The following is a 57,671-nucleotide window of genomic DNA, read 5'->3' on the forward strand; positions in this document are numbered from 1 at the left end:
CGCATAACAGTTACTTAATGGACGAGTCTGCCATTCTTCCAACTCAGGAAGAACCTGATCCGTTATATCGGATACCATTTCATGGGAAACTGAAAAACCATATATGTCCTCAATTGTAGAAGAAATATCTCGCTGCGACATTCCGCGAGCATACATAGAGATTACTTTATTCTCAATCGCTGAGACATCTTTTTTGCGCTTCGGTATCAATTCAGGATTAAAGGAACCATCGCGATCCCGTGGAACCTTGATATCCACTTCACCAGAACTCGTTTTAAGGGTTTTCTTTCCATAACCATTCCGTCTGTTTTCTGTCTCTTTTTCCTCTTTATCGTTCGATGCATAGCCTAAATGATGATTCATTTCACCCTTCAACATGGATTCAAACATAGGGCCAAATATATCTTTGAGTGCGTTCTGCATATCTTCTACAGTCTCTGGTTGGTAGTTTTCTAGAATTTGGTTCGCTAATTCAGCTGATTTTTGATCTCGCTTTGTTTTAGCCAATAGAACAACCTCCCAATCGTTATATTTTTATTCTACCAATAAAAAAACTAAACTGCGAAGTAAGAGCCGTACGCTCTCTTACTTACACAGTTTAGTTTACACTCCCGACGAAACAGAGGATCTTTTTTATGAAGTGGAAGGTCCTTAAAATACTAATTAATCCCCGGTAAACTTAGCTTTGCTGGGGCGCTATTTACTCAATCCGATGCTTTAACACTGCTTCTCATGTTATTCAACATGTTTGCATGAGGGATGGAAGATTTTTCCTATCTATGCTCTATGCCATAGTTTGATCGTTGTCTCTACCACAAAAACTAACTTTTGGCCAGAGTGATAGTCAGAGATCAATTAAAAAGACCTAAGAAATCTGATGTTACGAATACAATCATCGCCGCAGTAATAAATATCATCTGGCTAAGCGTAAAAATATAATCATTGTTGTCTTTTAAGTATTTCCATTCCATATAGGAACGAATTAGTTCCTGCAAGATAGTAAAAATTAACATGATAATAAATATGTACAATGCACTATCCATGTGAGGAACCGATGATTTATAAGTAAAAAAATATAAGGCAATGATAGCTACAATAGCAGAAATGGAACGTATACCTATATCATACTTTTTATGCTTATCATTCACGTAATTATTGGAAAACATCTTCTTACGTTCCACATTGAGAATTTTTCGCATAACCGAATTAAACAAGAACATCAACAGGATGAATATTCCTAATAATAATGTAAGGTTCCATATCAGATTATTTTCAAAATCAAACAAGTAAGCTCACTTCTCCCTTCCCATTATTTCAGTTACCATCAATCACATATTTCTAAAGAGAATTTAAATTAATTTACAAGTTAAGAATATTAGAAAAACAATACATATGCAAACCATTTTTTCATGATATAAAAAAGCCGGAAGCTTCATTTTCGAAGGAATCCCGGTTTCTTACATTTTAGTTGCTATTTCGTATTAATACGAGTTCGATAGCCTAAAAAAAGAACTGTTCAACCCAGATAGAGCTGTACAGTTCTTTTTTTATATTTATGCTTTTGTCATTGCAACTAATTCTTCCACTTTATCGGTTTTCTCCCATGGGAACAATATGTCTGTTCTTCCGAAATGTCCATAGGCCGCAGTATCATTAAATATTGGTTTCCGCAGGTCCAGCATACGGATGATACCTGCTGGGCGCAGGTCGAATAATTTCCGTACTGCGTCAACAAGCACTTCTTCACTGACTTTTCCTGAACCGAATGTGTTAATTGCGATTGATACTGGCTCTGCAACACCAATTGCATATGCCAATTGAACTTCACATGACTTTGCAAGGTCAGCAGCTACAATGTTTTTGGCAACATAGCGTGCAGCATATGCAGCGGAGCGATCTACTTTCGTTGCATCTTTCCCACTGAATGCTCCCCCACCATGACGCGCATAGCCACCATACGTATCAACGATAATTTTACGACCGGTTAATCCTACATCACCTTGTGGCCCACCGATAACGAAACGTCCTGTCGGGTTAATGAAATATTTTGTTTCATTGTCAAGCAGCTCTACAGGAACAACAGCACGAATTACGTGTTCAATCATATCTTTTTCGATTTGTTCTGTCGTAATGTCCTGATGATGCTGTGTAGAGATTACGATCGTGTCTATACGTACAGGCTGATCATTCTCATCGTACTCCACCGTTACTTGTGTTTTACCATCTGGGCGTAAATAATCCAGAATGTTTTCTTTTCGGACATCTGCAAGTCTTTTGGACAGTTTATGTGCCAGTGAAATTGGCAATGGCATCAATTCCTCTGTCTCATCACAAGCAAAACCGAACATCAATCCCTGGTCTCCCGCACCAATTGCATCAATTTCATCTTCACTCATTTTACCCTGGCGTGCTTCAAGTGCTGTATCTACACCCCCGGCAATATCTGCCGATTGTTCATCAATGGCGGTAAGTACTGCACATGTTTCAAAATCAAAACCGTATTTTGCACGAGTATAGCCAATTCCTTTAATCGTTTCGCGTACGATTGCAGGAATATCCACATATGTGGAAGTGGAAATTTCCCCAGCGACTAGCACAAGTCCTGTCGTGACGGTGGTTTCACATGCCACCCTGGCATTTGGGTCTTTCTTCAAGATTTCATCCAAAACAGCATCGGATATTTGGTCTGCCATTTTATCCGGATGCCCTTCAGTGACGGATTCTGATGTAAATAAACGACGATTTGCAGCCATATGGCTAAACTCTCCTTTATAATGTGTTACGGAACTCTATTTACAATGCTCTCATTTATATTATTCAAAGTACCTTCAAAAGGTAAACAATTTTTTCCCGGTCATCGGTTGATTATGTTTCTACAAGGAAGAGAGCTATCGATATGAATATCCTGTAAAAACAAAAAAACCTTTCCTTCATAGCATGAGGAAAGGAACTACCAGGCCTTTCACTCTTATTGTTCAAGGAATGATCCTTGCATCAGGTTAGCACCTTTTCACCACAGTGATGGTTGCTGGGTTTCATCGGGTCTGTCCCTCCACCGACTCTGAATAAGAGAGTATCCGTTCAAATTTTAGATTAACGAAACAAACCCTGCATGTCAACTATTTTAAACCTGTATACATTGTCACATAAAAATAATATTATAAAAATAATATTTTCTTAGATTAATAGTATGGACTAATGATTTAAATGTGTTATACTAATAAGCAGATTCAGACAATAATACGTGGAAAGTCATTACATTATATCATAAGAATACCTTTAAAAGGCAGGAGATTCCATATGAAAACCGTTGAAATGTCAATTGTAAAAGAGCTTTATTCCCATAAGAACATTCATCAGAATTTATCAGTGGCAAAATTAGTCGAAAAGATTTTAAGCCACGGTGAAGGTATATTGACTTCAACCGGTGCAGTGCGTGCTACAACTGGAACGTATACTGGACGTTCACCGGAGGATAAATTTATTGTAAAAGATGAGGTATCCAAGGATTATATTGATTGGGGAAAAATAAACCGGCCGATAAAGGAAGAACTGTTTGATAATCTGTACCGAAAAGTGATTGATTATTTAAATGAAAAAGAGGAGCTTTATCAGTTTAAGGGTTTTGCCGGTTCGGATGAGAATTACCGTTTGCCAATTCAGGTAATCAATGAGTACGCATGGCATAATCTTTTTTCCAGGCAATTGTTCATTACACCAACAGAGGAAGAATTACAAAATCATCAAGCTGAATTTACAGTTATATCTGCACCTGACTTCAAAGCAGATCCAACTGTAGACGGCACCCATTCAGAGACATTCATTTTAATTTCCTTCAAGAAACGCGTCGTATTAATCGGTGGTACGGAATATGCGGGCGAAATCAAAAAATCCATTTTCTCTGTAATGAACTATCTGCTTCCACAGCGTAATGTTCTATCGATGCACTGTTCAGCCAATGTCGGTACAGAAGGTGATGTAGCATTATTCTTCGGTCTTTCCGGTACAGGAAAAACAACCTTGTCCGCAGATCCATACCGCCGCCTGATCGGAGATGATGAGCATGGCTGGAGTCCAAACGGAGTATTCAATATTGAAGGTGGATGCTATGCAAAATGCATTAACCTGTCAGAAGAAAAAGAACCGCAGATATTTAATGCCATCCGTTATGGTTCTGTTCTTGAAAATGTGGTGCTTGATGACGATACACGGATTGCTGACTTTGACGATACATCATTGACGGAAAATACACGTGCAGCATATCCACTAGAAAATATTGATAATATCGTTTCACCGAGTGTGGCAGGTCACCCAAATACAATCATTTTTCTGACTGCAGATGCATCCGGAACACTGCCGCCGATCAGCAGATTGACAAAGGAGCAGGCAATGTATCATTTCCTTAGCGGATATACAAGCAAACTTGCTGGTACGGAGCGAGGTGTAACGAAACCGCAAGCGACATTCTCAGCCTGCTTCGGCTCACCATTCCTGCCACTTGCACCTTCGAAATATGCAGAAATGCTTGGTGAAAAAATCGATATGTATGATTCTAAAGTATTTTTGGTGAACACTGGCTGGACTGGTGGCTCTTACGGGACTGGAAGCCGTATGAAGCTGTCCTATACCCGTGCAATGGTTCATTCAGCATTGGAGGGTGAACTAAATTCAGTCGAAACAGTTACCGATGAAATATTTGGTCTGGAAATACCGTTACATGTACCAGGGGTGCCTGATGACGTTTTGGTTCCCAAAAATACCTGGGAGGATCAGGCAGCATATCAAGAGGCTGCACAATCACTTGCACTTAAATTCCATAATAACTTCGATAAGTTTACATTGGCAAGTGATGAAATCAAGCAAGCAGGACCTTTATTCAAAGGTTAATCATTAGTTTCCTCATCCCAAAAGGATTGTATTTATATGAGTGAAAGTTGCAATCAGCCATGTGCTGATTACCGGTCTCTTAATGGAGGCCGGTTTTTTTCTGTTCACAGGCAGGAAAACACATATGCTTACCTGTCCGCATAATAAGTTGGAACTAAGACTGGCACGGTGACAACCACTTTTGTTAATGATGGCAGTAGATGTTCCTTCCCGCAGTTGTGCTTTGTATTTTCATCTCCCTTCCCAAACTAGGCATTCACACATTTTTTTATGACGCATAAACTGTGTTGATAAATCATCATATAATTTGAAAGGAACGAAATGTATGAGAAAAGTTAAATTCATTGCTATTTGGTCCGTTGTTTTCCTCATTTTCCTTTCGGCTTGCAATGCAGCAGAAACGACTAAAATCAGTTTGGCAGAGGTTACACGTTCCCTTTTTTATGCGCCACAATACGTAGCACTTGAAAAAGGTTTCTTTGAAGATGAAGGTCTGGAAGTTGACCTGCAGACCACTTGGGGCGGAGATACAACGATGACTGCCCTCCTTTCAGACGGTGCGGATATTGCGCTGGTAGGTTCGGAAACTTCTATTTACGTCTATTCTCAAGACTCGAGAGATTATGCAATTAACTTTGCACAATTAACCCAGACAGACGGGACATTTTTAGTAGCGAAAGAACCAAAGCCTGATTTTACTTGGGATAACCTGAAGGACAGCAGCTTTTTGGGTCAGCGTGTTGGGGGCATGCCACAAATGGTTGGAGAGTATGTATTAAAACAGCACGGAATTAACCCTCACATGGACCTTGATTTAGTACAGAACATTGATTTTGCCAATATCCCAGGTGCCTTTGCTTCCGGTGACTATGAGTATGTGCAGCTGTTCGAGCCAACTGCAAGTGTATTTGAAAAGGAAGGGCAGGGCCATATTGTGGCATCTTTCGGTGAAGAGTCCGGAAAAGTTCCTTACACTGTTTTCATGACGAAACAGAGTTTTATGGAAGAAAATGATGAGGCGGTGGAGGCATTTACACGTGCAATTTATAAAGCACAACAATGGGTACAGGATAACAGTTCCGAGGAAATAGCTGAAGTTATTGAGCCATACTTCGAGGACACAGATTTGGACATTTTGACTTCATCCATTGACCGCTATAAAAACCAGGAGTCATTTGCCACAGATCCGATTTTGGATGAAGAAGAATGGGAGAACCTGAAAGCCATTATGGATGAAGCTGGTGAACTTCCTGGTGACGCTCCATATGAAGACTTGGTAAACACGGAGTATGCTGAAAAAGTAATATCTGATTAAAGGAGGAGATTTTGTGTCATTTTTGGATTTGGACCATGTCTCCCATCATTATTTTTCCAAAAACAGTTATACAAAGGCTTTAAATAACATTTCCATGTCTGTTAAAGAAGGTGAATTTATTGCATTACTCGGACCAAGCGGGTGCGGTAAGTCAACCCTTCTCTCCATTATGGCAGGGATAATCCCCAATACGGAAGGAAGGGTTTTGCTGCAAGGCAAGGAAATCGGTGACTCTGAAATGGGTATCGGCTATATGCTGCAGCAGGATTATCTTTTCCCTTGGAAAACCATCATCGATAATGTATTGCTTGGCCCTAAAATCAATCAAACTACTTCAGACGAATTAAAGGAAAGAGCAGTTAAACTGCTTGAGGAAGTAGGCTTAAAGGATGTTTCGGAAAAATATCCAAATGAACTCTCCGGTGGAATGCGCCAGCGGGCTGCTCTAGTCAGGACATTGATAAATGATCCTAAAATATTATTGCTTGATGAGCCTTTTTCCGCACTTGATTATCAAACGAAGCTTAAACTGGAGGACCTTGTATCTGATTTACTCAAGACATATCATAAAACAGCAATTTTGGTAACTCATGATATTGGTGAAGCAATTGCAATGAGCGATCGTATTTTTATGATGGATTCGAACCCAGGCACCATTGCCAAAACATATAATGTTCCACTTGAACTGCGGAATGAAATCCCTTTCCTCTCAAGGCGTCATCCGAAATATCAGATTCTATTCGATAAAATCTGGGATGAACTGGAAGCTAAAGAAGCAGGGAAAAAGGTGGTGGAACTTCCAAATGAATGACCGCCAATTATTTGAAAGCTACCAGCGGGGGTTAAAAAGAGAGAGGAAAATTGTCCTCACCTGGCAGCTGACTATTCTAATCGCCTTTTTCACCATTTGGGAAGCCGCAAGCCGACTGTATTGGATCGATCCGCTATTGTTCAGTTCTCCGAGTAAGGTCATCCATTTACTTGCAGTCAGAATCGGTAATGGCTCATTGATTACCCACCTGCAGATCACGCTCTTTGAAACCATTATCGGCTTTATCATTGGTACAATCGGCGGCGTTATCATTGCAACAGCACTCTGGTCTTCCGCACGCTTTGCCAAAGTCATGGACCCATACCTTGTTGTTTTTAACGCCATGCCTAAAGTAGCGCTCGGACCGATTCTCATTGTCGCCCTCGGCCCAGGATATCTGTCCATTATCGCCATGGGTTTCATCATTTCGGTAATTGTAACGACATTAGTTGTATTCAGTGCATTTAATGAAGTAGATCCAAACTATGAAAAAGTGCTGCGCAGTTTCGGTGCGACCCGGTGGCAATGCTTCCGTGAAGCCATCTTCCCTGCTGCCATGCCGGCCATGATCTCTACGTTGAAGGTGAATGTTGGCTTATCGTGGGTCGGTGTCATCGTTGGTGAATATCTTGTGTCAAAGCAAGGACTTGGCTATCTCATTATCTACGGTTTTCAAGTGTTCGACTTCACACTCGTAATGGCAAGCCTGGTCATCATTGCGATTCTGGCAGCAATAATGTATAAGCTGGTAGAGAAACTGGAGCGATGGCTGATTAAAAACAGAAACATATAGCTTGATTTTAATAGCTGTATGTTTCTGTTTTCCTGTAATTCGTTGAGTTTATCGGCCGGCCGCTCTGTTATTTCCTAAGCAGAAAAAGACCAATCCCCGAAGGTATTGATCTTTTTCATAAAAGATTATTTTTTTTAATATATCGCAAGCAATTTTCCAATACGTCATCTTTCATAATGAAACTGTATTTTTTAATTAATTTAACCTTTCCTGGTATATATTTGAGCAGTATTGGTCCGTCTGTTTCATAATAGGTTTCCTGCTCCAGAAGAGTTTCTACTTTTGCATAGTAAACGTTTTTTATCACCGTATCGTTTCTTCCATCAACCATATACTGTCCAATATAGCGGATTTCCTGAATGATTCCGCCCGTTTCTTCCATAACTTCTCTGATGGCAGCTTCTTTTGCTGTTTCTCCCTCTTCTACTTTCCCTCCCGGAAATTCCAATCCTCGTTCTTTATGTTTGGTTAATAGCCACTGCCCTTTGTGCCTGCATATTACCCAGACATTCTTCGGATTCTGGGAAAAGGGATGGTCTTGAAAAGAAAGCTTTACCTCATTGTTGTAGTAGTCCCTGAATGTTATCAAATAGTTCAACTGCCTTTTTACTGATTGGAAATTAATTATACAGGATTTCTGTTATTTTCCAATCACCATCAAATGTGAATTCCAACTCCAAAACATAATCGCCGTAAAGATCCGTATAATTTTCCTGTACGACTTTTACTGTAGAATCGTCCACTTTTATCATATCATAATCATTTTCTTCTAGAAACCATGGTGGAGTTTCAGTTGGCAAAATATACATTCCATCTGCTTCTTCCATATAATAGAAGTCAACATATTCCTGTGCAGTTGTCCTTGCAGTGACCTTTTCAAATTCATCAAGAAGTTCTTCTTTCGTATCAAAGCTTTTGACTTTATATTTTTCGTCAACATCCTGTACAAGAATATCCATGAACGTGCTCGTTAAATGAATCACATCGTCGTGCTGTAATTCTGCATTATCTGCAATTACTTCTTTATTTTCCTTTATAGTTGAAAGTTCAATTTGCTGGTGATCTTTTGCAAGCACCAGTTCTCTATCTATCACAGTGCCTATAAGAACAAACATAGCGACGATTCCACTTGTAATTATCCATTTTAAGCCTTTTTTGGCTTGCTTAGTCATGTTAAACCCCCCGGTTGTTAATTTAAAGTGTTCTGTATGTTTTCTATTCCTTAAATCCCAAGAGGTTAAACAACTATCAAACACTTTTTTCCAATTATATTCTATAATTTTTCTACATATGATTGTCCGACAAAATTCCCATTGATTTTATATGAGCTTTTGTTTGATTATCTCCAAGCTCATACACCATCCTATATGCTTCTGTCAGGTTATCGTCATACTCGTCATTGGCTGTATCATTATGGTATGGAACGATTGGGATATGGGCACGAATAAAGGAGTCAAAACTTGCACCATGCATATTTTCCATTTTTGATCTCAGTAATGCTATATCTTCCATACTTGCATAGATGACAAACTCATCATTATTTTGATATTCCATCTGAGAAATCTCCCCGGTACCGATATTTACGTAATACTTTTCCTTTTCCAATCTAAGCACCTCCTCCCTTTAATTTGGCTTATTTACAGGAAAATAACCAAAAAGAGCATCTGCCTTCGTTTTGGCAGATGCTCTCAAGATACTTTATTTACGGTTTCTCCGGATCATTGTCCTGTAATGGGTCCGTGTCGTCAATGTTATTTAATGGATCAATATCATCAATGGATTGCTCCGTATGTTTCGTTGGATTTACCTCACTATCTTCCATTAAATCGGATAAATCCGTATTTTTTGCTTCTTGTTGTTTAAATGATGTTTCATCAATTGTATTGTCAAACTTTCGCAAGTATTTGCTGGCGAAATCTTTTCCTCCAAGCCCGAACGCAAGACCGAATGCAAGGGCAAGGCCTCCAAGAATCAGGATAAATGCAGCATTAACAATTGATGGTGCAATTCCAAGCTGGGTTAAAGCCATAAATGCCGCGATCACAAGGATTGCATATTTCGCAAAGCCTGCAAGTGCATTTGAGGCAGGACCATCAAGAATATTTTTCAATAGCTTTTGGACAATGTTCCCCAGCAGTATTGCTGCTCCAAGAATCAGTACGGCAGCCAGTACATGTGGAATATAAGCTGTGATTGCAGTTGCGATTCCTACAAGGAAGTCCAGTTGCACAAGATTCAGTGCCTGTACAGTCAGGAAAAAGACAATCAGAATCTGGACGATATAGCCAGCGATGGCAGAAGGTGTCATCCTGTTGGCTGCAGCCTGTGTACTGCTGACATTGAATTTGGCCGAAAGACGGTCAAACCCTAGCCTCTGCAGATAATCTTCAATGAACCCACCAATCAGTTTACCTAGCCATACACCTATCAGTACAAGTGCGATTGCAACAAGAATGTTTGGAATCATGTTCATTACGGTGTTTAGCATGTCGATGGCAGGATCTGTAATTCCTCTTAGTTCCAGCTGCTCAAGCGCTGCAATCGTGATGGGAATCAAAATCAAAATGAAGACTATATTACCGACAAATGCAGCAAAGCTTGTTCCTTCAAATAATTTGGAAAGCTTTAAACGAGCGATCAATTTTTCGGAGCCAGCTGCCTGGAGAAGATTTGTTACGATATTTTTTACAATTTTAGCTACAAACCAACCTACTGCAAAAATAATGGCAGCAGCAATCAGTTTCGGAATAAATCCAAGAATAGTTGCCAGTAAGCCACTGAACGGTTCTGCTACCCCTTTGATATTCAGTGCATCGAGAACTCCCGGGATAAACAATAATAGAATCAAATAAAAAACTATCCTACCTAATGTATGTGTATACCTTTGTATTTCTTCTTCGGTTTTTGCAACTTTCATCTTGAAGAATAAATTTTGCAGATTAATTTTTCTGCTTCCTTCAACAATCAACCATTGGGCAATGCTCGCTACAATCCATGCCAACAGAAGAATTAGTGCTGCTCCTAAAACTGCCGGAATGAATCTTAAGAACGTTGAAATAAGATCAGATAGTGGATTTGCAATCATATTCAGGTTGAGTACATTAAAGAACAGGATGAATACAACTAAAAGAAGTATGTAATAAACCACTTTTCCGATGATTCTGGCTGAATTTACCGGTTTATCACTTGTACGGAATCTGTTGATTAATTTGTCGTCCCAATCCGTTTTTTTCAATGCCTTCTCCACTGCACTGCCTATTGCTTTGGCGATCAGCCAGCCTACTAATAAAACTAGCAGGGCAATAACGAAATTTTGCAGTCCTTGCATAAAACTGACTGAGAAGTACTGGTCCATAAAATTGTTCATATATACAAGCTCCCTTCAAGATTATACCTATATATACCTTAAGGGAGCCTTTTCGAAACCATGAAATTAGGTGATTAGTTTATTGCGCATCAATTTATTTGAAGCGTTACGCGGAAGCTCCTTCACAAAGTGAATCTCTTTCGGTAGTTTATATTTTGCCAGGCGTTCAGCTGCATAGCTGATAATTTCCTCGCGTGAGACTTCCTGTCTTTTCACAACAAAAGCAACAGGTACCTGCCCCCAAATGTCATGCGGCTTGCCTGCCACACCAACTTCACGAATTTGCTCCATACCGCTCAAGACACTTTCAATTTCCGATGGGTATATGTTCTCCCCGCCGGAAATAATCAAATCATTACGGCGATCGACCACATATAAGTATCCTTCCTCATCAAGGTAGCCCAAATCTCCTGTCGAAAGCCATCCGTTATCCATTGCTTTCTCATTCGCTTCATTATTTTTGAAATAACCTCTCGTTACCATTGGACCCTTAACTTGTATTTCGCCTACATGACCACTAGCTTTTCCTGAAATTCTCAGCTGGGCAGGGAATAGCGGTTTTCCGGCCGAACCGAGTTTTTCAAGAGCATCCTTAGGACTTAGGGTGACTATTTGTGAAGCTGTTTCTGTCATGCCATACGATTGAAAAACAGGGATATTTTTAACCTTCGCCAGTTCCAGCATAGGCTTTGGAGCTGGTCCTCCGCCAAGCAGCATGCAACGCAATGTGTCTGGGTACCTGTCTTCTCCGAGTTGGTCGATCAGACGCTGGACCATTAAAGTAACAACAGATATAATCGTTACGCCTTTTTCCATAATTGCCTGATGGACGTCTTCAACATCAAATTTTTCCAGAAGATATAGCGGCATTCCATAAATAACACTTTTTATCGTTGTCGATAAGCCACTCACATGAAAAATCGGCAATGGAATCAGCCATTTATCTTCCTTATTCAGTCCGAGATTCAATGCTGAACCAATTGCACTCCACCAATGATTGCCATATGTATGGATGACACCTTTTGGAAAGCCTGTGGTACCTGACGTATAGATTATCGTAAAGGTATCATCTAAGTGAAGCTCTGATTTTAAGGGGAGGTCCTTTTCTGTCAGTGTTTCAACTTCGGAGAAAGATTGAATTTCGTTCACTTCGATCGCAGTGGTGTCTCGCTTCAGCCCGTCCGCTGTCAATAGGATGGATACTTCTGCGTCCCTTACCTGGTAATTAATCTCTTCATCGGTAAGACGTGTGTTTAAAAGCACACCCACTGCACCAAGATAACTCAACGCATGAATGGCCACAATCATTCGAATGTCGTTCGTCGACAGAATCCCAATATGACTGCCTTCCCTGACTTCCAGCCGTGCAAGCTTTTTGGCAAAACGCTGACTTCTTTCTTTTAATTCCTTAAATGAGATTTCCGATCCGTCATCGAGCTCAATAGCAATTGCTTCTGGAGCCAAATCTGCCTGTTTCGTTAACCAATGTGGAATAATTTCTGCCATGATGATTTCCTTTCTCTTTAATGGATAATTGTCGGGGTTGACGTTTATTATCTCACATTTCATTCTATGCTGACCTAATTAGAAAACTTGGCATGCGCCAAGCCTTTTCGGCGAATGCCTTAGTTGCACTTATGCAAATAAGAAAGTTCATACTTTCTTACTTGCTAAACGAAAAACCTTTGCCAAGTTTAAGCAAAGGTTTTTCGTATCTTGAACAATCTTGGAGATCACGGAAAACGCGGAAACTGTTTGAAGTTCGGTTTTCTTTTCTCTTTGAAGGCGTCGCGGCCTTCTTTTGCCTCATCTGAAGTGTAATAAAGCAATGTAGCGTCTCCACCCAGTTGCTGCAGACCTGCAAGACCATCTGTATCAGCATTGAAGGATGCTTTCAGGAAGCGGAGTGCTGTCGGTGACTTCTCTAAGATCTCATCACACCATTGCAAGGTTTCGTCTTCAAGCTGATCCAGTGGTACTACTTTATTGACCAAGCCCATTTCATAGGCTTCCTCCGCATTGTACTGACGGCACAGGTACCAGATTTCACGTGCACGTTTATGACCGACAATACGTGCAAGGTAACCTGCTCCATAACCGGCATCAAAGCTGCCTACTTTAGGTCCGGTCTGTCCGAAAATGGCATTGTCTGCCGCGATCGTTAAGTCACAGACTACATGCAATACGTGTCCGCCACCGATTGCATATCCGGAAACCATAGCGATAACCGGCTTTGGTATCTTGCGGATTAACGTTTGCAAATCCAATACGTTCAAGCGGGGGATACTATCTGTTCCAACATAGCCACCATGTCCACGTACGGACTGGTCTCCACCCGAACAGAATGCTTTATCTCCTTCACCAGCAAGAACGATTACCCCGATTGAAGAGTCATCCCGTGCATCCGAGAAAGCATCAATCAGTTCCTTTACTGTAAGCGGTGTAAATGCATTACGTTTTTCCGGACGGTTGATGGTTACTTTTGCGACACCATCATATTTTTCATAAATAATTTCTTCGTAGTTTTTAGCTTTTTTCCATTCTACAGCCAATATAATTCCCCTCCATTATTGTCAATATGTAGTCAGTCTCCATAATCAGTTATGGATCTCCATGAACTCTGTAACTATTCTATCAAAAGATTCGGGTTTTTCCACGTGAACTGCATGTCCTGCATGCTCACATACAATCATATTACCTGATTTGAGCTGTTTTTGCATCTTTTTGTTAATCTCAACAAACTTTTGATCAAGCTCCCCGACAATCAATAATACTGGTTTTTCCAAATTCCCCAGCTGATCCCACCATGATGGCTGACTCCCTGTACCCATACTAAGCAACGATTCGGCTAAACCTTCTGCAGATTGGGAAAGCCGTTCAGAGCGAATCATTTCCTGTTTCTCTTCAGACAGGCTCTTTTGAGAAGAAAAAAGCGGAAGATCCTGCCAGATATCTACAAAGGAGCTGACACCCTCACGTACGATTTTCCGGGCAAGCATTTCGTCATTTTCCTTTCTCACTTTCCGTTCTTCTTCTCCGGCCAAACCGGGTGAAGTGCTTTCCAACATCAGCGAGCGCACCGTTTCCGGATAAAACATGGCATAAGAAAGTGCTGTGCGCCCGCCCATCGAATAGCCGAGCAGGTGAAACGGTTCCAGTTCCAATGATTGAAAGAGTGCATAAAGGTCTGCACAGCAATTTTCCATAGACCTTGGTGATCCCGTATCTGTTTTCCCATGACCAGGAAGATCAATCGTGATGACTTGATAGCCAATTTTAACCCACTCTTCCACAAAAGGCCGCCATGTGGCTGTACTTCCTGTAAAACCATGCAGCATGACTACGGGAATGCCTTTACCATGGATTTCATACCAATAGGTTGCATCTCCTTTGGAAAAATACAAAATGATCAGTCCCTGTCCTGTAAAATTTCCTTTTCAATTGCATGCCACTTTGCGCGATGCCATTCCACATTTTCTGTTCGATCTGTTTTAACTTCTATTACAGATAGGCCTTCATGCTGATAACTCCTATCAAGCAGTTCTTTTAGTTGTGGCTCGGTCGCTGCAAGAGCGTATTCTCCACCGTACATGGTGATCGCTTTTTCAAATTCAAGGTCTGCAGGCGTGCCGAAGAGTGCTTCAAAATGCTTCTTATCATTAGATTGGGGCAGGAAAGAAAATATCCCTCCACCATTATTGTTCACCAGTATAATTGTAATGTTCAGCTTATAATGCTTTGCAGCCAGCAACCCATTCATATCATGGAAAAATGATAAATCACCAAGCAATAACGTTACTGGCTTGCCTGTGGTTGCCGCTCCCATTCCACTGGATACGATGCCATCAATTCCGTTTGCTCCCCGGTTGGCAAGGATGGGAATAAATTTTTTCGTCGTCATCAAAAACGTATCCACATCCCGGATAGCCATACTGTTTCCGACATATAATGTGCTGTCTTCAGGGATGACTTCGCATAGTCCTCTGACAACTTCACCTTCTGTAATTGCATCCTCCATACCATTTAAAAGATGCTTTTTGGAAATGCGATTCATCTCCTGCCACATTCCCAGCCAGCCTGTATCAACGTCGCAAGGAGTTTCTGCAGCCGTCAAATCTTTACAGAGCATGACAGGATCAGCGAAAATGAACTCCGTTACATTGCCCGTAGGCTCGCGATATCCCGTGTGATTTTCCACGATATACTGTCTGGAATCCGCGTGTTCTTTTACATAAAAAAGATATGCCTTTGAAACTGGCATTGCACCGAAACGGATAATATAATCTGGTTTCATTTGCTTTCTGATGGATTCATTCCTCAAAAAGGCATCATATCCCTCGATTACCTGGTCTTTATGATGCCTGCCGGTCCGTACCTGGGATAATGGATCAGCCAAAACCGGAAGCCCCCATTTGTTGGCCAGATCTGTTACCGCAGCAGGAAAGTCCGGATCTGTTTGCGGCCCACAGACAATGACCCCTCTTTGTCCACTGCCAAGTTTCTCCAAAAGCTGCCTTATCTGCTGTTCGGCTAAACATTTTTTACCATCAAGGATTGGGTTGACAGACTTTGTAAGTTGTTCCGCAGCAGGAAAAGCCCACAGATTATGCAAGGAAAAATCCGGATTTAGTGGCTCACGGAATGGAAAATTCAAATGAACCGGACCAGGATTTCCTTCCAGTGCCATATATACAGCACGTGCCGCTTTATTGCGTGCATAGGCCAGCATTTCCGGAGTGCCTTCTGGCAACGCCATTTCATGAAACCATTTTGGATAATCGCCGTATAGTTTCAACTGTTCGATTGCTTGTGGAGCACCAATGTCGCGTAATTCATGTGGGCGATCTGCAGTGAGAACGATTAATGGAACCCTGCTGTAATGTGCTTCAACAATAGCAGGAAAGTAATTTGCTGCCGCAGTTCCGGAAGTACAGACAAGTGCAACGGACCGGTTTGTTTCTTTTGCAATACCCAATGCAAAAAAAGCTGCAGAACGTTCATCGATAATAATCCACTCTTTTACTGCAGTGTGTTCTGTAAAAGTTAATGCAAGCGGTGTGGAACGTGAACCAGGGGATATAACAACATCGGTCAGTCCGCTTTTGGTTAGTTCATCTACAAAATTTGCCGTATATCTTGTCAGTTTTTCTGTGTGATTCATTTATTGTTTGCCTCCTAAAACAGATAGCATAGGGAGTAGCTTGATTTTTGTCTCTTCATATTCGCTTTCCGGATCAGAATCTTTAACAACTCCACATCCGGCAAATAGAGAAGCCTCATCCCCCTGAACAAGCGCAGAGCGGATTGCTACTGCAAATTCTCCGTTCTGATTGCTGTCCATCCATCCAATTGGAGCACCATACCAGCCACGGTCCAGCAATTCGTGTTTTCTTATGAATGCGAGTGATTCCTTGCGAGGGGTACCACCGAGTGCTGGAGTGGGATGCAATTGCTTAATAATATCAAACAAACTGTAGCCATCTTTCAAATGACCTGTTACCGGTGTGTATAAGTGCTGTAAATTTTTCAAAGGATAAATTACCGGTTCATCCGGAATAGTTACTTCCGTACAGCAGTCCTCGATTGCACGCTTGATCATTTTCACAACAAAATCATGTTCCTGACGATTTTTCTTGTCATTCATCAGTTCCTTACTCAGTTCCAGATCATGTTCCACTGAATCACCACGAGGAGCAGTACCTGCCAGACATGTCGATAAAAGTGCCTTCCCCTCCAGTTTTACCAATCTTTCAGGAGTTGCTCCAACAAAACAGTCATCCTCAATTTCATATGCGAAAATATAGCTGTTCTGCTGCGTTTTTAACAGGTTGGATAATACGGTTGTAATATCTGCCTTCTTGTTAAATTGCAATCGGATTTCCCGAGCGAGTACAATTTTTTCCATTTCTCCCCTGGCAATTTCCTCTGTTGCTTTGCGGACACTGCCTTTCCATTTCCCCGGGTCAATCTCCTTCTCCCCAGTGACGATAAGTTGGTCCATGGATCGTTCCCTGCTGGCAAGAAGTTTTTCTTCCGTCTGCATCAATTCATCTGCCAGCTGATTGGCATGGTCATTCTTTTTCACATATATATTTATAGTCAAATAGTAGCCTTCGTTATATTTAGTCAATAAAAATGCAGGTATGGTGAAATGACTTGGTTTGAATTTATTCCATAAATTGGTTGTCCCCTTTTCCGGATCAAACGACATACCTCCCAGGGCAACTAGCCCAGTCCCTGGAACCTCATATGGATTATGAACGAATGCTTCACACAGCAAAGAATTCCATTGTTTCTCCGTTGCTTCAAATCGTAAATGATCTGCAGTCATTTGATGTGCCTCACCAGCCCCAGCCAGCCAAAGCTGTTGGGTAGAGCTTGTCCAAAACGCACGGTTCCCTCCAATATGCTTCGCTGCATCAAAAAAGTGAAGTGGATCCGTCTTTTGTATTTTTTTTGTTATGCTGACAAGCTTGCATTCATCCTCTGCCTTCACTAGTTGAATCGCTTCGGATAGAAGTGCTGAAACTTGTTTGTCCTTCGTTTCAATCATCTAAATAAACCTCCATCATGTCTTGGAGTCAGAAACATCCTATCTTATTTTATGCTCTTTTAGCCAGTTTCTCAAGAAAAGCTTTCTTTTTCAGTGAAAATCAGCAATCTTGCTGCTCTGAATCGATTGACAGCATGTTTTTATTTGCCTAAAATTAATATGTTCTATTAGTCACATTGGCAATGCATATGCAATTGGGCGAATGCCCACGTTTTTAAGGAAAAGCTGGGAAAAAATTTGAATTGCTCCATCTGCAAATGCCCGAATCGTTAAGCTATCTACTTTTCAAAAGAAAATCAGGGGGAACAGACACATGCAGTCTACAGGTAATAATATTAAACAGGCATTAAATGAACGTGGCGGATTTCACGTTTGGTGGCGTCTCATCCGTCCACATACACTTACAGCCTCCTTTGTACCCGTTTTTGTCGGGACAATGATCGCTTTTAATGAAGATACAATTAATTGGCTGCTCTTTTTTGCCATGTTAGTTGCCTCGCTGCTTATACAGGCTGCGACCAATATGTTCAATGAATATTATGATTTTGTACGCGGATTGGATACAGACCAGTCAGTTGGAATTGGTGGTTCCATTGTTCGTGATGGAATTGCCCCGAAAAAAATCCGTAATCTTGCCTTTACCTTCTACGGTATATCAATACTTCTGGGTGTCTACATCTGTATGGCTTCCAGCTGGTGGATTGCAGTTATTGGTTTAGTTTGTATGGCTTTCGGCTATTTATATACAGGAGGGCCTCTTCCAATATCCTATACCCCATTTGGAGAATTATTTTCAGGGGTTTTAATGGGGACGGTAATTATCGGCATTACTTACTTTATCCAAACAGGTACAGTTACTGCCGAAATGATCTGGATTTCCATTCCAGTTACGATATTCATCGGCAGTATCAATCTATCCAATAATATTCGCGACCGTGATGGAGATGCGTTGGGAGGCAGGAAAACAATCGCTGTTTTGATAGGCAGAGAAAGCTCAATTACATTACTGGCAATTTTAATGCTTTTTGCGTATGTAATTACTGCCATATTAATCGTTCTCGGTGTTTTGCCTTTTTGGTCACTAATCACCTTCTTCAGCGCGTTAAAAGCACGTGAAGTCATCAGGGATTTCCGCGGCAAAACCGAACCGATTGAGATGATGCCTGCAATGGCTGCAACCGGCAAAACGAACACGATTTATGGCTTTCTTTTAGGCATATCACTGCTTCTTTCAGAGCTGATCTGACAGCAATTGTTTCATATGGGAATGCCCCCTCCGTAATGAAAGGAAGGATGAGATTATGAGCAATCAACTCAGCAAAGAAAAGCTTGCATATTTTAAAGAAAAACTATTGCAAATGAAAAAGGATACAGAACAGGAAATGGAACCCAACGGCAAGAACGGGCCAAATGAGTCCATCCAGGAACTTGCTGACTACGATAACCACCCAGCAGATATGGGTACCGAACAATTCGAGCAGCAGCGTGATGCCGGATTGGATCTCATGCGCCAGGATCGATTAAAAGAAATTGAAGATGCGCTTGGGCGAATTGAAGACGGCACTTACGGTCTCAGTGAGAAATCGGGCAAACCGATTCCGGAAGAAAGACTGGAAGTAATGCCAATTGCAAGAAACTTAGTTGAAGAAGAGGAATAATACACAAATCCACCCTTACTGATGGTAGGGGTGGATTTTTCATTTCATAATGTGTTTCCAGTTATCAGGAAGGTCATATGTCACTACAAGTTCGTAAGAGGTCACCTTAGGGGATTTGTCGTTTTACATAATATAAAAAGTACAGAGGCTGTTTCACCTCTGCACCGTCTATCAGATTATGGTAAATAAGTTTTACTTACCGTTACCTCTGCCCTTGCCCTTATCTTTTCCTTTTCCTTTGCCGCTATCTTCTTCACCAATATACAATTTACCTTCAGCCTGTTCACGTGTTTCATTACCGAAATCGTCAACAGCTGTTACTTCGATGACAGCACCATCTGCCACGATATTGCCAGGTACAGTCCAATATCCGACATAATGTCCCTCAGATGTTTCCGTTAATGGTAAATCAGTTACATTGGAAAGGTTGCCTCCTAGATTGGTTAATGGCATATGCACTGCAAATGTGGCAGTCAGGCCTGATTCACTATCAAACTCTATTGCGACTGTTTGACCTGCTTCAAGCTGTTGATCTTCAGACGGAACCAGGTTCTCGATTGCAGGTGCCGTGTAGTCTGCAGCAATTGTTATTGTCTCTGCTGTTGTGTTTCCTGCCGCATCAACAGCAACTACTTCAATTACATTCTCACCTTCTTCAAGAATCAGGCGTTTCGAGTAGCTGCCGTCTGTAAAGGATGCATCTTGGCCGTTAACCTCTACAGACTCAAGATGCTCATCTGAAACAGTTCCTTCAACAGTAACGGTTTCACGATTCGTCATGTTCCCGTCCAGTGGGCTATCGACTGTAAGTTCAGGTGAAACCGTATCGAGTGTAACGGTAACTGCTTCTGATGTTGTTGCATCTTCACCATTCACTACGGTTACTGCGGTAAATTCATTTTCCCCTTCTGTTAGTTCTGTTGGAATAGCAAAAGTACCCTCATCACCAACCTCAGCAGTACCAACTTCAGTTCCATTGTTCAGTAATTTGACAGTTGTTGTTGAAGATGCTGTTCCTTCCACAGTAACTGCAGCATCATTTGTTACAAGACCATCTGCCGGCGAGGTAATTACAGAATCTTCCACTCCATATGCCACACGTGCACGGATCATGTAGTTACCTTCGGATGCAGGTGATTGTGACCATGCTCCGCCAACATACTGATAACTGCGTCCCGCATTTGTCCCATTTTCATCTGTAGCCAAGCCAGGTGCATATGGGTGCGGATCCGTCTGCATATAAACCATATAGAAATCGCCTTCAACCTGGATGGAATGCTCTCTTAAGTCGACAACGGTCCATTCGTCCAGGCTTCTTACGGCTGTCGCATCAAAAGGTCCTGCAATTCTTTGCCCAGGAGTTCCATCAGATCCTGCAGCATCCCATACTTCAACAGCGAACTCTGTTCCACCAGGATTTGGCCAGTCTGTACCATGGAATTGGAACACACCATCTGTTACAATCGCAGATTCCTCATTATCCGGTAAGGACATTTTCACGGCCCAACCGTTTCCGGCATCATAAAATGCACGGGCATTTTCTGCTGTTCCGTCGTCATAGCCAATTTCCCCGCCTGGGACTGTATAAAATGGGTCAAGTTCGATATTTAAGTCGAAATCCTCGTCAAGTTCTATTTCAATTTCCTGACCATGGAAGTCTCTTGCCATTACTTTCAGTGTATATGTCCCATTGTATCCAGTTAATGCATAATTACCTTCTGAATCGGTTTCTACAGGGGTAACATTCGCATCTTCAACGAGCAGCAATGTTGCTCCTTCAATCGGGTTTCCAGAGTTAGAGCTTGTCACTGTTCCACGTATTGTTGATTGTTCCAGCTCTTCAAGTACAAAGTCAGCAACGACCGTTTCATCTTCACCCAATGATACGGACTGCTCCTGTGCCTCGAATCCATATGCTTCTGCAACAACCGTAAAGTCACCAGCAGCATGCATAAACGAATAGGTCCCATTTGCTGGATTAGTAGCTGCAGAACGTCCACTTTCAAGCACACTTACTTGCGCACCCAACGGAAGCAGCATCGGATGAATCCCTTCATCATCACTTAATGATAAAGATTCAATTTCAGCCATGCTAGGCTGCATATTATCAGGGTCTACTTTTTCTTCTTTAATGACATCACTTGTACTGTTTTCCACTGCACCAATTGACGAAGCTTCTTCTATTTCCAGTGAAGTGTCTGACAATCCTACATCATCAATATACCATCCATCTCTGAGCACACTTCCATCCGTATCCAGGTTAAACGCAATATATACGCGATCACCAGCATATTCAGACAGATCGATTTCAACCGTTTCCCATTCATTATTTACATCTGTTATACGGAGAAGCTGTGTCCAGCTATTCTGATCCGTAGAAATGTAAACATGGCCATAATCCCAGTTTCTTTCAATGTTATACCAATGACTAAACTGCAGATATGATTCTCCTTCAGGTAAGTCAATCGGGGGCATCATAAGCGTTGAATCCTCATTGTTCGTATATGCTCCGTCTGTGTTTGTCGCATAGACGTATTCCCCTGAGTATGCTTCACCTGGACCAGAAGTTGGAATACCGTGATTCCAGCTGTTATTATCTGTGCCAAATACTGTCCAGCCTGCAGGGTTCGTCTCAAAGTCTGTAAAATATCCTACAGTGATTCCTGGATAAACCGCTACGACATAGTCTTCCGTAATTACTTCATTATTACCGAAATCGTTTATAACAAAGTGATATGTGAAAGAATCACCTGTTATATCTTCACCGGGAATAGTAGCTGCATATTCACCAGATTGGTAATCTCCCGAGACGCGTCCTGCCTCAATCGATTGTCCCTCCCCATACACAACTTCTACGGAAGCAACACTAATATTATCGGAAACCTGGATCGATAAATCGAGATCCATTCCTTCATACGTTTCGATTGGTGACACATGTTCAAAAATTGGCGCTTCTGTATCTTCCCCTTCTTTCGTTACTTGCCCCTCTATTACACCAAGACCAGATACTAAAGAGGAAACAGCATCATAACCATTAACTAAGCCATATCCAAAACCATTATTTGGGGATTCTGTATATTGACTGTTTGTTAAAGGTGTCGCTGTATTCATGATAATCTCTTCCAGGTTATCAACAGTCAGACCAGCATTTGCCTGTTTCATTAAAGCTACTACGCCAGACACAGCAGGACCGGACATGGAAGTCCCATTCCAGCCACCTTCATAACCGCTTCCTGGTACCGTAGAACGAATATTTACACCAGGTGCTGAAATGTCCGGTTTGATTTCATCATACGGGGAGGGTCCCACTAATGAAAAGCTTGCCAGTTCATCATTGATGTCCGTCGCTCCAGTTGCAAAAGACTCTGGATAGTTTGATGGAGCAGCAACTGATCCAGGAGTAGGAGTCCCATTACCTGCAGAAAACTCTGGGAATATTTCTGCTGCTCTCCATGCAATTACAACATCTCTGTACCATTCATCAAGTCCAGGGCCTCCACCCCAAGAGTTATTGACGACATCGGGCGCCTTTGTCGCATCTCCACCTGGAGCCAGTAACCATTCTGCTCCAGCAATCAGATTTACATCAGTCCCACTGCCAGCCGCATTTAATCCTTTAACAGAGATCCATTTGGCTCCAGGAGCGACACCGACCTGATTGGAACCATCCGGCTCACTTCCTACCATTGTACCGGTTACATGTGTACCGTGCCCATGGTCGTCATAAGCAGGCGTTTGCCCATTTACAGCATCGAAAAAGCTGTACGTATGATCTACTTCACCGGTTGCTGCGTCATAGCCGCGATATTGTTCAGCAAGTCCGGGATGATCAAACTGTGCTCCCGTATCGATACTTGCTACAACAGTCCCTGTACCATCAATTCCCATATCCCATACTCCAGGCGCCCCAACGCGTTCCACATTCCATTCCACGTTAGCGATTTCCGAGTTTGGTGTTTCCGCTTCTTCTGAAACAGTTACTGCAGAAACCTCGCGCGTTTCATTTGGCAGGATTTTCTCAACTTCGGTAAAAGCAGCAATTTTTTCTGCTACTTCTCTAGTTGCAGTTACCGCCAAACCATTGACAATATGAAAAGACTGGAGATCTTCTGCGTTCCCTTTTTCCACTTCCTCCTCCACATATTCGATTACATTCTGCTGGGATGTTAAAGAAATGGATTTCAACTCTGCAATGACAGCAGATCGTTGAATATGTTCCGCTTTTTGTGCGGAAAGGTTCGCCCTATCGGCACTTGCTTTAGCATTATTCGCCACTTTTTCAACATCTGCTTTTTCATGGAATTTTACAAGGAATGTCACTTTTTCATTGTCTGTAAATTGTGTCTGTAGCCGATCACTCACTTTTGCCTCTGTTACGTTAAGAGTATCATTTAAAGAGTGATGCGCTTTGTCGCCAGATTGCGCAAGAACGGCACTTGGAGCAATGAATGAGAATGTCATTAATACTGCTGCCGCAATACTGAATGCTTTTACTTGACGTTTTTTCTTCCGTCTCACATTGTTTCCTCCTCTCGATTTGTAAAGCCTTACATTTTCCAGCTGGCTATTCGACATTTGGACATGTGAAAAACACCGTAACCCCCCTCTGCAACATAATCATGTCGAGTCTCGAGCCATTGCGGTGTATATTACAAACTCATGCTGTTGGTGCAAGTATAGTAGATTGATAGATGAAAGCCTGTCGATTCATGTCAACACTATTCTGAATTTTCTAAAACAGGAATATTGTAGTATTTTTTCCCTGTTCTTTTCAAACTCTTTTGCTCTTCCCATTCGCTTATGTTCAAACAGATTGTTGGCATAGGTGAGTTTATTTCCATTAAGGTACTTTTTTCCTTATATCCACGCCTTAAAAATGATTAAATTATCCTAAAGATTACATTCAAAGTTTCTTTATGTTTTCTTTTCTTTGGAAAACCAGGTATACATACCTGAACATAAGTAGTTGGATATAATTCATAAGCGGTTCATTATATCCATTACAATAATATGTATAGCGTTTTATACCTAGTAAGTGTGATCAGCCGGTAAATCCCTGATTCAGGACTTGCCGGCTATTTTCACTTCATCGTATTTAATCTTCCAATGGATTTAGACTTTCTTCGCCAGTCATATTGGCAATCATCGTTACGAGCAGATCGATTTCCTCTTCCATATCTTTTATGCTCGCCGTTTCAACAGGAGAGTGCATATACCGTAGTGGTAAAGAGACTAATGATACCGGGNTTTTGCGTTGAAGGTTCTTTTCCAGATTTTCAATTGCACTTTAACCTTCATCGTCTAGATTAACATCATTTCCAGAGCATTTCCTTTGCTTTTTGATTTTCTTCGCCTTGATGAAGATTATTTCTACTGTTTTTCCTTCTCTCTTTGATCTTCATCACCACGATGAACTTCTTTTCTACTGTTTTTCCTTCTCTCTTTGATCTTCATCACCACGATGAACTTCTTTTCTACTGTTTTTCCTTTTCACTTTGAACTTCATCACCACGATGAACTTCTTTTCTACTGTTTTTCCTTTTCACTTTGACCTTCATCGCCTTGATGAACTTCTTTCCTACTGTTTTTCCTTTTCACTTTGACCTTCATCGCCTTGATGAACTTCTTTCCTACTGTTTTTCCTTTTCACTTTGACCTTCATCGCCTTGATGAACTTCTTTCCTACTGTTTTTCCTTTTCACTTTGACCTTCATCGCCTTGATGAACTTCTTTCCTACTGTTTTTCCTTTTCACTTTGACCTTCATCGCCTTGATGAACTTCTTTCCTACTGTTTTTCCTTTTCACTTTGACCTTCATCGCCTTGATGAACTTCTTTCCTACTGTTTTTCCTTTTCACTTTGACCTTCATCGCCTTGATGAACTTCTTTCCTACTGTTTTTCCTTTTCACTTTGACCTTCATCGCCTTGATGAACTTCTTTCCTACTGTTTTTCCTTTTCACTTTGACCTTCATCGCCTTGATGAACTTCTTTCCTACTGTTTTTCCTTTTCACTTTGACCTTCATCGCCTTGATGAACTTCTTTCCTACTGTTTTTCCTTTTCACTTTGACCTTCATCGCCTTGATGAACTTCTTTCCTACTGTTTTTCCTTTTCACTTTGACCTTCATCGCCTTGATGAACTTCTTTCCTACTGTTTTTCCTTTTCACTTTGACCTTCATCGCCTTGATGAACTTCCTTTCCACAGATTTTCCATCGTATTTAGACTTTCATTCCCACGCTGACAGGACAGGTAACACTTCCTTCTTTTCCTTTATATTACAATCATTAGACCTGGCAGAATTCGACTAACCCATTAACCGATTAAGGCAAAAAGCGGTACCTGACCCTATTACAAAACTTGCAAGGTAAAAGGTGGAGTACTGCACATCTAACTAGTAGCTATTTAGACCTAACCTTTATAGTTATTTTGAAAATCAATTAAAAACCAATTTCCCCTGAATAACTAATTGAATTAAACAATTAATCCACCGACCGGACAAGGAAAACGCCCCTGAGCTACCTTATATTCACTACTAGCTTTACTTTCTGAAGCAAAAAAATAAACTGCAACCACTTACATTAAAGTGATTACAGTTTATGCGATTTAGATTGCCTCTATTTCACTATCTTCAATCTTACCCTCTTCTTTTAATCTTGCTAACTCTGTTTGAATTTCTTCCATTCTCTTATCATCTAGTTTATAGAATTTCATACAGGTTATCGAGATAATCAACATCAATGCTGGCAATCCAAACGCCAAGGCTAATGTCATCCAGAATAATGGTGTAGTTAATGGATCATTAACTGTAGGAAACGCATTATTAAATCCAATCAATGCAACACCCAATCCAATGATAGCTGGTGCTAAGGACGTAATTAATTTATCAACAAAGGAGAACAATGTTCCTAACATTCCTGGTACGTAGCGACCTGATTTATATGTTTCATAGTCAGAAACGTCTGCAATCATTGGGTTTACCAATGTAGAAGGAATCTGTCCAAATCCTATCGCTAACGTGTAAAGAATGACAAATGCTACTAATCCAACACTTACTCCACTTGACATTGTTGAAGGATCTACGATTAAGAATAGTGCAAATAAACCTGCTAAAGATAGAAATGCTATCCATGTTGCTATGATAAATGATTTTCTCATTCCTTTTTTTCTGGCAACTGCTACTGCAGCAAATACAATTAATAATGTCGGTACCGTGGTAATTAGAGAGATCGTACCGCTAAGTGCATAGTTTCCCATTAGAATACCAAATACCATAACAATAACAACCGACTGTCTTAATAAGCTAAAAGCTAATTTATCTACAGTAACTGCAGTAACAAGTAATTGTAAAGGTTTATTACCTTTCAAAATGGGCCAGTAATCACGGAATCTTGTATTTACATTTAAATCGGCTAAACCATAGAATTCTTTACGGTCTTTTCCAGAAATACCGATAACAGCTAAGATGGTACAAGTTGCTGCTACGATAATAGCTAACGTATTCAACTCTGTAAACAATCCTATGGTAAAATCGCCATATTTCCCCATTAGATAGGAGGCAACATAAACTTGACCTAATGTAAAGATAACCGTAACATAAATCCCATCAAAAACAGCAAATAGTGGTCTTTGTTTTGGATCGTTTGTTAAAACTGTTTGGGCAGCTTTCGTAACAGCTGTTTGTAAAGTGTAACCGATAACATAAAGAGCATAAGTTAAAATAAAGAAAATCAATTGATATTGTGCTGGAAGATTATGTGTAATGCTATACATTAAAATAATGGAAGTCGCTAAGAGACTATTACCCAATATCATCATCGGTCTGAACTTACCAAATTTTGATTCTGTCTTATCAATAATGAAACCTACAATTGGATCTGTAATCCCATCAAATATCCGCATGAACATTAATATACTACTTACAATCGCAACGGTCAGCCCTGCCACCCCTGCTGCATAATAGGATACGAATAATAGAATAAACATATAAAGATTGGTTGCTGCATTATTTAATGCAAATAACCCGATTTGCCATAATTTCGCTCTATTATACTTTTTGTCATTTTCCACTGCTGTAGTCATACTATTTCCTCCTCTTTTAAATGAATGAAGCATATAGAAAGCCCTTACAATTAACTTCTAAAATTCAATTCTTATATAATCCAATTATTAAGCCTAAAATGAAAACTATTTATAGCGGCTATATTATTAAAAGCAAATAATCTTGCTCTATAATATTGCTGACCATAATCTGTTTTTCAGATGAAATATATTTTCCACCTTGTTTGTAAATGGGGAGAGTTTTGATATCGCAAGATTCCGAAAAAGGCAGGTGGAAACCTTGATACTATTGCTCCTTTTACTCCATATCTTAGATGTTCGGATTATAAATTAACAATCTTCTTTCCTCTCTTGTATACTAAAACACTTTCAGTCAACATAGAGATAATTTGTTAACGAAACAAATTATCTATAAGTAAATAATATATGTAAGCGTTTCATAAGTCAACCACTTTTTTAAAATTTATATTAAATTGAAAAGTTTAATTGGTTGCTAGAATAAAAGGATTTTTTGGTACACAAGGCCCAGACACTTTCTCTACCTACACTTTGTACATATCGTGTTACTTCTATACAGTTTATACATTTTTCTGTGGTAAACGGTTAATAGAGCCTTGATTCATATAAATCTACTAAAATTCCATTTTTCTGATATAATGATTGTAAGCGCTTTATAGTTTGGCTTGCAGAAATCGATCAATTCATTAAAATATAGATCAAATAAAATAGATTTACTCGAGGGGGATACTGGTGATGGTTGCAGTTGCAAGTGCTTATATCAAAAAAATCAATCGGAGTGTCATTTTAAAGAATATTATCGAGCATGGCATGGTCTCAAGAGCTAAATTATCAAAAATTACCGGGTTAAATAAAGCAACCATTTCTGTCCAAGTTGCTGACTTATTAGAAGAAGAGATTATCAGTGAGACTTTACAGGAACACAATGCAATTGGAAGAAGACCGATTATGCTTTCTATTAACGGCACTGCAGGATATGTCCTGGGAGTTGACCTTGATTACCATGAAATTCGATTTACGGTATGCAATCTGCAAGGAAAAACGGTTCTTAGCAGTGCAATCACACCCAAAACGGAGGATTATGATGATATCGTCCAGTTATTAATAACAGAAATAAAAAACTATAAAAATAAATTTTCCCACAGTATTTATGGATTAGTTGGTGTTGTCGTGGGGGTTCATGGAACAGTTAATAAAGATCAGAGCCTTTTATTTGTGCCGAAATATCAGTGGCATGAAAAAAACTTAAAAGCGGATTTGGAAAATAACATCAACGATATAGATATATACGTGGATAATAATGCTAATCTATCATCCAATGCTGAAAGGGTATATAAATACAGTGATAGCGATAACTTACTTACCGTTATACTGACCTCTGGCATTGGTACAGGTATCTTCATCGACGGCAAGCTCCATAGAGGATACCATGGTTATGCTGGGGAAATGGGGCATATGATCATCACACCAAATGGTATACCTTGTAAATGTGGCAATCATGGCTGCTGGGAAAGGTATGCTTCCGAGCCTAGCTTTTTTGAACAGCTAAATAACATGTATAATAGCCAACTTACACATAGGGATGTTAAGGAACTTATAGAAAAAAAGGACACCGCTGCACTTGAATTAATGGATGGGTTCATCAAGTATATTTCCATAGGATTAAATAATATCATTAATTTATACAACCCAGACACCATCGTCTTAAATAGTGAATTACTGAAAATGTATCCAAATGTGATAGAGGAAATCGAAAAAAATCTTACGTCATCCGTTAGTCAATACCGGGAAATCGTGCTTTCTGACCTTGTCCATCAAGCATGTCTGCTAGGTGCCTGTGCGCTTGCAATACAGCGATTCTTTCAAGTACCAGAAATCAGGCTCACCATAGATAGTAATTCATCTGCAGTTAGCGAAAAGGTAGGAATATAATAGTAGTAAAACTCCCTGCTTCGTAAAGGGCTTCTATTCTATTACAACCAATCAAGATCTATTGACACCACGTCAAAATCCTTCCAACAGAAAAAACGACCCAAAAATTCAAGTCAATGATTTTTGGGCCGTTTTTTATACATGTTATTTCGTTACGACAATTGCTTCTTCCTGTGTTTTCAAACATAATTCCGCTGCTTTGAAAGCATGTTCTTGTGTCATAGCTTTTTCCGTACGATTTAGACAATCTTTGATTAACTCACCAAAGAACGGGAAGCCAACTTTTCCAGATAACTCATAATGTTTTTCTCCCTCTTTATTTACCAAATAAAGATGGTCTCCTGATTCCTCACGAGCGACATCAACATACTTCCGAATCTCGATGGTGCCTTCCGTTCCTGTAATGAACGTTCTGCCATCTCCCCATGTACTTAGTCCATCTGGAGTAAACCAATCGACTTTAAAATAAAATGTTGCACCATTCTCTCCGACTAATGTCGCGTCACCATAATCCTCTAGCTCTGGATATTCTGGATTATTGTAATTTCCCACTTTACTGTGTAAAACTTTTGCGTTTTTATTTCCTGTATAATATAAGAATTGTTCAATTTGGTGACTGCCTATATCACAAAGAATCCCACCATATTGTTCTTTCTTAAAGAACCAATCAGGACGACTCGGTGCATTCAACCGATGCGGACCAAATCCAGTAACTTGGATAACATCCCCAATGACCCCATCTTTAATAAGCTGCCCAGCAAAAACAGCCCCTTCTACATGCAGTCGTTCGCTGAAATAAACCATATATTTCTGCCCAGTTTGTTCCACTACTTTTTTCGTTTCTTCGAGTTGCGCTAGTGTTGTAAATGGTGTTTTATCTGTAAAATAATCCTTGCCAGCTTGCATCACTTTATTTCCTAAAGAACTACGCTCAGAAGGGATAGCTGCAGCCGCTACGAGCCTTATCTCATCATCACCTAATATCTGTTCCAATGATTCTGCGACTTGCACTGCAGGAAATTTCTCAACAAACGCTTCTACTTTCTTGACATCTGGATCAAATACCCACTTTAAAGTGGCTCCAGCCTCAACCAAACCATTAATCATCCCGTAAATATGTCCATGGTCTAATGCCGCTGCAGCAATTTGAAATTCTCCCTCTTTAACAACCGGGTTCGGTTTTCCCTTAGGTGCATAATTCATACCATCTTTATTACCCAAATTCATTCGCTCCTTTTTTAAAATAATGGAAATAGAAACTAGCTTCGATACTAGTTCCTATTCCTTAATATTTCGTTTTCCATTAAAACCAGTCTGCGTAACCTAGTTCTCTTAAGTTTCTGGCGGATGTTTCCAGGCATTCAAATGGATCGATTCCATACGTATCATCTTGTTCGATAAGGAAATATTGTGCCCCACTTTCAAGACCCGCTTCCATGATAGCCGGTATATCTAAGTTACCTTCACCAACCTCGGCAAATTCAATAAGATTTGTGAATTTAGCGAAGAATTTCGCCATGTCTTTTAAATCATCTTCATTTACATCCAATTGACCAATTCGGTAATCTTTTAAATGAAGTAGTGAGATCCGGCCTTTATATTCTTTCACAAATTCTACTGGGTTGACACCAGCTCTTTGAATCCAGTGTACATCCAATTCGAAACCTAATTTTTTCGTGTTATTTTTCATTAGATCCAGTAGATATTCTCCATCATATTTTTGAAATTCAATGTGATGGGTATGATAGTATAATTCAATTCCATGCTCTGCTAAACGCTCTGCCATCACTTCTGCTCTTTCAATAAACGCCATTATCTGATCTTTGTCACCCATTATGTTTAGAGGTAACATACCAATACGAATGAAATTACAGTTTAATGTTTTACAATCCTTAACTATTTTATCGAAATCATTTGTCAGGGTTTCACCAGGCGCACCTGGAAACATCTGTTCTAAACCAGCTGATAATGCTGCAATTTTAATATCAAACGCTTCACTGGCTCTTTTTAACTCCGCTACATTTTCTTCTGTCATTGGAATTTGAGAAACCTCAACTGCTCCAAAACCTAGGTCGTGCAGTTTTTTCATGGTTTCATATGCACCAAGCTCTTCTACTTTTTGCTTCAACATCATCATTTGCACACCGATTTTGCCGTTAGTCATTTGTATACCTCCATATTAATCGTTTGTTTTATTTCAGAAGACCTACGAATAGCACTAATCATTTCCATGGATATTTGGGCATCTTTCGCATGAATATAATCCTGTGAATCATTTTCGATACATGAATAGAAGTGATTGATTAATTTAGAATGACTTGCACCATAGTAGAATTTACTGCCAGGGAGTTTTTCGTCCTCGATAATTTCTTCTTTTTTGCCTGCTTCATTCGTTTTTGTGAGGACACTATCTTTTATAGTCAATTTTCCTTTTTCAAGAATAACTTGAAATTCCACAGAAGAGTTAGTGGCATTGGTTACGGTTGAAAAGAACAAACCTGTTGCACCATTTTCAAACTGAATGTTTGCTGTTGCTGTATCTTCTACCTCATACCCATAATCAAATAGATTGTCAATCGATCCTCGAATCGTATCTATTTTTCCACCTATTAACTGCATCTGATCCAATGTATGAATGGCTTGATTAATCATAACGCCACCACCTGCTTCACGCATCCGACCCCTCCATGGCTTTTCATCATAATAGGATTTTGGTCTGAACCATGTCACTAATCCTTTTAGTCCTGTTACTTCCCCGTATTCTCCACTATCGACTAGTTCTTTTAGTTTCACAAAAGTTTCATTTAACCTGTTTTGAAAGCTAACACAGATTTTAACATCTTTGTATTGTTCTTCTAAATCAACTATAGACATACCTTCTTCTGCATTTCTGGCTAATGGTTTTTCCTGAAGAACATGTACACCTTTTTCGACACAAGCTTTTGTAGCAGGATAATGGAGATGGTGCGGCAAACAAATATGGACACAATCCAACGATTCCTGATCTAGCATTTCATTATAGTCTGTATAAAAATTTACTCCTGAAAAAGAATCTTTAAATGATTTGTCTATATCGCATACTGCTACTAATTCTGCATGTTGACTTTCCTGGATGATAGGTAGATGAATTTTAGAAATGTCTCCAAGACCAATAACTGCTACTTTAAGCATTGGTTGTTCCTCCTTTAATATGGATTGGAGAAACAAAGGTAACAAAACCTGATTTCCCCAATCCACATTTTAAAAAAAACATTTTACTGATTTTGTTTTTCTTCTTCAATTCGTTTGTTCAACTCTGCTAGGTAAACTTCTTCATCCACTGGAAGTTCTACTTCTTTTCCTAACCAGCTTGACAGATGAATCGCANTTAAATGAATCACATCGTCGTGCTGTAATTCTGCATTATCTGCAATTACTTCTTTATTTTCCTTTATAGTTGAAAGTTCAATTTGCTGGTGATCTTTTGCAAGCACCAGTTCTCTATCTATCACAGTGCCTATAAGAACAAACATAGCGACGATTCCACTTGTAATTATCCATTTTAAGCCTTTTTTGGCTTGCTTAGTCATGTTAAACCCCCCGGTTGTTAATTTAAAGTGTTCTGTATGTTTTCTATTCCTTAAATCCCAAGAGGTTAAACAACTATCAAACACTTTTTTCCAATTATATTCTATAATTTTTCTACATATGATTGTCCGACAAAATTCCCATTGATTTTATATGAGCTTTTGTTTGATTATCTCCAAGCTCATACACCATCCTATATGCTTCTGTCAGGTTATCGTCATACTCGTCATTGGCTGTATCATTATGGTATGGAACGATTGGGATATGGGCACGAATAAAGGAGTCAAAACTTGCACCATGCATATTTTCCATTTTTGATCTCAGTAATGCTATATCTTCCATACTTGCATAGATGACAAACTCATCATTATTTTGATATTCCATCTGAGAAATCTCCCCGGTACCGATATTTACGTAATACTTTTCCTTTTCCAATCTAAGCACCTCCTCCCTTTAATTTGGCTTATTTACAGGAAAATAACCAAAAAGAGCATCTGCCTTCGTTTTGGCAGATGCTCTCAAGATACTTTATTTACGGTTTCTCCGGATCATTGTCCTGTAATGGGTCCGTGTCGTCAATGTTATTTAATGGATCAATATCATCAATGGATTGCTCCGTATGTTTCGTTGGATTTACCTCACTATCTTCCATTAAATCGGATAAATCCGTATTTTTTGCTTCTTGTTGTTTAAATGATGTTTCATCAATTGTATTGTCAAACTTTCGCAAGTATTTGCTGGCGAAATCTTTTCCTCCAAGCCCGAACGCAAGACCGAATGCAAGGGCAAGGCCTCCAAGAATCAGGATAAATGCAGCATTAACAATTGATGGTGCAATTCCAAGCTGGGTTAAAGCCATAAATGCCGCGATCACAAGGATTGCATATTTCGCAAAGCCTGCAAGTGCATTTGAGGCAGGACCATCAAGAATATTTTTCAATAGCTTTTGGACAATGTTCCCCAGCAGTATTGCTGCTCCAAGAATCAGTACGGCAGCCAGTACATGTGGAATATAAGCTGTGATTGCAGTTGCGATTCCTACAAGGAAGTCCAGTTGCACAAGATTCAGTGCCTGTACAGTCAGGAAAAAGACAATCAGAATCTGGACGATATAGCCAGCGATGGCAGAAGGTGTCATCCTGTTGGCTGCAGCCTGTGTACTGCTGACATTGAATTTGGCCGAAAGACGGTCAAACCCTAGCCTCTGCAGATAATCTTCAATGAACCCACCAATCAGTTTACCTAGCCATACACCTATCAGTACAAGTGCGATTGCAACAAGAATGTTTGGAATCATGTTCATTACGGTGTTTAGCATGTCGATGGCAGGATCTGTAATTCCTCTTAGTTCCAGCTGCTCAAGCGCTGCAATCGTGATGGGAATCAAAATCAAAATGAAGACTATATTACCGACAAATGCAGCAAAGCTTGTTCCTTCAAATAATTTGGAAAGCTTTAAACGAGCGATCAATTTTTCGGAGCCAGCTGCCTGGAGAAGATTTGTTACGATATTTTTTACAATTTTAGCTACAAACCAACCTACTGCAAAAATAATGGCAGCAGCAATCAGTTTCGGAATAAATCCAAGAATAGTTGCCAGTAAGCCACTGAACGGTTCTGCTACCCCTTTGATATTCAGTGCATCGAGAACTCCCGGGATAAACAATAATAGAATCAAATAAAAAACTATCCTACCTAATGTATGTGTATACCTTTGTATTTCTTCTTCGGTTTTTGCAACTTTCATCTTGAAGAATAAATTTTGCAGATTAATTTTTCTGCTTCCTTCAACAATCAACCATTGGGCAATGCTCGCTACAATCCATGCCAACAGAAGAATTAGTGCTGCTCCTAAAACTGCCGGAATGAATCTTAAGAACGTTGAAATAAGATCAGATAGTGGATTTGCAATCATATTCAGGTTGAGTACATTAAAGAACAGGATGAATACAACTAAAAGAAGTATGTAATAAACCACTTTTCCGATGATTCTGGCTGAATTTACCGGTTTATCACTTGTACGGAATCTGTTGATTAATTTGTCGTCCCAATCCGTTTTTTTCAATGCCTTCTCCACTGCACTGCCTATTGCTTTGGCGATCAGCCAGCCTACTAATAAAACTAGCAGGGCAATAACGAAATTTTGCAGTCCTTGCATAAAACTGACTGAGAAGTACTGGTCCATAAAATTGTTCATATATACAAGCTCCCTTCAAGATTATACCTATATATACCTTAAGGGAGCCTTTTCGAAACCATGAAATTAGGTGATTAGTTTATTGCGCATCAATTTATTTGAAGCGTTACGCGGAAGCTCCTTCACAAAGTGAATCTCTTTCGGTAGTTTATATTTTGCCAGGCGTTCAGCTGCATAGCTGATAATTTCCTCGCGTGAGACTTCCTGTCTTTTCACAACAAAAGCAACAGGTACCTGCCCCCAAATGTCATGCGGCTTGCCTGCCACACCAACTTCACGAATTTGCTCCATACCGCTCAAGACACTTTCAATTTCCGATGGGTATATGTTCTCCCCGCCGGAAATAATCAAATCATTACGGCGATCGACCACATATAAGTATCCTTCCTCATCAAGGTAGCCCAAATCTCCTGTCGAAAGCCATCCGTTATCCATTGCTTTCTCATTCGCTTCATTATTTTTGAAATAACCTCTCGTTACCATTGGACCCTTAACTTGTATTTCGCCTACATGACCACTAGCTTTTCCTGAAATTCTCAGCTGGGCAGGGAATAGCGGTTTTCCGGCCGAACCGAGTTTTTCAAGAGCATCCTTAGGACTTAGGGTGACTATTTGTGAAGCTGTTTCTGTCATGCCATACGATTGAAAAACAGGGATATTTTTAACCTTCGCCAGTTCCAGCATAGGCTTTGGAGCTGGTCCTCCGCCAAGCAGCATGCAACGCAATGTGTCTGGGTACCTGTCTTCTCCGAGTTGGTCGATCAGACGCTGGACCATTAAAGTAACAACAGATATAATCGTTACGCCTTTTTCCATAATTGCCTGATGGACGTCTTCAACATCAAATTTTTCCAGAAGATATAGCGGCATTCCATAAATAACACTTTTTATCGTTGTCGATAAGCCACTCACATGAAAAATCGGCAATGGAATCAGCCATTTATCTTCCTTATTCAGTCCGAGATTCAATGCTGAACCAATTGCACTCCACCAATGATTGCCATATGTATGGATGACACCTTTTGGAAAGCCTGTGGTACCTGACGTATAGATTATCGTAAAGGTATCATCTAAGTGAAGCTCTGATTTTAAGGGGAGGTCCTTTTCTGTCAGTGTTTCAACTTCGGAGAAAGATTGAATTTCGTTCACTTCGATCGCAGTGGTGTCTCGCTTCAGCCCGTCCGCTGTCAATAGGATGGATACTTCTGCGTCCCTTACCTGGTAATTAATCTCTTCATCGGTAAGACGTGTGTTTAAAAGCACACCCACTGCACCAAGATAACTCAACGCATGAATGGCCACAATCATTCGAATGTCGTTCGTCGACAGAATCCCAATATGACTGCCTTCCCTGACTTCCAGCCGTGCAAGCTTTTTGGCAAAACGCTGACTTCTTTCTTTTAATTCCTTAAATGAGATTTCCGATCCGTCATCGAGCTCAATAGCAATTGCTTCTGGAGCCAAATCTGCCTGTTTCGTTAACCAATGTGGAATAATTTCTGCCATGATGATTTCCTTTCTCTTTAATGGATAATTGTCGGGGTTGACGTTTATTATCTCACATTTCATTCTATGCTGACCTAATTAGAAAACTTGGCATGCGCCAAGCCTTTTCGGCGAATGCCTTAGTTGCACTTATGCAAATAAGAAAGTTCATACTTTCTTACTTGCTAAACGAAAAACCTTTGCCAAGTTTAAGCAAAGGTTTTTCGTATCTTGAACAATCTTGGAGATCACGGAAAACGCGGAAACTGTTTGAAGTTCGGTTTTCTTTTCTCTTTGAAGGCGTCGCGGCCTTCTTTTGCCTCATCTGAAGTGTAATAAAGCAATGTAGCGTCTCCACCCAGTTGCTGCAGACCTGCAAGACCATCTGTATCAGCATTGAAGGATGCTTTCAGGAAGCGGAGTGCTGTCGGTGACTTCTCTAAGATCTCATCACACCATTGCAAGGTTTCGTCTTCAAGCTGATCCAGTGGTACTACTTTATTGACCAAGCCCATTTCATAGGCTTCCTCCGCATTGTACTGACGGCACAGGTACCAGATTTCACGTGCACGTTTATGACCGACAATACGTGCAAGGTAACCTGCTCCATAACCGGCATCAAAGCTGCCTACTTTAGGTCCGGTCTGTCCGAAAATGGCATTGTCTGCCGCGATCGTTAAGTCACAGACTACATGCAATACGTGTCCGCCACCGATTGCATATCCGGAAACCATAGCGATAACCGGCTTTGGTATCTTGCGGATTAACGTTTGCAAATCCAATACGTTCAAGCGGGGGATACTATCTGTTCCAACATAGCCACCATGTCCACGTACGGACTGGTCTCCACCCGAACAGAATGCTTTATCTCCTTCACCAGCAAGAACGATTACCCCGATTGAAGAGTCATCCCGTGCATCCGAGAAAGCATCAATCAGTTCCTTTACTGTAAGCGGTGTAAATGCATTACGTTTTTCCGGACGGTTGATGGTTACTTTTGCGACACCATCATATTTTTCATAAATAATTTCTTCGTAGTTTTTAGCTTTTTTCCATTCTACAGCCAATATAATTCCCCTCCATTATTGTCAATATGTAGTCAGTCTCCATAATCAGTTATGGATCTCCATGAACTCTGTAACTATTCTATCAAAAGATTCGGGTTTTTCCACGTGAACTGCATGTCCTGCATGCTCACATACAATCATATTACCTGATTTGAGCTGTTTTTGCATCTTTTTGTTAATCTCAACAAACTTTTGATCAAGCTCCCCGACAATCAATAATACTGGTTTTTCCAAATTCCCCAGCTGATCCCACCATGATGGCTGACTCCCTGTACCCATACTAAGCAACGATTCGGCTAAACCTTCTGCAGATTGGGAAAGCCGTTCAGAGCGAATCATTTCCTGTTTCTCTTCAGACAGGCTCTTTTGAGAAGAAAAAAGCGGAAGATCCTGCCAGATATCTACAAAGGAGCTGACACCCTCACGTACGATTTTCCGGGCAAGCATTTCGTCATTTTCCTTTCTCACTTTCCGTTCTTCTTCTCCGGCCAAACCGGGTGAAGTGCTTTCCAACATCAGCGAGCGCACCGTTTCCGGATAAAACATGGCATAAGAAAGTGCTGTGCGCCCGCCCATCGAATAGCCGAGCAGGTGAAACGGTTCCAGTTCCAATGATTGAAAGAGTGCATAAAGGTCTGCACAGCAATTTTCCATAGACCTTGGTGATCCCGTATCTGTTTTCCCATGACCAGGAAGATCAATCGTGATGACTTGATAGCCAATTTTAACCCACTCTTCCACAAAAGGCCGCCATGTGGCTGTACTTCCTGTAAAACCATGCAGCATGACTACGGGAATGCCTTTACCATGGATTTCATACCAATAGGTTGCATCTCCTTTGGAAAAATACAAAATGATCAGTCCCTGTCCTGTAAAATTTCCTTTTCAATTGCATGCCACTTTGCGCGATGCCATTCCACATTTTCTGTTCGATCTGTTTTAACTTCTATTACAGATAGGCCTTCATGCTGATAACTCCTATCAAGCAGTTCTTTTAGTTGTGGCTCGGTCGCTGCAAGAGCGTATTCTCCACCGTACATGGTGATCGCTTTTTCAAATTCAAGGTCTGCAGGCGTGCCGAAGAGTGCTTCAAAATGCTTCTTATCATTAGATTGGGGCAGGAAAGAAAATATCCCTCCACCATTATTGTTCACCAGTATAATTGTAATGTTCAGCTTATAATGCTTTGCAGCCAGCAACCCATTCATATCATGGAAAAATGATAAATCACCAAGCAATAACGTTACTGGCTTGCCTGTGGTTGCCGCTCCCATTCCACTGGATACGATGCCATCAATTCCGTTTGCTCCCCGGTTGGCAAGGATGGGAATAAATTTTTTCGTCGTCATCAAAAACGTATCCACATCCCGGATAGCCATACTGTTTCCGACATATAATGTGCTGTCTTCAGGGATGACTTCGCATAGTCCTCTGACAACTTCACCTTCTGTAATTGCATCCTCCATACCATTTAAAAGATGCTTTTTGGAAATGCGATTCATCTCCTGCCACATTCCCAGCCAGCCTGTATCAACGTCGCAAGGAGTTTCTGCAGCCGTCAAATCTTTACAGAGCATGACAGGATCAGCGAAAATGAACTCCGTTACATTGCCCGTAGGCTCGCGATATCCCGTGTGATTTTCCACGATATACTGTCTGGAATCCGCGTGTTCTTTTACATAAAAAAGATATGCCTTTGAAACTGGCATTGCACCGAAACGGATAATATAATCTGGTTTCATTTGCTTTCTGATGGATTCATTCCTCAAAAAGGCATCATATCCCTCGATTACCTGGTCTTTATGATGCCTGCCGGTCCGTACCTGGGATAATGGATCAGCCAAAACCGGAAGCCCCCATTTGTTGGCCAGATCTGTTACCGCAGCAGGAAAGTCCGGATCTGTTTGCGGCCCACAGACAATGACCCCTCTTTGTCCACTGCCAAGTTTCTCCAAAAGCTGCCTTATCTGCTGTTCGGCTAAACATTTTTTACCATCAAGGATTGGGTTGACAGACTTTGTAAGTTGTTCCGCAGCAGGAAAAGCCCACAGATTATGCAAGGAAAAATCCGGATTTAGTGGCTCACGGAATGGAAAATTCAAATGAACCGGACCAGGATTTCCTTCCAGTGCCATATATACAGCACGTGCCGCTTTATTGCGTGCATAGGCCAGCATTTCCGGAGTGCCTTCTGGCAACGCCATTTCATGAAACCATTTTGGATAATCGCCGTATAGTTTCAACTGTTCGATTGCTTGTGGAGCACCAATGTCGCGTAATTCATGTGGGCGATCTGCAGTGAGAACGATTAATGGAACCCTGCTGTAATGTGCTTCAACAATAGCAGGAAAGTAATTTGCTGCCGCAGTTCCGGAAGTACAGACAAGTGCAACGGACCGGTTTGTTTCTTTTGCAATACCCAATGCAAAAAAAGCTGCAGAACGTTCATCGATAATAATCCACTCTTTTACTGCAGTGTGTTCTGTAAAAGTTAATGCAAGCGGTGTGGAACGTGAACCAGGGGATATAACAACATCGGTCAGTCCGCTTTTGGTTAGTTCATCTACAAAATTTGCCGTATATCTTGTCAGTTTTTCTGTGTGATTCATTTATTGTTTGCCTCCTAAAACAGATAGCATAGGGAGTAGCTTGATTTTTGTCTCTTCATATTCGCTTTCCGGATCAGAATCTTTAACAACTCCACATCCGGCAAATAGAGAAGCCTCATCCCCCTGAACAAGCGCAGAGCGGATTGCTACTGCAAATTCTCCGTTCTGATTGCTGTCCATCCATCCAATTGGAGCACCATACCAGCCACGGTCCAGCAATTCGTGTTTTCTTATGAATGCGAGTGATTCCTTGCGAGGGGTACCACCGAGTGCTGGAGTGGGATGCAATTGCTTAATAATATCAAACAAACTGTAGCCATCTTTCAAATGACCTGTTACCGGTGTGTATAAGTGCTGTAAATTTTTCAAAGGATAAATTACCGGTTCATCCGGAATAGTTACTTCCGTACAGCAGTCCTCGATTGCACGCTTGATCATTTTCACAACAAAATCATGTTCCTGACGATTTTTCTTGTCATTCATCAGTTCCTTACTCAGTTCCAGATCATGTTCCACTGAATCACCACGAGGAGCAGTACCTGCCAGACATGTCGATAAAAGTGCCTTCCCCTCCAGTTTTACCAATCTTTCAGGAGTTGCTCCAACAAAACAGTCATCCTCAATTTCATATGCGAAAATATAGCTGTTCTGCTGCGTTTTTAACAGGTTGGATAATACGGTTGTAATATCTGCCTTCTTGTTAAATTGCAATCGGATTTCCCGAGCGAGTACAATTTTTTCCATTTCTCCCCTGGCAATTTCCTCTGTTGCTTTGCGGACACTGCCTTTCCATTTCCCCGGGTCAATCTCCTTCTCCCCAGTGACGATAAGTTGGTCCATGGATCGTTCCCTGCTGGCAAGAAGTTTTTCTTCCGTCTGCATCAATTCATCTGCCAGCTGATTGGCATGGTCATTCTTTTTCACATATATATTTATAGTCAAATAGTAGCCTTCGTTATATTTAGTCAATAAAAATGCAGGTATGGTGAAATGACTTGGTTTGAATTTATTCCATAAATTGGTTGTCCCCTTTTCCGGATCAAACGACATACCTCCCAGGGCAACTAGCCCAGTCCCTGGAACCTCATATGGATTATGAACGAATGCTTCACACAGCAAAGAATTCCATTGTTTCTCCGTTGCTTCAAATCGTAAATGATCTGCAGTCATTTGATGTGCCTCACCAGCCCCAGCCAGCCAAAGCTGTTGGGTAGAGCTTGTCCAAAACGCACGGTTCCCTCCAATATGCTTCGCTGCATCAAAAAAGTGAAGTGGATCCGTCTTTTGTATTTTTTTTGTTATGCTGACAAGCTTGCATTCATCCTCTGCCTTCACTAGTTGAATCGCTTCGGATAGAAGTGCTGAAACTTGTTTGTCCTTCGTTTCAATCATCTAAATAAACCTCCATCATGTCTTGGAGTCAGAAACATCCTATCTTATTTTATGCTCTTTTAGCCAGTTTCTCAAGAAAAGCTTTCTTTTTCAGTGAAAATCAGCAATCTTGCTGCTCTGAATCGATTGACAGCATGTTTTTATTTGCCTAAAATTAATATGTTCTATTAGTCACATTGGCAATGCATATGCAATTGGGCGAATGCCCACGTTTTTAAGGAAAAGCTGGGAAAAAATTTGAATTGCTCCATCTGCAAATGCCCGAATCGTTAAGCTATCTACTTTTCAAAAGAAAATCAGGGGGAACAGACACATGCAGTCTACAGGTAATAATATTAAACAGGCATTAAATGAACGTGGCGGATTTCACGTTTGGTGGCGTCTCATCCGTCCACATACACTTACAGCCTCCTTTGTACCCGTTTTTGTCGGGACAATGATCGCTTTTAATGAAGATACAATTAATTGGCTGCTCTTTTTTGCCATGTTAGTTGCCTCGCTGCTTATACAGGCTGCGACCAATATGTTCAATGAATATTATGATTTTGTACGCGGATTGGATACAGACCAGTCAGTTGGAATTGGTGGTTCCATTGTTCGTGATGGAATTGCCCCGAAAAAAATCCGTAATCTTGCCTTTACCTTCTACGGTATATCAATACTTCTGGGTGTCTACATCTGTATGGCTTCCAGCTGGTGGATTGCAGTTATTGGTTTAGTTTGTATGGCTTTCGGCTATTTATATACAGGAGGGCCTCTTCCAATATCCTATACCCCATTTGGAGAATTATTTTCAGGGGTTTTAATGGGGACGGTAATTATCGGCATTACTTACTTTATCCAAACAGGTACAGTTACTGCCGAAATGATCTGGATTTCCATTCCAGTTACGATATTCATCGGCAGTATCAATCTATCCAATAATATTCGCGACCGTGATGGAGATGCGTTGGGAGGCAGGAAAACAATCGCTGTTTTGATAGGCAGAGAAAGCTCAATTACATTACTGGCAATTTTAATGCTTTTTGCGTATGTAATTACTGCCATATTAATCGTTCTCGGTGTTTTGCCTTTTTGGTCACTAATCACCTTCTTCAGCGCGTTAAAAGCACGTGAAGTCATCAGGGATTTCCGCGGCAAAACCGAACCGATTGAGATGATGCCTGCAATGGCTGCAACCGGCAAAACGAACACGATTTATGGCTTTCTTTTAGGCATATCACTGCTTCTTTCAGAGCTGATCTGACAGCAATTGTTTCATATGGGAATGCCCCCTCCGTAATGAAAGGAAGGATGAGATTATGAGCAATCAACTCAGCAAAGAAAAGCTTGCATATTTTAAAGAAAAACTATTGCAAATGAAAAAGGATACAGAACAGGAAATGGAACCCAACGGCAAGAACGGGCCAAATGAGTCCATCCAGGAACTTGCTGACTACGATAACCACCCAGCAGATATGGGTACCGAACAATTCGAGCAGCAGCGTGATGCCGGATTGGATCTCATGCGCCAGGATCGATTAAAAGAAATTGAAGATGCGCTTGGGCGAATTGAAGACGGCACTTACGGTCTCAGTGAGAAATCGGGCAAACCGATTCCGGAAGAAAGACTGGAAGTAATGCCAATTGCAAGAAACTTAGTTGAAGAAGAGGAATAATACACAAATCCACCCTTACTGATGGTAGGGGTGGATTTTTCATTTCATAATGTGTTTCCAGTTATCAGGAAGGTCATATGTCACTACAAGTTCGTAAGAGGTCACCTTAGGGGATTTGTCGTTTTACATAATATAAAAAGTACAGAGGCTGTTTCACCTCTGCACCGTCTATCAGATTATGGTAAATAAGTTTTACTTACCGTTACCTCTGCCCTTGCCCTTATCTTTTCCTTTTCCTTTGCCGCTATCTTCTTCACCAATATACAATTTACCTTCAGCCTGTTCACGTGTTTCATTACCGAAATCGTCAACAGCTGTTACTTCGATGACAGCACCATCTGCCACGATATTGCCAGGTACAGTCCAATATCCGACATAATGTCCCTCAGATGTTTCCGTTAATGGTAAATCAGTTACATTGGAAAGGTTGCCTCCTAGATTGGTTAATGGCATATGCACTGCAAATGTGGCAGTCAGGCCTGATTCACTATCAAACTCTATTGCGACTGTTTGACCTGCTTCAAGCTGTTGATCTTCAGACGGAACCAGGTTCTCGATTGCAGGTGCCGTGTAGTCTGCAGCAATTGTTATTGTCTCTGCTGTTGTGTTTCCTGCCGCATCAACAGCAACTACTTCAATTACATTCTCACCTTCTTCAAGAATCAGGCGTTTCGAGTAGCTGCCGTCTGTAAAGGATGCATCTTGGCCGTTAACCTCTACAGACTCAAGATGCTCATCTGAAACAGTTCCTTCAACAGTAACGGTTTCACGATTCGTCATGTTCCCGTCCAGTGGGCTATCGACTGTAAGTTCAGGTGAAACCGTATCGAGTGTAACGGTAACTGCTTCTGATGTTGTTGCATCTTCACCATTCACTACGGTTACTGCGGTAAATTCATTTTCCCCTTCTGTTAGTTCTGTTGGAATAGCAAAAGTACCCTCATCACCAACCTCAGCAGTACCAACTTCAGTTCCATTGTTCAGTAATTTGACAGTTGTTGTTGAAGATGCTGTTCCTTCCACAGTAACTGCAGCATCATTTGTTACAAGACCATCTGCCGGCGAGGTAATTACAGAATCTTCCACTCCATATGCCACACGTGCACGGATCATGTAGTTACCTTCGGATGCAGGTGATTGTGACCATGCTCCGCCAACATACTGATAACTGCGTCCCGCATTTGTCCCATTTTCATCTGTAGCCAAGCCAGGTGCATATGGGTGCGGATCCGTCTGCATATAAACCATATAGAAATCGCCTTCAACCTGGATGGAATGCTCTCTTAAGTCGACAACGGTCCATTCGTCCAGGCTTCTTACGGCTGTCGCATCAAAAGGTCCTGCAATTCTTTGCCCAGGAGTTCCATCAGATCCTGCAGCATCCCATACTTCAACAGCGAACTCTGTTCCACCAGGATTTGGCCAGTCTGTACCATGGAATTGGAACACACCATCTGTTACAATCGCAGATTCCTCATTATCCGGTAAGGACATTTTCACGGCCCAACCGTTTCCGGCATCATAAAATGCACGGGCATTTTCTGCTGTTCCGTCGTCATAGCCAATTTCCCCGCCTGGGACTGTATAAAATGGGTCAAGTTCGATATTTAAGTCGAAATCCTCGTCAAGTTCTATTTCAATTTCCTGACCATGGAAGTCTCTTGCCATTACTTTCAGTGTATATGTCCCATTGTATCCAGTTAATGCATAATTACCTTCTGAATCGGTTTCTACAGGGGTAACATTCGCATCTTCAACGAGCAGCAATGTTGCTCCTTCAATCGGGTTTCCAGAGTTAGAGCTTGTCACTGTTCCACGTATTGTTGATTGTTCCAGCTCTTCAAGTACAAAGTCAGCAACGACCGTTTCATCTTCACCCAATGATACGGACTGCTCCTGTGCCTCGAATCCATATGCTTCTGCAACAACCGTAAAGTCACCAGCAGCATGCATAAACGAATAGGTCCCATTTGCTGGATTAGTAGCTGCAGAACGTCCACTTTCAAGCACACTTACTTGCGCACCCAACGGAAGCAGCATCGGATGAATCCCTTCATCATCACTTAATGATAAAGATTCAATTTCAGCCATGCTAGGCTGCATATTATCAGGGTCTACTTTTTCTTCTTTAATGACATCACTTGTACTGTTTTCCACTGCACCAATTGACGAAGCTTCTTCTATTTCCAGTGAAGTGTCTGACAATCCTACATCATCAATATACCATCCATCTCTGAGCACACTTCCATCCGTATCCAGGTTAAACGCAATATATACGCGATCACCAGCATATTCAGACAGATCGATTTCAACCGTTTCCCATTCATTATTTACATCTGTTATACGGAGAAGCTGTGTCCAGCTATTCTGATCCGTAGAAATGTAAACATGGCCATAATCCCAGTTTCTTTCAATGTTATACCAATGACTAAACTGCAGATATGATTCTCCTTCAGGTAAGTCAATCGGGGGCATCATAAGCGTTGAATCCTCATTGTTCGTATATGCTCCGTCTGTGTTTGTCGCATAGACGTATTCCCCTGAGTATGCTTCACCTGGACCAGAAGTTGGAATACCGTGATTCCAGCTGTTATTATCTGTGCCAAATACTGTCCAGCCTGCAGGGTTCGTCTCAAAGTCTGTAAAATATCCTACAGTGATTCCTGGATAAACCGCTACGACATAGTCTTCCGTAATTACTTCATTATTACCGAAATCGTTTATAACAAAGTGATATGTGAAAGAATCACCTGTTATATCTTCACCGGGAATAGTAGCTGCATATTCACCAGATTGGTAATCTCCCGAGACGCGTCCTGCCTCAATCGATTGTCCCTCCCCATACACAACTTCTACGGAAGCAACACTAATATTATCGGAAACCTGGATCGATAAATCGAGATCCATTCCTTCATACGTTTCGATTGGTGACACATGTTCAAAAATTGGCGCTTCTGTATCTTCCCCTTCTTTCGTTACTTGCCCCTCTATTACACCAAGACCAGATACTAAAGAGGAAACAGCATCATAACCATTAACTAAGCCATATCCAAAACCATTATTTGGGGATTCTGTATATTGACTGTTTGTTAAAGGTGTCGCTGTATTCATGATAATCTCTTCCAGGTTATCAACAGTCAGACCAGCATTTGCCTGTTTCATTAAAGCTACTACGCCAGACACAGCAGGACCGGACATGGAAGTCCCATTCCAGCCACCTTCATAACCGCTTCCTGGTACCGTAGAACGAATATTTACACCAGGTGCTGAAATGTCCGGTTTGATTTCATCATACGGGGAGGGTCCCACTAATGAAAAGCTTGCCAGTTCATCATTGATGTCCGTCGCTCCAGTTGCAAAAGACTCTGGATAGTTTGATGGAGCAGCAACTGATCCAGGAGTAGGAGTCCCATTACCTGCAGAAAACTCTGGGAATATTTCTGCTGCTCTCCATGCAATTACAACATCTCTGTACCATTCATCAAGTCCAGGGCCTCCACCCCAAGAGTTATTGACGACATCGGGCGCCTTTGTCGCATCTCCACCTGGAGCCAGTAACCATTCTGCTCCAGCAATCAGATTTACATCAGTCCCACTGCCAGCCGCATTTAATCCTTTAACAGAGATCCATTTGGCTCCAGGAGCGACACCGACCTGATTGGAACCATCCGGCTCACTTCCTACCATTGTACCGGTTACATGTGTACCGTGCCCATGGTCGTCATAAGCAGGCGTTTGCCCATTTACAGCATCGAAAAAGCTGTACGTATGATCTACTTCACCGGTTGCTGCGTCATAGCCGCGATATTGTTCAGCAAGTCCGGGATGATCAAACTGTGCTCCCGTATCGATACTTGCTACAACAGTCCCTGTACCATCAATTCCCATATCCCATACTCCAGGCGCCCCAACGCGTTCCACATTCCATTCCACGTTAGCGATTTCCGAGTTTGGTGTTTCCGCTTCTTCTGAAACAGTTACTGCAGAAACCTCGCGCGTTTCATTTGGCAGGATTTTCTCAACTTCGGTAAAAGCAGCAATTTTTTCTGCTACTTCTCTAGTTGCAGTTACCGCCAAACCATTGACAATATGAAAAGACTGGAGATCTTCTGCGTTCCCTTTTTCCACTTCCTCCTCCACATATTCGATTACATTCTGCTGGGATGTTAAAGAAATGGATTTCAACTCTGCAATGACAGCAGATCGTTGAATATGTTCCGCTTTTTGTGCGGAAAGGTTCGCCCTATCGGCACTTGCTTTAGCATTATTCGCCACTTTTTCAACATCTGCTTTTTCATGGAATTTTACAAGGAATGTCACTTTTTCATTGTCTGTAAATTGTGTCTGTAGCCGATCACTCACTTTTGCCTCTGTTACGTTAAGAGTATCATTTAAAGAGTGATGCGCTTTGTCGCCAGATTGCGCAAGAACGGCACTTGGAGCAATGAATGAGAATGTCATTAATACTGCTGCCGCAATACTGAATGCTTTTACTTGACGTTTTTTCTTCCGTCTCACATTGTTTCCTCCTCTCGATTTGTAAAGCCTTACATTTTCCAGCTGGCTATTCGACATTTGGACATGTGAAAAACACCGTAACCCCCCTCTGCAACATAATCATGTCGAGTCTCGAGCCATTGCGGTGTATATTACAAACTCATGCTGTTGGTGCAAGTATAGTAGATTGATAGATGAAAGCCTGTCGATTCATGTCAACACTATTCTGAATTTTCTAAAACAGGAATATTGTAGTATTTTTTCCCTGTTCTTTTCAAACTCTTTTGCTCTTCCCATTCGCTTATGTTCAAACAGATTGTTGGCATAGGTGAGTTTATTTCCATTAAGGTACTTTTTTCCTTATATCCACGCCTTAAAAATGATTAAATTATCCTAAAGATTACATTCAAAGTTTCTTTATGTTTTCTTTTCTTTGGAAAACCAGGTATACATACCTGAACATAAGTAGTTGGATATAATTCATAAGCGGTTCATTATATCCATTACAATAATATGTATAGCGTTTTATACCTAGTAAGTGTGATCAGCCGGTAAATCCCTGATTCAGGACTTGCCGGCTATTTTCACTTCATCGTATTTAATCTTCCAATGGATTTAGACTTTCTTCGCCAGTCATATTGGCAATCATCGTTACGAGCAGATCGATTTCCTCTTCCATATCTTTTATGCTCGCCGTTTCAACAGGAGAGTGCATATACCGTAGTGGTAAAGAGACTAATGATACCGGGACTCCCTTCCCGGTCAATCGCATTTTATCTGCATCCGTTCCTGTCATTCTTGGAGTCAGTTCATATTGTACATCCATATTCAGCTTTTTCGCCGCCTGTTCAAGCAATCTGTTTATTTTAACATTAATCGGTGCACCTTTTGCGAGTACAGGACCACCTTCAAGTCTGATGTCCCCATACTTATTTTTATTGACGCCAGGATAGTCCGTAGCGAATGTCACATCACAGGCAATTGCCATGGTTGGTTCTATGCCTGCGGCTGCAAAATACGCTCCGCCCATATTCGTTTCTTCATTGACAGTACTTGCAGCATACACGCCAACCTTCACATCTTTTTCAGCTAATTGTTTAAGTACCTCCGCAACAATGAAAGCCCCTGTACGGTTATCTAAACCACGTCCAGCTACATAGCGGTCCATCAGAATTTCCGGTTCGGTTTTATAAACGCCAAGGTCTCCTATTTGTACATGTTTTGCAGCTTCCTCTTTTGATTTGTAACCACAATCGATAAACAGATCTTCAAGTCCAAAATCGTTTTTCAGTCCCCCATGGTGCTGAGCATTAACACCAATCACACCGGTTACAGTCCCCTTATAGCCAAGTATTGTAACCCGCATTCCTACTGCAGCTTTTGGATTGATTCCACCCATTTTATCGAAATGTAAATAACCATCAGCATCAATCCGATTGATAACGAGTGCAATCTCGTCACAGTGCCCTGCAAGCAATATTTTAAATGGTGCATCCGGATTCAATACACCAATCGCATTACCTGCATTGTCCGTCCGAACTTCATGTGCAAAGTCTCTCACATAGTTTATCCATTTTTTCTGAATTTCCATTTCCATACTTGATGGAGAAGCAGTTTTCAATAATTCAAGTAAAAACTCCTGATTTGGTTGAGCCATCTTATTTCCTCCCAGAACGTTTGATTTATCCTACATGATAGCAAAAATTCATCTGGAGAGCACTTTTGTTTACTGCCTATTCAATAATGGGTACACTTCTAGTAAAAGTTTTTTTAAATACGAGGAGTGTGGCCAATGAATCTGAATGACTGGTTTGAAAAAGGGTTGAACCCGGATCTTTATATTGAATCGATGGAAACGCACAAAGAGGATTTACTCCATATCTATGATCACTTCATCTTACCGAATGATGAACCGTTTTTCGAGCTAGTACGGGAGCGCAATCTTCGGGCCATTGTACTGACGGAAGACTGGTGCGGGGATGCGATGCTTAATATCCCAATCCTAATGAAGCTTTCCGAAGCAGCAGGAATACAGGTACGTATGCTTTTGCGGGATCAGAATCTGGAATTAATGGACCAGTACCTGACAAATGGCAAGTCCCGTTCTATTCCGATTTTCATCTTTATTGATCGGGACGGCAATGAAGTTGCAAAATGGGGACCAAGAGCAGCAAAAATACAGGAATTCGTCGATGATTCCCGCAGTAAGCTTCCACCACAGGATGCAGAGGATTTCAAGGAAAAGTCCAGTGAGATGTATATGTTCATGACAAAGTCCTTCCGTGACCATACTGAGTTTTGGACAGATGTTTATGACAGTTTAAAAGACACGCTGAAATAGCTCGAACAAAAGCGCAAGTGCCCGTTTAGGGACGTACGGACTGCGCTCCGAACTGTAGGGTGGTTCGACTTGTCGAACATTCCTACGTAGGAGATAAAGGAAACACGACGAACGGAGAGAGTCGATGTTGACTTATCGTACGGAGGTGAAGGAAGTCTCGCTAGTCCCTGGGCGCTGGAGCTGGCCGTGGCTGTTTATGTGTAAGAATTAATTGCTGTCAAAATTTATGCTTTCTAATTTTACCGAAAAGTAACAGTTTTTCTGCTGTTACTTTTTTCATTATCTGATGAGTTGCAGCCCAATACGCCTTATATGACTGAATAACTTACCTGTTCCGGTAAATACTATCTGAAAATTGACGATTCCAAGGTGAAGTTATGCATATTCGATTATTGAAACAAATCTACTATCGGCTTCCGACTGCTCTGAAGCTGCTGGTCACCATTTTTGTCATGATGAATTTTTTTGGCTTCCTGATCCATATCGTTGAACCGGTTCAATTTCCTACTATATTCGAGGGCATTTGGTGGGCTTTTGTAACAGGCGCCACTGTTGGATATGGTGATTACGTTCCATTGACACAAACCGGTAGAATTATTGCTATTTTGCTGATTTTGACAGGTGGCGGCTTTCTTGCATTTTATATTACATCGCTTTCTTCAGCTACGGTAAAACGGGAACAGGAGCTGGAAAGCGGCAGGCTCCCGTTTAAAGGGAATCACCATTATATATTTATCGGTTGGAATGAACGAACGAGACAATTGATTGATATTGTAGTGAAAAAACACCCGAGTACCCGCATTGTGCTGATTGACAGGACTTTACGCCATCTCACCTTTCAGGAATCGCCGGTCCATTTCATTCACGGGGATGCAACAGAGGACAGCACCCTGATAAAAGCAAATATAGCACATGCGTCACGTGTTTTGATCAGTGCAGATATAACTAAAAATGAACGGCAGTCCGACAATTATACAATTCTTGCTGCCATTGCAGTACGAGGCAATAATAAAGAGATTCCGATCGTAGCGGAGATTTTGTCTCAAAGGCAAATCGAAAATGCATTACGTGCAGGGGCCAATACAATTATCCGGTCGAATGATTTTATGAGTTCATTATTTTTTCATGAGCTTTCCAACAACAGAAAGGCTACTTCATTTGAAGATATTATTCAAATTCTTGGTCAACAGCAATTTTTGCATACAAAGTTATCAGAAACACTTGAAAACAAAACGTATAAAACTGTTTTAGCCGAAATGTTAAAAGAGGAAAAGTTGGTCCTCGGGTATATTCGTGAAGGAAACTATTGTATTCATCCCCCCGCAAACCAGATATTAGTGAAAGATGACATTCTCATTTCACTTACACGCTGGTAATGGTTCCTTCCTTAACCCCCTCTATTATTTTTGCTAGAATCGGTAATCTATGCTATAATAATATATTGTGTATTAGAATCGAATATAGGTATAGGAGTTGTTCAGCATGACTAACAAATTTGAAGCTGGTCAGATAATAGAAGGTAAAGTAACTGGAATTCAGCCGTACGGAGCGTTCGTAGCTTTAGACGAAGAAAATCAAGGCTTGGTTCACATCTCGGAAATCACACATGGATATGTTAAAGATATCAATGAGCACTTATCAGTAGGTGACGATGTTAAAGTAAAAGTAATGAACATTGATGAAGCTAGAAATAAAGTTTCTCTATCCATTCGTGCTACTGAAGAAGCGCCAAAGAAACCTGCTAGAGCCAAGAAACCTCAAGCAACATTCCAACAGGAAAATGATACGGCTGGATTCAACACATTGAAGGATAAACTTCAAGAGTGGATCGATCAATCAGAAAAGAAGTAAGGAATATGAGAAAGAGGCAAACTCGGTAGGATACATCTTACCTTGCATAAGCCTCTTTTTTGTTTTATAAAGGCTACCCGGTCACCTGTCCCCAATCCGCACTCTCCCCCGTTTATCCTGCTGTTTGCGTAGTATCTTTCAATTCAAACGTAATATACTAGGCTTTGTTCTTGATTTGACACTCCCAATAGCTTAAAGTTATATTGTATTATTACTGTAGCTATAAGGAGGATAACAATGACACATGTATCATTTACGTATGATAAAGCCCTGAAATTTTTCAATGAACAGGAAGTTGAAAACTTAAGTCCTTTTGTGGAAGCAGCACATCATATGCTTCACGAAAAAACAGGAGCTGGAAGTGATTTTCTTGGCTGGATTGACTTACCTGCAAACTATGACAAGGAAGAATATGCGCGTATAAAGAAAAGTGCTGAAAAAATCAGAAAAGATTCCGATATCCTGCTTGTAATAGGGATTGGCGGTTCTTATCTGGGTGCACGTGCCGCACTTGAAATGCTGAACCATTCTTTCCAGAACCTGCTATCCAAAGAAGAACGCAATGCCCCGCAAATTATCTTTGTTGGTCATCATTTGAGTTCTACATACATGAGCGAGCTTTTTGATGTCCTAAAAGATAAAGATTTTTCCATTAACGTGATATCAAAAAGCGGAACAACAACGGAACCCGCAGTTGCCTTCCGTATTTTCAAAAAGTATCTTGAAGAAAAATATGGTGCCGAAGAAGCGAAAAGCCGTATTTATGCAACTACAGACAGGGCAAAAGGTGCTTTGAAAACCTCTGCAGATGAGGCTGGCTATGAAACGTTTGTCATTCCGGATGATGTCGGCGGTCGTTATTCTGTACTGACTGCTGTAGGACTGCTGCCGATTGCTGTCAGCGGTATTTCCATTGATGACATGATGCAGGGTGCAAAAGATGCGATGAACGATTTTGCTGAACCATCACTTGCAAAAAACCCGGCTTATCAATACGCTGCTGTCAGAAATGTTTTATACGGCAAAGGAAAGGTGACTGAACTCCTTATTAATTATGAGCCAAGCCTGCAATATTTTTCTGAATGGTGGAAACAGTTATTTGGCGAAAGTGAAGGAAAAGACCAAAAAGGCATCTACCCTTCCTCAGCCAATTTCACAACAGACCTTCATTCATTAGGTCAATACATTCAGGAAGGCCGCAGAAATATTTTCGAAACGGTTCTGCACGTTAATTCTTCTAAAAAAGAAATGACACTTGAAGCGGAAGAAAATAATTCCGATGGCTTGAACTACCTTGCAGGAAAATCAATCCATGAGATCAACGACAAAGCTTTTCAAGGTACGATGCTTGCACATACAGACGGTGATGTTCCAAATCTGATTGTAGAAGTGCCTGCACTCGATGCTTATACATTCGGTTATTTGGTGTACTTTTTCGAAAAAGCCTGTGCGCTCAGCGGCTACCTGCTTGGAGTAAATCCATTCGACCAGCCAGGGGTGGAAGCATACAAAACAAATATGTTCGCATTGCTTGGTAAACCTGGCTACGAAAATCAGAAAGAAGAATTGGAAAAACGACTTTAACGAAAGAAGTCATAAAACATTTCTTAGAAAACTTGGTATGCGCCAAGCCTTTTCGGCGAATGCCATAGTTGCACCTATGCAAGTAAGAAAGTTTATCTTTCTTACTTGCCAAAAAAATATTTTAAAAAAGCTGTTTATAATTTTTAACACCGGGTAATACTATAACTGTAAGACTTTCTCGTATTCCCCCTGTAGGCAAGGCGTTTCGGCGCTTTGCTTTTTTTTTGCGCATTCTCGGCCACACTTTGCTATAATAGCAATAATGAAAATTAGGAGGCTGACTGAATATGAGTATCTTTGATGAAATATACGACCGTAGAAATACAAGGTCCGCCAAATGGGACATGGTTAAGGAAGTATTCCAATCGGAGGATGTTCTCCCGATGTGGGTTGCCGATATGGATTTCAAAGCCCCGAAAGAGGTCAATGACGCCTTGATCAGACGCGCCCAGCATGGTATTTATGGCTATACAGTGGTAGATGATGATGTGTCTGGTGCCATTATTGACTGGCAGAAGAAAAGAAATCAATGGACAGTAGATAAATCATGGTTAACCTATAGTCCTGGTGTAGTGACCAGCTTACATATGGCAGTACAGGCATTCACTGAACCGAATGATAAAATCCTTATTCAAACCCCTGTCTATACTCCGTTTTACAGTGTAATTAAAGAACATGACAGAATAGTTGTTAAGAATTCACTTATAAACAAAAATAATTATTATACAATTGATTTTAATGATTTCGAAGAAAAATTAAAAAATGGTGTCAAAGCTTTTATCTTATGCTCTCCACATAATCCAATAGGAAGAGTCTGGAAAAAGGAAGAATTGCAGGAAATGGCAAGACTTTGTCTGAAATATGATGTCATGATCTTTTCGGATGAAATTCACAGTGATCTCATATTTCCCGGAAACCGCCATATTCCGATTGCATCGCTTTCCGAGGAAATTGCTGATCAGACCATTACATGCATGGCACCGTCAAAAACTTTTAACCTTGCTGGTCTCGATGCGTCCTATGTTATTACTGCCAATAAAGACAAGCGCAAGCAACTGGATGCTGCGTTCAACAGGCAAGGCTTCCATAACATGCTGAATATGATGGGAAATACGGCATTGGAAGCTGCTTATACGTATGGTGAGGCGTGGCTGGATGAACTTGTGGCATTACTCGAAAACCATGCAAACTATGTTACGGAAATGTTTGCCAAATATGCCCCGCAGCTTAAAGTCGTTGAAACCGAAGGAACATACTTACTTTGGGTTGACTGCAGCGAACTTGGTATGGACAGCAAGGAATTGAAGAAGTTTATGGTTGAGAAGGCAAAAGTCGGTTTGAATACAGGGGCTGAATATGGTGAAGAAGGCGAACAATTCATGCGCATCAACATCGCCTGTCCACGTGCAACATTGGAAGAAGGCGTAAACCGGATTGTCGAAGCAGTACGTTCTCTTTAATTTACGCTTTTTCTGAAAGAATGTTGTTATGGCTGCGAGTGTAAGATAATATATTATATATAATTAGAAACATCAAAGCTTACGAAAAGAGCCTTGATTTAAAAGCCGCCACATGCTTAATGTGGCGGCTTTTTGTTTTATATTAATTAAACCTCTTTTATTGGAGCATTTGGTGCTTCAACAACTATATTATTATTTATCGGCGGATTACGGTGTTTTATCGGCGAATCGCTAATTCACTTCAAAAACAGCCCCTACTCGTCCTGCTCCTCATTAAAATCTGTCGGATCTGTCGGAGACTCTTCTCCTCCACCACTATCTTCGTCCTTTTTTATTTCCCCACAGAGAATTCTTGGCCCAGATTCACCACTTGGCTGGCTCACCCCATCATCCTGGGCTTCATGTACAACCAACGAAGTTCCCTCTTCACTTAATAGCGAGTTTTTCCCATCAAGCAGGGTGGCGCCCGCCAGCATCAGTTCCGCTTCCACCAGACCACCACCATCAGCTTCTATATTCGGCAGATCACCGAGATGGGGCCCCTCAGGATGCATTAATCCATGTTCATTTCCCTCTGGATTGTAATGATTGCCGGCAGTTGTAAAATCTGGTCCTTCACATTTTGGAAATTCATGAACATGAATTCCATGGAAGCCAGGCTCGAGACCTTCCAATTTAAGTTCTATCCCTACGCCCTCTTCCTGTTCATTCAATTTTGCAGTTCCAACCATATCCCCTGAGGCATTGTACATTTGCACTTCTTGACTCGTTGGGCTGTCGGCTTGACAGGCAGTTAGAATAAGTATTGTAAGCAGAAAAATAAAACGCATATTACCGGCTCCTTTAGCATTTCTTTCTACTCAGTATCTGCAAATATGTTATAAAGTAAACAAAAAAGCCCCCTTATCTGTACAGACTAAGGAGACTTAGGCTCAGGCATTGGATTTATCATCACCGGCTTGGTCCAATTGCTCTTCGTATTTCTTTTTAAAATCCTCTTCATCTTTTCTGGATTTTTTTATCATAAAGTACATTGCAAGAACTGCTAAAAACATAAAAATTGCCAGTGTGATAACAGCCGGAATATATTCCGTTTTATCTTCAGGAAAATAAAGAAAAGGCATCATATGCGTCACATCCTTCATTACTTATTATAGCAAAATTCCTGTTATATCCAACAATTCGAGTCAAATATTCGCTAAACTGTTACATTTTTGGCACAATGTAGCTAAGGAGAGTGATACACAATGGGCGAGGCTGCAATCGGAGATATCGTCAAAGCGCATTATCATTCAGGTACATATATCGGTACAGTAAGGGAGGATCGGGGGGCAAATTATCTGATTGAAGTGCTGGCTGTTCTGAAACACCCACTGCAGGGCGATCTTCATAACTATGGCAAGCTTGAAGGCGTCTTCTTCCACGAACGAAAAGCATTGGCATTCCATGAAAAAATGAACGTGAAAAAAGCTGCCGTTCACCCATTTGATGGTGAAGTTCCTGCTTATGGTGCATCCCTTCAACAGGCAGTTGAAGATTACAGAAAAAAATTAGGTACGGATGAAAGTGAATTTAACAGGCAATCATTGCTAAAATTAAATAACCTGGAAGAGAATCACTATAAAAAGTTGTACTGACCCGCATTTCATAAAGTCAAAATTCAATTCAAAGGGGGCCCCAGCTTCCCTTTAGGATCACCAATCAAAAAAGCTAGGAAACAGACAATGTCTCCTAGCTTTTTTGATTACTCACCCAGATGTTCTTTGATTACTTCACTAACACCATTCAATGCTTCTTCTTCGTCATTACCGGCAGCAGTAACTTCTATTTCAGCACCTTTTGGAATTCCAAGTGACATTACACCCATGATTGATTTCAAGTTAACTTTTTTACCGTTATAAGATACCTCTACTTCAGAATCATATTGGCCAGCTTTATTAACCAGTAAAGTCGCAGGTCTTGCATGGACTCCAGTTTCAGCTGTAATCGTAAATGTTTGTGCTTTCATTATTTCTCATCCTTCCAAATCTATTTGCTCTGATTAGTTTATCATCTAAACCATTTTGTCGCTTGGTTCACATAAACCTAGTTATATTATATACAATTACAGGATATTATGAAAGAGTTAACTCAAAAATTGTCAGCTATAGAGAAAATTTGTCTTTCACACCCTGTTATGATAACTTTAATTCGAAGGATGTTTTTATGATCAAGGAGGAAAATAAATGAGTATTCATATAGGTGCAAAACAAGGAGAGATTGCTGATAAAATCCTTTTGCCAGGAGACCCGCTCCGCGCAAAGTTTATTGCTGAAACTTTCCTGGAAGACGCAAAACTTTATAACGAGATCCGCGGCATGTACGGTTATACAGGTACATACAAAGGTGAACGTGTTTCCGTACAGGGAACCGGAATGGGAGCACCATCCATCTCCATTTATGTTAATGAACTGATTCAGAGCTATGACGTGAAAAAGTTGATCAGAGTCGGGACGTGCGGTGCCATTCAGAAGGATGTCAAGTTACGTGACGTAATATTGGCCCAAGGTGCAACAACTGATTCAAAA

45 protein-coding genes, 1 pseudogene and 1 riboswitch (1 of these 47 running past the window's edge) are annotated in these 57,671 nt (G+C 40.9%); of the genes and pseudogenes, 16 read left to right on the forward strand and 30 right to left on the reverse strand.

All coding sequences use genetic code 11. The features are described 5' to 3' along the window. The 3 genes from A4245_RS03235 to metK all read right to left on the reverse strand — a co-directional run. Window positions 1-507: transposase (locus A4245_RS03235; RefSeq protein WP_199860643.1), on the reverse strand; the 507-nt coding region annotated here is incomplete at its 3' end. A gap of 344 nt (window positions 508-851) precedes the next feature. After that, entirely contained in the window at window positions 852-1,286 is a 435-nt protein-coding gene (locus tag A4245_RS03240; protein WP_067725631.1) for a DUF4181 domain-containing protein, read from the reverse strand. 267 nt (window positions 1,287-1,553) lie between these two features. Further along, window positions 1,554-2,753 carry a methionine adenosyltransferase gene (gene metK / locus A4245_RS03245; protein ID WP_067725632.1) on the reverse strand — a complete coding sequence of 400 codons (1,200 nt, stop codon included), beginning with the start codon at window positions 2,751-2,753 and terminating at the stop codon, window positions 1,554-1,556. A 212-nt stretch (window positions 2,754-2,965) separates the two neighbouring features. Beyond that, window positions 2,966-3,072: riboswitch (SAM riboswitch) on the reverse strand. Window positions 3,073-3,300: 228 nt separating this feature from the next. Between metK and pckA the strand changes: the two genes are divergently transcribed. The 4 genes from pckA (at window position 3,301) to A4245_RS03265 (ending at window position 7,806) form a co-directional block, all read left to right on the forward strand. Continuing rightward, window positions 3,301-4,887 carry a phosphoenolpyruvate carboxykinase (ATP) gene (gene pckA, locus A4245_RS03250; RefSeq protein ID WP_067725639.1) on the forward strand — a complete coding sequence of 529 codons (1,587 nt, stop codon included), beginning with the start codon at window positions 3,301-3,303 and terminating at the stop codon, window positions 4,885-4,887. A gap of 325 nt (window positions 4,888-5,212) precedes the next feature. Beyond that, on the forward strand, window positions 5,213-6,202 hold the full coding sequence (locus A4245_RS03255) for an ABC transporter substrate-binding protein (RefSeq protein ID WP_067725641.1): 990 nt from the start codon (window positions 5,213-5,215) through the stop codon (window positions 6,200-6,202). 13 nt (window positions 6,203-6,215) lie between these two features. After that, window positions 6,216-7,013: an ABC transporter ATP-binding protein gene (locus tag A4245_RS03260; protein WP_067725643.1), complete on the forward strand. Its 798-nt coding sequence runs from the start codon at window positions 6,216-6,218 to the stop codon at window positions 7,011-7,013. After that, entirely contained in the window at window positions 7,006-7,806 is an 801-nt protein-coding gene (locus A4245_RS03265; RefSeq protein ID WP_067725645.1) for an ABC transporter permease, read from the forward strand. Before A4245_RS03260 ends, A4245_RS03265 begins: the two co-directional genes overlap by 8 nt. A gap of 115 nt (window positions 7,807-7,921) precedes the next feature. On the opposite strand, the gene ytkD is transcribed toward A4245_RS03265, so the two are convergent. The 9 genes from ytkD to A4245_RS03310 all read right to left on the reverse strand — a co-directional run bounded on the left by ytkD (window position 7,922) and on the right by A4245_RS03310 (window position 17,726). After that, window positions 7,922-8,395, reverse strand: coding sequence for an RNA deprotection pyrophosphohydrolase (gene ytkD, locus A4245_RS03270; protein ID WP_067725647.1), 474 nt, complete (start codon window positions 8,393-8,395; stop codon window positions 7,922-7,924). A 31-nt stretch (window positions 8,396-8,426) separates the two neighbouring features. After that, the gene (locus A4245_RS03275) at window positions 8,427-8,978 is read right to left on the reverse strand and encodes a hypothetical protein (RefSeq protein WP_067725649.1); all 552 of its coding nucleotides are present in this window, start codon (window positions 8,976-8,978) and stop codon (window positions 8,427-8,429) included. A 112-nt stretch (window positions 8,979-9,090) separates the two neighbouring features. Beyond that, on the reverse strand, window positions 9,091-9,411 hold the full coding sequence (locus A4245_RS03280) for a hydrolase (RefSeq protein ID WP_067725651.1): 321 nt from the start codon (window positions 9,409-9,411) through the stop codon (window positions 9,091-9,093). Between the two features lie 97 nt (window positions 9,412-9,508). Next, window positions 9,509-11,173: a mechanosensitive ion channel gene (locus A4245_RS03285; protein WP_067725652.1), complete on the reverse strand. Its 1,665-nt coding sequence runs from the start codon at window positions 11,171-11,173 to the stop codon at window positions 9,509-9,511. A gap of 66 nt (window positions 11,174-11,239) precedes the next feature. Further along, on the reverse strand, window positions 11,240-12,679 hold the full coding sequence (locus tag A4245_RS03290) for an o-succinylbenzoate--CoA ligase (RefSeq protein WP_067725654.1): 1,440 nt from the start codon (window positions 12,677-12,679) through the stop codon (window positions 11,240-11,242). A 227-nt stretch (window positions 12,680-12,906) separates the two neighbouring features. After that, window positions 12,907-13,725: a 1,4-dihydroxy-2-naphthoyl-CoA synthase gene (menB, locus tag A4245_RS03295; protein WP_067725656.1), complete on the reverse strand. Its 819-nt coding sequence runs from the start codon at window positions 13,723-13,725 to the stop codon at window positions 12,907-12,909. A 45-nt stretch (window positions 13,726-13,770) separates the two neighbouring features. Further along, entirely contained in the window at window positions 13,771-14,577 is an 807-nt protein-coding gene (gene menH, locus A4245_RS03300; RefSeq protein WP_067725658.1) for a 2-succinyl-6-hydroxy-2,4-cyclohexadiene-1-carboxylate synthase, read from the reverse strand. Between the two features lie 5 nt (window positions 14,578-14,582). Then, the gene (gene menD / locus A4245_RS03305; protein WP_067725659.1) at window positions 14,583-16,334 is read right to left on the reverse strand and encodes a 2-succinyl-5-enolpyruvyl-6-hydroxy-3-cyclohexene-1-carboxylic-acid synthase; all 1,752 of its coding nucleotides are present in this window, start codon (window positions 16,332-16,334) and stop codon (window positions 14,583-14,585) included. Continuing rightward, window positions 16,335-17,726, reverse strand: coding sequence for an isochorismate synthase (locus tag A4245_RS03310; RefSeq protein WP_067725662.1), 1,392 nt, complete (start codon window positions 17,724-17,726; stop codon window positions 16,335-16,337). It abuts the gene before it with no gap. A 313-nt stretch (window positions 17,727-18,039) separates the two neighbouring features. On the opposite strand from A4245_RS03310, the gene A4245_RS03315 reads away from it, so the two are divergent. Together A4245_RS03315 and A4245_RS03320 are read left to right on the forward strand one after the other, a co-directional pair. After that, window positions 18,040-18,972 (forward strand): 1,4-dihydroxy-2-naphthoate polyprenyltransferase, encoded by a 933-nt coding sequence (locus A4245_RS03315; RefSeq protein WP_067725664.1) that lies wholly within the window; start codon window positions 18,040-18,042, stop codon window positions 18,970-18,972. Window positions 18,973-19,027: 55 nt separating this feature from the next. Further along, on the forward strand, window positions 19,028-19,384 hold the full coding sequence (locus A4245_RS03320; protein WP_067725666.1) for a TraR/DksA C4-type zinc finger protein: 357 nt from the start codon (window positions 19,028-19,030) through the stop codon (window positions 19,382-19,384). 192 nt (window positions 19,385-19,576) lie between these two features. On the opposite strand, the gene A4245_RS03325 is transcribed toward A4245_RS03320, so the two are convergent. From A4245_RS03325 to A4245_RS03330, 3 genes and pseudogenes are all read right to left on the reverse strand, one after another. Beyond that, window positions 19,577-23,902, reverse strand: a complete 4,326-nt coding sequence (locus A4245_RS03325; RefSeq protein WP_157087645.1) for a S8 family serine peptidase — start codon at window positions 23,900-23,902, stop codon at window positions 19,577-19,579. A 577-nt stretch (window positions 23,903-24,479) separates the two neighbouring features. Then, window positions 24,480-24,630: pseudogene (locus A4245_RS20005) on the reverse strand (M20/M25/M40 family metallo-hydrolase); the annotation flags it as partial. A gap of 1,361 nt (window positions 24,631-25,991) precedes the next feature. After that, a complete protein-coding gene (locus tag A4245_RS03330) occupies window positions 25,992-27,467 on the reverse strand; it encodes an MFS transporter (RefSeq protein WP_067725668.1) in 1,476 nt (491 codons plus the stop codon). A gap of 732 nt (window positions 27,468-28,199) precedes the next feature. On the opposite strand from A4245_RS03330, the gene A4245_RS03335 reads away from it, so the two are divergent. Then, window positions 28,200-29,396: an ROK family protein gene (locus A4245_RS03335; protein WP_067725670.1), complete on the forward strand. Its 1,197-nt coding sequence runs from the start codon at window positions 28,200-28,202 to the stop codon at window positions 29,394-29,396. Window positions 29,397-29,540: 144 nt separating this feature from the next. Here A4245_RS03335 and A4245_RS03340 read toward each other — a convergent pair whose 3' ends face one another. The 10 genes from A4245_RS03340 to A4245_RS03390 form a co-directional block, all read right to left on the reverse strand. Further along, on the reverse strand, window positions 29,541-30,617 hold the full coding sequence (locus A4245_RS03340) for a Gfo/Idh/MocA family protein (RefSeq protein WP_157087646.1): 1,077 nt from the start codon (window positions 30,615-30,617) through the stop codon (window positions 29,541-29,543). 82 nt (window positions 30,618-30,699) lie between these two features. Next, complete coding sequence (locus A4245_RS03345; RefSeq protein WP_067725674.1) at window positions 30,700-31,560, reverse strand: sugar phosphate isomerase/epimerase family protein; 861 nt, start codon at window positions 31,558-31,560, stop codon at window positions 30,700-30,702. Further along, entirely contained in the window at window positions 31,557-32,567 is a 1,011-nt protein-coding gene (locus A4245_RS03350; RefSeq protein WP_067725676.1) for a Gfo/Idh/MocA family protein, read from the reverse strand. The genes A4245_RS03345 and A4245_RS03350 overlap by 4 nt, the downstream gene beginning before the upstream one ends. Window positions 32,568-33,077: 510 nt before the next feature. After that, window positions 33,078-33,398, reverse strand: a complete 321-nt coding sequence (locus tag A4245_RS03360; RefSeq protein WP_067725651.1) for a hydrolase — start codon at window positions 33,396-33,398, stop codon at window positions 33,078-33,080. A gap of 97 nt (window positions 33,399-33,495) precedes the next feature. Next, the gene (locus A4245_RS03365; RefSeq protein ID WP_067725652.1) at window positions 33,496-35,160 is read right to left on the reverse strand and encodes a mechanosensitive ion channel; all 1,665 of its coding nucleotides are present in this window, start codon (window positions 35,158-35,160) and stop codon (window positions 33,496-33,498) included. 66 nt (window positions 35,161-35,226) lie between these two features. Beyond that, the gene (locus A4245_RS03370) at window positions 35,227-36,666 is read right to left on the reverse strand and encodes an o-succinylbenzoate--CoA ligase (protein WP_067725654.1); all 1,440 of its coding nucleotides are present in this window, start codon (window positions 36,664-36,666) and stop codon (window positions 35,227-35,229) included. Between the two features lie 227 nt (window positions 36,667-36,893). Beyond that, entirely contained in the window at window positions 36,894-37,712 is an 819-nt protein-coding gene (gene menB / locus A4245_RS03375) for a 1,4-dihydroxy-2-naphthoyl-CoA synthase (protein WP_067725656.1), read from the reverse strand. Between the two features lie 45 nt (window positions 37,713-37,757). Further along, a complete protein-coding gene (gene menH, locus A4245_RS03380) occupies window positions 37,758-38,564 on the reverse strand; it encodes a 2-succinyl-6-hydroxy-2,4-cyclohexadiene-1-carboxylate synthase (protein ID WP_067725658.1) in 807 nt (268 codons plus the stop codon). 5 nt (window positions 38,565-38,569) lie between these two features. After that, the gene (gene menD, locus A4245_RS03385) at window positions 38,570-40,321 is read right to left on the reverse strand and encodes a 2-succinyl-5-enolpyruvyl-6-hydroxy-3-cyclohexene-1-carboxylic-acid synthase (RefSeq protein WP_067725659.1); all 1,752 of its coding nucleotides are present in this window, start codon (window positions 40,319-40,321) and stop codon (window positions 38,570-38,572) included. Then, the gene (locus A4245_RS03390) at window positions 40,322-41,713 is read right to left on the reverse strand and encodes an isochorismate synthase (protein ID WP_067725662.1); all 1,392 of its coding nucleotides are present in this window, start codon (window positions 41,711-41,713) and stop codon (window positions 40,322-40,324) included. A 313-nt stretch (window positions 41,714-42,026) separates the two neighbouring features. On the opposite strand from A4245_RS03390, the gene A4245_RS03395 reads away from it, so the two are divergent. Both A4245_RS03395 and A4245_RS03400 read left to right on the forward strand, forming a co-directional pair. After that, complete coding sequence (locus tag A4245_RS03395) at window positions 42,027-42,959, forward strand: 1,4-dihydroxy-2-naphthoate polyprenyltransferase (RefSeq protein ID WP_067725664.1); 933 nt, start codon at window positions 42,027-42,029, stop codon at window positions 42,957-42,959. Window positions 42,960-43,014: 55 nt separating this feature from the next. Next, entirely contained in the window at window positions 43,015-43,371 is a 357-nt protein-coding gene (locus A4245_RS03400; RefSeq protein WP_067725666.1) for a TraR/DksA C4-type zinc finger protein, read from the forward strand. A 192-nt stretch (window positions 43,372-43,563) separates the two neighbouring features. Here the strand turns inward: A4245_RS03400 and A4245_RS03405 are convergent, their stop codons facing one another. Then, window positions 43,564-47,889, reverse strand: a complete 4,326-nt coding sequence (locus tag A4245_RS03405) for a S8 family serine peptidase (RefSeq protein ID WP_157087645.1) — start codon at window positions 47,887-47,889, stop codon at window positions 43,564-43,566. A 577-nt stretch (window positions 47,890-48,466) separates the two neighbouring features. Then, window positions 48,467-49,525, reverse strand: a complete 1,059-nt coding sequence (locus A4245_RS03410) for a M20/M25/M40 family metallo-hydrolase (protein ID WP_067725680.1) — start codon at window positions 49,523-49,525, stop codon at window positions 48,467-48,469. 135 nt (window positions 49,526-49,660) lie between these two features. On the opposite strand from A4245_RS03410, the gene A4245_RS03415 reads away from it, so the two are divergent. The 5 genes from A4245_RS03415 (at window position 49,661) to A4245_RS03435 (ending at window position 55,104) form a co-directional block, all read left to right on the forward strand. After that, entirely contained in the window at window positions 49,661-50,209 is a 549-nt protein-coding gene (locus tag A4245_RS03415) for a thioredoxin family protein (RefSeq protein ID WP_067725682.1), read from the forward strand. A 377-nt stretch (window positions 50,210-50,586) separates the two neighbouring features. After that, window positions 50,587-51,585, forward strand: coding sequence for a potassium channel family protein (locus tag A4245_RS03420; protein ID WP_067725684.1), 999 nt, complete (start codon window positions 50,587-50,589; stop codon window positions 51,583-51,585). A 106-nt stretch (window positions 51,586-51,691) separates the two neighbouring features. After that, a complete protein-coding gene (gene yugI, locus A4245_RS03425; RefSeq protein WP_067725686.1) occupies window positions 51,692-52,060 on the forward strand; it encodes a S1 domain-containing post-transcriptional regulator GSP13 in 369 nt (122 codons plus the stop codon). A gap of 237 nt (window positions 52,061-52,297) precedes the next feature. Beyond that, window positions 52,298-53,644 (forward strand): glucose-6-phosphate isomerase, encoded by a 1,347-nt coding sequence (locus A4245_RS03430; RefSeq protein WP_067725688.1) that lies wholly within the window; start codon window positions 52,298-52,300, stop codon window positions 53,642-53,644. A gap of 287 nt (window positions 53,645-53,931) precedes the next feature. Then, window positions 53,932-55,104: a MalY/PatB family protein gene (locus tag A4245_RS03435; protein ID WP_067725690.1), complete on the forward strand. Its 1,173-nt coding sequence runs from the start codon at window positions 53,932-53,934 to the stop codon at window positions 55,102-55,104. Between the two features lie 254 nt (window positions 55,105-55,358). Here the strand turns inward: A4245_RS03435 and A4245_RS03440 are convergent, their stop codons facing one another. Both A4245_RS03440 and A4245_RS03445 read right to left on the reverse strand, forming a co-directional pair. Next, on the reverse strand, window positions 55,359-55,934 hold the full coding sequence (locus tag A4245_RS03440) for a superoxide dismutase family protein (protein WP_067725692.1): 576 nt from the start codon (window positions 55,932-55,934) through the stop codon (window positions 55,359-55,361). A 102-nt stretch (window positions 55,935-56,036) separates the two neighbouring features. Continuing rightward, window positions 56,037-56,231, reverse strand: coding sequence for a hypothetical protein (locus A4245_RS03445; protein WP_067725694.1), 195 nt, complete (start codon window positions 56,229-56,231; stop codon window positions 56,037-56,039). A 120-nt stretch (window positions 56,232-56,351) separates the two neighbouring features. Between A4245_RS03445 and kapB the strand changes: the two genes are divergently transcribed. After that, a complete protein-coding gene (gene kapB / locus A4245_RS03450) occupies window positions 56,352-56,741 on the forward strand; it encodes a kinase-associated lipoprotein KapB (protein ID WP_067725696.1) in 390 nt (129 codons plus the stop codon). 107 nt (window positions 56,742-56,848) lie between these two features. On the opposite strand, the gene A4245_RS03455 is transcribed toward kapB, so the two are convergent. After that, window positions 56,849-57,112, reverse strand: a complete 264-nt coding sequence (locus A4245_RS03455) for a phosphocarrier protein HPr (protein WP_067725698.1) — start codon at window positions 57,110-57,112, stop codon at window positions 56,849-56,851. Window positions 57,113-57,329: 217 nt separating this feature from the next. Here A4245_RS03455 and deoD point away from each other — a divergent pair, with 217 nt between their 5' ends. Further along, window positions 57,330-57,671 carry the 5' portion of a purine-nucleoside phosphorylase gene (deoD, locus tag A4245_RS03460; RefSeq protein ID WP_067725700.1) on the forward strand. The gene runs 366 nt beyond the window's last position, so 342 of the gene's 708 nt are visible here — the first part of the coding sequence; its start codon is at window positions 57,330-57,332; the stop codon falls past the right edge of the window.

Origin of the sequence: Oceanobacillus damuensis (genome assembly GCF_001618145.1) — a bacterium.
GTDB classification, from domain to species: Bacteria; Bacillota; Bacilli; order Bacillales; family Amphibacillaceae; genus Oceanobacillus; species Oceanobacillus damuensis.

Coding starts and splice junctions, on each gene's coding strand:
- A4245_RS03410 (WP_067725680.1), bottom strand. CDS start 49,525: ATGGCTCAACCAAATCAGGAGTTTTTACTTGAATTATTGAAAACTGCT.
- metK (WP_067725632.1), bottom strand. CDS start 2,753: ATGGCTGCAAATCGTCGTTTATTTACATCAGAATCCGTCACTGAAGGG.
- A4245_RS03310 (WP_067725662.1), bottom strand. CDS start 17,726: ATGATTGAAACGAAGGACAAACAAGTTTCAGCACTTCTATCCGAAGCG.
- A4245_RS03435 (WP_067725690.1), top strand. CDS start 53,932: ATGAGTATCTTTGATGAAATATACGACCGTAGAAATACAAGGTCCGCC.
- A4245_RS03265 (WP_067725645.1), top strand. CDS start 7,006: ATGAATGACCGCCAATTATTTGAAAGCTACCAGCGGGGGTTAAAAAGA.
- A4245_RS03255 (WP_067725641.1), top strand. CDS start 5,213: ATGAGAAAAGTTAAATTCATTGCTATTTGGTCCGTTGTTTTCCTCATT.
- A4245_RS03445 (WP_067725694.1), bottom strand. CDS start 56,231: ATGATGCCTTTTCTTTATTTTCCTGAAGATAAAACGGAATATATTCCG.
- A4245_RS03430 (WP_067725688.1), top strand. CDS start 52,298: ATGACACATGTATCATTTACGTATGATAAAGCCCTGAAATTTTTCAAT.
- A4245_RS03390 (WP_067725662.1), bottom strand. CDS start 41,713: ATGATTGAAACGAAGGACAAACAAGTTTCAGCACTTCTATCCGAAGCG.
- menD (WP_067725659.1), bottom strand. CDS start 16,334: ATGAATCACACAGAAAAACTGACAAGATATACGGCAAATTTTGTAGAT.
- A4245_RS03400 (WP_067725666.1), top strand. CDS start 43,015: ATGAGCAATCAACTCAGCAAAGAAAAGCTTGCATATTTTAAAGAAAAA.
- A4245_RS03370 (WP_067725654.1), bottom strand. CDS start 36,666: ATGGCAGAAATTATTCCACATTGGTTAACGAAACAGGCAGATTTGGCT.
- A4245_RS03415 (WP_067725682.1), top strand. CDS start 49,661: ATGAATCTGAATGACTGGTTTGAAAAAGGGTTGAACCCGGATCTTTAT.
- A4245_RS03345 (WP_067725674.1), bottom strand. CDS start 31,560: ATGACTAACGGCAAAATCGGTGTGCAAATGATGATGTTGAAGCAAAAA.
- A4245_RS03365 (WP_067725652.1), bottom strand. CDS start 35,160: ATGAACAATTTTATGGACCAGTACTTCTCAGTCAGTTTTATGCAAGGA.
- pckA (WP_067725639.1), top strand. CDS start 3,301: ATGAAAACCGTTGAAATGTCAATTGTAAAAGAGCTTTATTCCCATAAG.
- A4245_RS03290 (WP_067725654.1), bottom strand. CDS start 12,679: ATGGCAGAAATTATTCCACATTGGTTAACGAAACAGGCAGATTTGGCT.
- kapB (WP_067725696.1), top strand. CDS start 56,352: ATGGGCGAGGCTGCAATCGGAGATATCGTCAAAGCGCATTATCATTCA.
- A4245_RS03275 (WP_067725649.1), bottom strand. CDS start 8,978: ATGACTAAGCAAGCCAAAAAAGGCTTAAAATGGATAATTACAAGTGGA.
- A4245_RS03395 (WP_067725664.1), top strand. CDS start 42,027: ATGCAGTCTACAGGTAATAATATTAAACAGGCATTAAATGAACGTGGC.
- A4245_RS03455 (WP_067725698.1), bottom strand. CDS start 57,112: ATGAAAGCACAAACATTTACGATTACAGCTGAAACTGGAGTCCATGCA.
- A4245_RS03285 (WP_067725652.1), bottom strand. CDS start 11,173: ATGAACAATTTTATGGACCAGTACTTCTCAGTCAGTTTTATGCAAGGA.
- A4245_RS03330 (WP_067725668.1), bottom strand. CDS start 27,467: ATGACTACAGCAGTGGAAAATGACAAAAAGTATAATAGAGCGAAATTA.
- A4245_RS03420 (WP_067725684.1), top strand. CDS start 50,587: ATGCATATTCGATTATTGAAACAAATCTACTATCGGCTTCCGACTGCT.
- A4245_RS03315 (WP_067725664.1), top strand. CDS start 18,040: ATGCAGTCTACAGGTAATAATATTAAACAGGCATTAAATGAACGTGGC.
- A4245_RS03440 (WP_067725692.1), bottom strand. CDS start 55,934: ATGCGTTTTATTTTTCTGCTTACAATACTTATTCTAACTGCCTGTCAA.
- A4245_RS03320 (WP_067725666.1), top strand. CDS start 19,028: ATGAGCAATCAACTCAGCAAAGAAAAGCTTGCATATTTTAAAGAAAAA.
- A4245_RS03335 (WP_067725670.1), top strand. CDS start 28,200: ATGGTTGCAGTTGCAAGTGCTTATATCAAAAAAATCAATCGGAGTGTC.
- A4245_RS03350 (WP_067725676.1), bottom strand. CDS start 32,567: ATGCTTAAAGTAGCAGTTATTGGTCTTGGAGACATTTCTAAAATTCAT.
- menD (WP_067725659.1), bottom strand. CDS start 40,321: ATGAATCACACAGAAAAACTGACAAGATATACGGCAAATTTTGTAGAT.
- yugI (WP_067725686.1), top strand. CDS start 51,692: ATGACTAACAAATTTGAAGCTGGTCAGATAATAGAAGGTAAAGTAACT.